Annotated in this window: 53 protein-coding genes (1 of these 53 cut by a window edge); 21 read left to right on the top strand and 32 right to left on the bottom strand. The window is 64.3% G+C overall.

From position 1 onward, the window contains the following. The 10 genes from DFO48_RS14445 to DFO48_RS14395 all read left to right on the top strand — a co-directional run. Positions 1–30: the end of an ABC transporter ATP-binding protein gene (locus tag DFO48_RS14445; RefSeq protein WP_114863809.1), read on the top strand. 948 nt of this gene lie to the left of the window's left edge; the window shows 30 of its 978 coding nt (coding positions 949–978); the start codon falls outside the window, past its left edge; it ends in the stop codon at positions 28–30. Continuing rightward, positions 27–1,439 carry a hypothetical protein gene (locus tag DFO48_RS14440; RefSeq protein WP_114863808.1) on the top strand — a complete coding sequence of 471 codons (1,413 nt, stop codon included), beginning with the start codon at positions 27–29 and terminating at the stop codon, positions 1,437–1,439. Before DFO48_RS14445 ends, DFO48_RS14440 begins: the two co-directional genes overlap by 4 nt. 100 nt (positions 1,440–1,539) lie before the next feature. Next, positions 1,540–2,034 (top strand): 5-(carboxyamino)imidazole ribonucleotide mutase, encoded by a 495-nt coding sequence (gene purE, locus DFO48_RS14435; protein ID WP_114863807.1) that lies wholly within the window; start codon positions 1,540–1,542, stop codon positions 2,032–2,034. Then, positions 2,031–3,200, top strand: coding sequence for a 5-(carboxyamino)imidazole ribonucleotide synthase (locus tag DFO48_RS14430; RefSeq protein WP_114863806.1), 1,170 nt, complete (start codon positions 2,031–2,033; stop codon positions 3,198–3,200). Before purE ends, DFO48_RS14430 begins: the two co-directional genes overlap by 4 nt. Positions 3,201–3,377: 177 nt before the next feature. After that, positions 3,378–4,376 (top strand): L-threonylcarbamoyladenylate synthase, encoded by a 999-nt coding sequence (locus DFO48_RS14420; protein WP_114863805.1) that lies wholly within the window; start codon positions 3,378–3,380, stop codon positions 4,374–4,376. 110 nt (positions 4,377–4,486) lie between these two features. Next, positions 4,487–5,503, top strand: coding sequence for an ABC transporter substrate-binding protein (locus tag DFO48_RS14415; protein WP_003072550.1), 1,017 nt, complete (start codon positions 4,487–4,489; stop codon positions 5,501–5,503). After that, complete coding sequence (locus tag DFO48_RS14410; RefSeq protein ID WP_003072548.1) at positions 5,500–6,393, top strand: ABC transporter ATP-binding protein; 894 nt, start codon at positions 5,500–5,502, stop codon at positions 6,391–6,393. Before DFO48_RS14415 ends, DFO48_RS14410 begins: the two co-directional genes overlap by 4 nt. Next, complete coding sequence (locus tag DFO48_RS14405) at positions 6,390–7,223, top strand: ABC transporter permease (RefSeq protein WP_114863804.1); 834 nt, start codon at positions 6,390–6,392, stop codon at positions 7,221–7,223. The genes DFO48_RS14410 and DFO48_RS14405 overlap by 4 nt, the downstream gene beginning before the upstream one ends. Beyond that, positions 7,216–8,097, top strand: a complete 882-nt coding sequence (locus DFO48_RS14400) for a hypothetical protein (RefSeq protein WP_114863803.1) — start codon at positions 7,216–7,218, stop codon at positions 8,095–8,097. Before DFO48_RS14405 ends, DFO48_RS14400 begins: the two co-directional genes overlap by 8 nt. 36 nt (positions 8,098–8,133) lie before the next feature. Beyond that, entirely contained in the window at positions 8,134–9,300 is a 1,167-nt protein-coding gene (locus DFO48_RS14395; RefSeq protein WP_114863802.1) for an acyl-CoA dehydrogenase family protein, read from the top strand. A gap of 61 nt (positions 9,301–9,361) precedes the next feature. Here the strand turns inward: DFO48_RS14395 and DFO48_RS14390 are convergent, their stop codons facing one another. From DFO48_RS14390 to dacB, 3 genes are all read right to left on the bottom strand, one after another. Next, positions 9,362–10,033 carry an OmpW family protein gene (locus tag DFO48_RS14390; RefSeq protein ID WP_003072542.1) on the bottom strand — a complete coding sequence of 224 codons (672 nt, stop codon included), beginning with the start codon at positions 10,031–10,033 and terminating at the stop codon, positions 9,362–9,364. Positions 10,034–10,068: 35 nt separating this feature from the next. Beyond that, positions 10,069–11,244, bottom strand: coding sequence for an SGNH/GDSL hydrolase family protein (locus DFO48_RS14385; protein ID WP_034347980.1), 1,176 nt, complete (start codon positions 11,242–11,244; stop codon positions 10,069–10,071). A gap of 239 nt (positions 11,245–11,483) precedes the next feature. Then, positions 11,484–12,932 (bottom strand): D-alanyl-D-alanine carboxypeptidase/D-alanyl-D-alanine-endopeptidase, encoded by a 1,449-nt coding sequence (gene dacB, locus DFO48_RS14380; protein ID WP_114863801.1) that lies wholly within the window; start codon positions 12,930–12,932, stop codon positions 11,484–11,486. A 163-nt stretch (positions 12,933–13,095) separates the two neighbouring features. On the opposite strand from dacB, the gene tsaB reads away from it, so the two are divergent. The 4 genes from tsaB to corA all read left to right on the top strand — a co-directional run bounded on the left by tsaB (position 13,096) and on the right by corA (position 16,436). After that, positions 13,096–13,800 carry a tRNA (adenosine(37)-N6)-threonylcarbamoyltransferase complex dimerization subunit type 1 TsaB gene (gene tsaB / locus DFO48_RS14375; protein WP_114863800.1) on the top strand — a complete coding sequence of 235 codons (705 nt, stop codon included), beginning with the start codon at positions 13,096–13,098 and terminating at the stop codon, positions 13,798–13,800. A 10-nt stretch (positions 13,801–13,810) separates the two neighbouring features. Then, the gene (gene rimI / locus DFO48_RS14370) at positions 13,811–14,323 is read left to right on the top strand and encodes a ribosomal protein S18-alanine N-acetyltransferase (RefSeq protein WP_114863799.1); all 513 of its coding nucleotides are present in this window, start codon (positions 13,811–13,813) and stop codon (positions 14,321–14,323) included. After that, positions 14,314–15,237 carry a uracil-DNA glycosylase family protein gene (locus tag DFO48_RS14365; protein WP_114863798.1) on the top strand — a complete coding sequence of 308 codons (924 nt, stop codon included), beginning with the start codon at positions 14,314–14,316 and terminating at the stop codon, positions 15,235–15,237. The genes rimI and DFO48_RS14365 overlap by 10 nt, the downstream gene beginning before the upstream one ends. 212 nt (positions 15,238–15,449) lie before the next feature. Beyond that, positions 15,450–16,436 carry a magnesium/cobalt transporter CorA gene (gene corA / locus DFO48_RS14360; RefSeq protein WP_003072528.1) on the top strand — a complete coding sequence of 329 codons (987 nt, stop codon included), beginning with the start codon at positions 15,450–15,452 and terminating at the stop codon, positions 16,434–16,436. 228 nt (positions 16,437–16,664) lie between these two features. Here the strand turns inward: corA and DFO48_RS14355 are convergent, their stop codons facing one another. From DFO48_RS14355 to DFO48_RS14255, 18 genes are all read right to left on the bottom strand, one after another. Continuing rightward, a complete protein-coding gene (locus DFO48_RS14355) occupies positions 16,665–17,936 on the bottom strand; it encodes an MFS transporter (RefSeq protein ID WP_034347976.1) in 1,272 nt (423 codons plus the stop codon). 152 nt (positions 17,937–18,088) lie between these two features. Further along, positions 18,089–19,153, bottom strand: coding sequence for a porin (locus tag DFO48_RS14350; RefSeq protein ID WP_114863797.1), 1,065 nt, complete (start codon positions 19,151–19,153; stop codon positions 18,089–18,091). A gap of 197 nt (positions 19,154–19,350) precedes the next feature. Beyond that, positions 19,351–20,310, bottom strand: coding sequence for a PDR/VanB family oxidoreductase (locus DFO48_RS14340; RefSeq protein WP_114863795.1), 960 nt, complete (start codon positions 20,308–20,310; stop codon positions 19,351–19,353). Beyond that, on the bottom strand, positions 20,307–21,332 hold the full coding sequence (locus tag DFO48_RS14335) for an aromatic ring-hydroxylating dioxygenase subunit alpha (protein ID WP_114863794.1): 1,026 nt from the start codon (positions 21,330–21,332) through the stop codon (positions 20,307–20,309). Before DFO48_RS14335 ends, DFO48_RS14340 begins: the two co-directional genes overlap by 4 nt. 24 nt (positions 21,333–21,356) lie before the next feature. Then, positions 21,357–21,578 carry a recombinase-like helix-turn-helix domain-containing protein gene (locus DFO48_RS14330; RefSeq protein WP_003060438.1) on the bottom strand — a complete coding sequence of 74 codons (222 nt, stop codon included), beginning with the start codon at positions 21,576–21,578 and terminating at the stop codon, positions 21,357–21,359. A gap of 184 nt (positions 21,579–21,762) precedes the next feature. Continuing rightward, on the bottom strand, positions 21,763–22,740 hold the full coding sequence (locus DFO48_RS14320) for a tripartite tricarboxylate transporter substrate binding protein (protein WP_114863792.1): 978 nt from the start codon (positions 22,738–22,740) through the stop codon (positions 21,763–21,765). Positions 22,741–22,902: 162 nt separating this feature from the next. Next, positions 22,903–23,862: a VOC family protein gene (locus DFO48_RS14315; protein ID WP_003072505.1), complete on the bottom strand. Its 960-nt coding sequence runs from the start codon at positions 23,860–23,862 to the stop codon at positions 22,903–22,905. Between the two features lie 9 nt (positions 23,863–23,871). Next, a complete protein-coding gene (locus DFO48_RS14310) occupies positions 23,872–25,347 on the bottom strand; it encodes an aldehyde dehydrogenase (protein ID WP_114863791.1) in 1,476 nt (491 codons plus the stop codon). Positions 25,348–25,382: 35 nt separating this feature from the next. Beyond that, positions 25,383–27,080 carry a thiamine pyrophosphate-binding protein gene (locus DFO48_RS14305; protein WP_114863790.1) on the bottom strand — a complete coding sequence of 566 codons (1,698 nt, stop codon included), beginning with the start codon at positions 27,078–27,080 and terminating at the stop codon, positions 25,383–25,385. 120 nt (positions 27,081–27,200) lie between these two features. Beyond that, positions 27,201–28,001: an SDR family oxidoreductase gene (locus DFO48_RS14300; protein ID WP_114863789.1), complete on the bottom strand. Its 801-nt coding sequence runs from the start codon at positions 27,999–28,001 to the stop codon at positions 27,201–27,203. Next, positions 27,994–28,866, bottom strand: coding sequence for an IclR family transcriptional regulator (locus DFO48_RS14295; RefSeq protein WP_199407001.1), 873 nt, complete (start codon positions 28,864–28,866; stop codon positions 27,994–27,996). Before DFO48_RS14295 ends, DFO48_RS14300 begins: the two co-directional genes overlap by 8 nt. A 161-nt stretch (positions 28,867–29,027) precedes the next feature. Then, the gene (locus DFO48_RS14285) at positions 29,028–29,804 is read right to left on the bottom strand and encodes an SDR family oxidoreductase (protein WP_114863786.1); all 777 of its coding nucleotides are present in this window, start codon (positions 29,802–29,804) and stop codon (positions 29,028–29,030) included. A 315-nt stretch (positions 29,805–30,119) separates the two neighbouring features. Further along, entirely contained in the window at positions 30,120–30,878 is a 759-nt protein-coding gene (locus DFO48_RS14280; protein ID WP_003072486.1) for a 5'-methylthioadenosine/adenosylhomocysteine nucleosidase, read from the bottom strand. A gap of 131 nt (positions 30,879–31,009) precedes the next feature. Then, positions 31,010–31,996: a tripartite tricarboxylate transporter substrate binding protein gene (locus DFO48_RS14275; RefSeq protein WP_003072484.1), complete on the bottom strand. Its 987-nt coding sequence runs from the start codon at positions 31,994–31,996 to the stop codon at positions 31,010–31,012. Between the two features lie 192 nt (positions 31,997–32,188). Next, positions 32,189–32,989: an aspartate dehydrogenase gene (locus DFO48_RS14270; protein WP_003072481.1), complete on the bottom strand. Its 801-nt coding sequence runs from the start codon at positions 32,987–32,989 to the stop codon at positions 32,189–32,191. A 42-nt stretch (positions 32,990–33,031) separates the two neighbouring features. Beyond that, positions 33,032–33,838, bottom strand: a complete 807-nt coding sequence (locus DFO48_RS14265; protein WP_114863785.1) for an IclR family transcriptional regulator — start codon at positions 33,836–33,838, stop codon at positions 33,032–33,034. A gap of 5 nt (positions 33,839–33,843) precedes the next feature. Then, a complete protein-coding gene (locus DFO48_RS14260; protein ID WP_114863784.1) occupies positions 33,844–34,722 on the bottom strand; it encodes an alpha/beta fold hydrolase in 879 nt (292 codons plus the stop codon). An 8-nt stretch (positions 34,723–34,730) separates the two neighbouring features. Next, complete coding sequence (locus tag DFO48_RS14255; protein ID WP_003072476.1) at positions 34,731–35,264, bottom strand: cupin domain-containing protein; 534 nt, start codon at positions 35,262–35,264, stop codon at positions 34,731–34,733. Between DFO48_RS14255 and DFO48_RS25170 the strand changes: the two genes are divergently transcribed. Next, a complete protein-coding gene (locus tag DFO48_RS25170) occupies positions 35,265–35,495 on the top strand; it encodes a hypothetical protein (protein ID WP_147282739.1) in 231 nt (76 codons plus the stop codon). Positions 35,496–35,524: 29 nt separating this feature from the next. On the opposite strand, the gene DFO48_RS14250 is transcribed toward DFO48_RS25170, so the two are convergent. The 4 genes from DFO48_RS14250 to DFO48_RS14235 all read right to left on the bottom strand — a co-directional run bounded on the left by DFO48_RS14250 (position 35,525) and on the right by DFO48_RS14235 (position 40,660). Continuing rightward, positions 35,525–37,201, bottom strand: a complete 1,677-nt coding sequence (locus tag DFO48_RS14250) for a long-chain-fatty-acid--CoA ligase (protein WP_003072474.1) — start codon at positions 37,199–37,201, stop codon at positions 35,525–35,527. Positions 37,202–37,414: 213 nt separating this feature from the next. After that, positions 37,415–38,479 carry a class II fructose-bisphosphate aldolase gene (fba, locus tag DFO48_RS14245; protein ID WP_003072472.1) on the bottom strand — a complete coding sequence of 355 codons (1,065 nt, stop codon included), beginning with the start codon at positions 38,477–38,479 and terminating at the stop codon, positions 37,415–37,417. 130 nt (positions 38,480–38,609) lie between these two features. Continuing rightward, positions 38,610–39,968: a histidine kinase dimerization/phospho-acceptor domain-containing protein gene (locus DFO48_RS14240; protein ID WP_114863783.1), complete on the bottom strand. Its 1,359-nt coding sequence runs from the start codon at positions 39,966–39,968 to the stop codon at positions 38,610–38,612. After that, positions 39,965–40,660, bottom strand: coding sequence for a response regulator transcription factor (locus DFO48_RS14235; protein WP_034347967.1), 696 nt, complete (start codon positions 40,658–40,660; stop codon positions 39,965–39,967). The genes DFO48_RS14240 and DFO48_RS14235 overlap by 4 nt, the downstream gene beginning before the upstream one ends. A gap of 155 nt (positions 40,661–40,815) precedes the next feature. Between DFO48_RS14235 and DFO48_RS14230 the strand changes: the two genes are divergently transcribed. Genes DFO48_RS14230 through DFO48_RS14220 form a run of 3 tightly spaced genes read left to right on the top strand, consistent with a single transcriptional unit; the run spans position 40,816 to position 42,811 of the window. Continuing rightward, the gene (locus DFO48_RS14230; RefSeq protein WP_003072465.1) at positions 40,816–41,406 is read left to right on the top strand and encodes a phosphatase PAP2 family protein; all 591 of its coding nucleotides are present in this window, start codon (positions 40,816–40,818) and stop codon (positions 41,404–41,406) included. Positions 41,407–41,453: 47 nt separating this feature from the next. After that, on the top strand, positions 41,454–42,209 hold the full coding sequence (locus DFO48_RS14225; protein WP_114863782.1) for a phosphatase PAP2 family protein: 756 nt from the start codon (positions 41,454–41,456) through the stop codon (positions 42,207–42,209). Between the two features lie 26 nt (positions 42,210–42,235). Further along, positions 42,236–42,811, top strand: a complete 576-nt coding sequence (locus DFO48_RS14220; RefSeq protein WP_114863781.1) for a phosphatase PAP2 family protein — start codon at positions 42,236–42,238, stop codon at positions 42,809–42,811. A 157-nt stretch (positions 42,812–42,968) separates the two neighbouring features. Here DFO48_RS14220 and pyk read toward each other — a convergent pair whose 3' ends face one another. The 6 genes from pyk to DFO48_RS14190 form a co-directional block, all read right to left on the bottom strand. Next, entirely contained in the window at positions 42,969–44,405 is a 1,437-nt protein-coding gene (gene pyk, locus DFO48_RS14215; RefSeq protein ID WP_114863780.1) for a pyruvate kinase, read from the bottom strand. A 310-nt stretch (positions 44,406–44,715) separates the two neighbouring features. Further along, positions 44,716–45,495, bottom strand: coding sequence for a CPBP family intramembrane metalloprotease (locus DFO48_RS14210; protein WP_114863779.1), 780 nt, complete (start codon positions 45,493–45,495; stop codon positions 44,716–44,718). Between the two features lie 22 nt (positions 45,496–45,517). After that, positions 45,518–46,927 (bottom strand): aminopeptidase P N-terminal domain-containing protein, encoded by a 1,410-nt coding sequence (locus tag DFO48_RS14205; RefSeq protein WP_114863778.1) that lies wholly within the window; start codon positions 46,925–46,927, stop codon positions 45,518–45,520. Positions 46,928–46,954: 27 nt separating this feature from the next. Next, positions 46,955–47,785: a sulfite exporter TauE/SafE family protein gene (locus DFO48_RS14200; protein ID WP_114863777.1), complete on the bottom strand. Its 831-nt coding sequence runs from the start codon at positions 47,783–47,785 to the stop codon at positions 46,955–46,957. Positions 47,786–47,957: 172 nt separating this feature from the next. Continuing rightward, positions 47,958–48,986, bottom strand: coding sequence for a hypothetical protein (locus DFO48_RS14195; protein WP_114863776.1), 1,029 nt, complete (start codon positions 48,984–48,986; stop codon positions 47,958–47,960). A 3-nt stretch (positions 48,987–48,989) separates the two neighbouring features. Further along, positions 48,990–49,757: a nucleotidyltransferase family protein gene (locus DFO48_RS14190; RefSeq protein ID WP_042438111.1), complete on the bottom strand. Its 768-nt coding sequence runs from the start codon at positions 49,755–49,757 to the stop codon at positions 48,990–48,992. Positions 49,758–49,911: 154 nt separating this feature from the next. On the opposite strand from DFO48_RS14190, the gene tkt reads away from it, so the two are divergent. The 3 genes from tkt (at position 49,912) to DFO48_RS14175 (ending at position 54,814) form a co-directional block, all read left to right on the top strand. Beyond that, a complete protein-coding gene (gene tkt / locus DFO48_RS14185) occupies positions 49,912–51,960 on the top strand; it encodes a transketolase (protein ID WP_114863775.1) in 2,049 nt (682 codons plus the stop codon). Between the two features lie 142 nt (positions 51,961–52,102). Further along, positions 52,103–53,101, top strand: coding sequence for a type I glyceraldehyde-3-phosphate dehydrogenase (gene gap / locus DFO48_RS14180; RefSeq protein WP_003060372.1), 999 nt, complete (start codon positions 52,103–52,105; stop codon positions 53,099–53,101). Positions 53,102–53,311: 210 nt separating this feature from the next. Beyond that, on the top strand, positions 53,312–54,814 hold the full coding sequence (locus DFO48_RS14175) for a rhomboid family intramembrane serine protease (protein ID WP_114863774.1): 1,503 nt from the start codon (positions 53,312–53,314) through the stop codon (positions 54,812–54,814). Between the two features lie 17 nt (positions 54,815–54,831). On the opposite strand, the gene DFO48_RS14170 is transcribed toward DFO48_RS14175, so the two are convergent. Next, on the bottom strand, positions 54,832–55,998 hold the full coding sequence (locus tag DFO48_RS14170; protein WP_003072437.1) for a hypothetical protein: 1,167 nt from the start codon (positions 55,996–55,998) through the stop codon (positions 54,832–54,834). Positions 55,999–56,035 lie beyond the last annotated feature (37 nt).

Genomic DNA, 56,035 nt, shown 5'->3' with positions numbered 1-56,035 from the left:
CGCGATACCGAAAGTCAGGAGCAAGCATGAGCCAACGCAACCCCGAATTCCAGCGCCAGCTCTGGCTGAACTGGCGCCCCTCGCTGCTGGCCTGGAGCCTGGGCCTGAGCCTGCTCATCCTGGCCCTGCCCTTCGCCCTGTCCTCTGCCAAGGGACTGCCCGGCACCCTGAGCATGACCGCCATTGCCGGCCTGTACCTGGCTGCCATCATCTATGGCAGCGTGCTGGCCGGACGCAGCCTGGCCGAGGAAGCCAGCCAGAACACCTGGGACTGGCAGCGTCTGTCCGTGCTCACGCCCTGGCAGATGGCCTGGGGAAAGCTGCTGGGCGCCACCTTGCCTGCCTGGCTCTATGTGCTGTGGTTTGCGCTGGCCGTAGCGGGTGTGACCCACTTCTGGGCGCTGGAGCCCCTGAAGTTGCAACACACGATTGGCTTGGCCGTGATCTGGGGCCTGGGCCTGCAGACCTGGGCCATGAACTCCGTGCTCATGAGCTGGGGACTGAGAGACAGGCCCATCAATCGCCGGCGAGCGGCACTGCTGCCTCTGCTGATCCTGTTCTTCGCCCCCGGCCCCTTTGTCGACCATGTCTACAAAGGCATGGTGGACGTCGACGCCGAGCCGGTGTTCTGGTGGGGCCTGAATGTGGGCGGCCTGGGGCTGGCCTATCTGGCCGGAACCCTGGTGCTGGGCCTGGGGCTGCTGGCCCTGTGGCGCCAGCTTTGCACCCGACTCGATGTACGCACCCTGCCCTGGGCCTGGCCTCTGGGCCTGGCGCTGACTGGATTTTTCGCAGCCGGCTCGCTCAATCTGGGCATTGCCGAATTTTTCAGCAGCACCGCCTGGATCGCGCTGATCGGCACCGCCTATGTCGCCCTGCAGCATATGGACCAGCATCTGCGCGCCTGGCGCCAGGTTCAATGGTCGGCCTCGCGCCAGCGCTGGCGCGAGGCGCTGGAGGCACTGCCGCTGTGGCCGGTCAGCCTGCTGCTGGGCTTTGCCATGGCCTTGCTGCTGCTGTTCGCCCCCCAGTCACTTGAGGCGGCCATCAGCGGCAAGCTCAACAGCTTTACCTTCTATCTGTGCCTGCATCTGCTGCGCGACTGCCTGCTGCTGACCGGCTTCGCCCTGCTGGCGGGCAAGCTCAAGTCCCCCCTGGCCTCGTTTGTCATCGCTTGGCTGATCCTCAACATCGCCGCGCCGCTGCTGGCCTATGGCATGGGCGGCCATACGGGTGCCATGTTTGTTCAGCCCGTGGTGGCCATGTGGATGAGCTCGCCGGACGGCATAGAGCAAGCCGGCGCCTGGGTCAGCTATGTGCCCTGGGCCTCTCTGAGCCTGCAGATCCTGGTCACGCTGGCCTGGGTCATCCATGTTTTCAGGGACCGCGTGCTGGGCTTTGCACGCGATAACGCGGCGGCCCACATTCGGGGGTCATAGTTGCTTTGCCCGGACGGCTATGCCCCACAGCCGGCCGGCAATGCAGCGAAACCGTAAAATCAGGGGTTCCACTAGGCCGGGCGGCAGCGCCCTGAAGAACATGAACCCCATCCAAGTTGGCGTAGTCATGGGTTCCAGCAGCGACTGGGACACCATGCAGCACGCAGTTGCCATCCTCCAGCAATTCGGTATCGCTTTTGAAGCACAGGTCGTATCGGCCCACCGCATGCCGGACGACATGTTCCGCTTTGCCGAAGCTGCGGCCGACCGAGGCCTCAAGGCCATCATTGCCGGCGCCGGCGGTGCTGCCCACCTGCCAGGCATGATTGCCGCCAAGACCACCGTGCCGGTGCTGGGCGTGCCTGTGGCAAGCCGTCACCTGCAGGGTGTGGATTCGCTGCATTCCATCGTGCAGATGCCCAAGGGCGTGCCCGTGGCCACCTTTGCCATCGGCAATGCCGGTGCGGCCAATGCGGCCCTGTTTGCCGTGGCCCTGCTGGCAAATGAAGACGCAGAGCTGTGCAAAAAGCTCGAAGCCTTCCGCGCCGAGCAGACCGAAGCCGCCCGCAATATGACGCTGCCGGTGAACGCATGAGCAAAGACACCGATGTGATCCTGCCCGGCGCGACGCTGGGCGTGCTCGGCGGCGGTCAGCTGGGCCGCATGTTTGCCCATGCCGCACAGGCCATGGGCTATTTCACCGCCGTGCTGGACAAGGACGAGACCAGCCCCGCCGGCCTGGTCAGCCACCAGCATGTGCGCACCGGCTACGAAGACCCCCAGGGCCTGGCCGAGCTGGCCAGACTCTGCGCGGCCGTGACCACCGAATTCGAGAATGTGCCCGCCGGCTCGCTGAACAAGCTGGCCGAGAGCCTGCCCGTATCGCCCGCCGGCTCGGCCGTGGCGATCGCCCAGGACCGAGCTGCCGAAAAAGCCCACTTCGTGAAGTGCGGCGTCCCCTGCGCCCCCTATGCCGTGATCGAGACAGCCGAGCAGTTGGCCGCCGTCAACGACGCACTGCTGCCCGGCATTCTCAAGACTGCACGCATGGGCTATGACGGCAAGGGCCAGATCCGCGTCAAGACCCGCGAGGAGCTGGTCAAGGCCTGGAGCGAGCTCAAGCAGGTGGCCTGCGTGCTCGAAAAAATGCTGCCGCTGGCGCATGAATGCTCGGTCATCGTGGCGCGCGGCCGCAATGGCGACATCGTCAACCTGCCCGTGCAGCGCAATCTGCACCGCGACGGCATTCTGGCCGTGACCGATGTCTACGAAGGCAACGTGCCCGCAGCGCAGGCAGAGCAAGCGGTAGCTGCTGCGAAATCCGTAGCTATCGGCCTCGACTACGTGGGCGTGCTCTGTGTGGAATTCTTTGTGCTGGACAACGGCCAGCTGGTGGTCAACGAGATCGCCCCGCGCCCGCACAACAGCGGCCACTACAGCCAGAACGCGATGGATGTGTCGCAGTTCGAGCTGCAAGTGCGCTGCATGACCAATCTGCCCCTGGTGCAGCCGCGCCAGCACAGCGCCACCATCATGCTCAACCTGCTGGGCGACCTGTGGTTCAAGAACGACGGCACGGCACAGGCTCCGGCCTGGGATCAGATCCTGGCTCTGCCCGGTGCCCACCTGCATCTGTATGGCAAGGTCGATGCCAAGCCGGCCCGCAAGATGGGCCACTTGAACATCACCGCGGCCAGCCCCGAAAAAGCGCGTGAAACCGCTTTGAAGGCCGCTGAAATCCTCGGCATTGAAGCGTTCTGATAACAACCCCTGAGCGGCTTTGCCTAGGCGGCCCCGCCGCTTCCCCCTCTCTCGCTACGCGGGAGGGGGACGACGCCCTCGCTGCGGGGCGGCCCTTGCTCGGCGTCCTTCGCTGATGCTCTGCAAGCGCAAAAGCACCGCACATACGGCGGCGCAGTGCATGAAAGAGGAATTGAAATGATCTTGGATGGAACGCTGGAAGCCTCGGTTCAAGCCGCTGCGGTTGCGCTGCAGCAAGGCCGGCTGCTGGGCCTGCCCACCGAGACGGTCTATGGGCTGGCCGCAGACAGCGACAACGACGCCGCCGTGGCGCAGATCTTTGCCGCCAAGGGCCGCCCGGCCAACCACCCGCTGATCGTGCATGTGGCCGACGCCGCCGCCATCACCCGCTATGCCAAGGAAGTCCCGGTCTTTGCCCAGCAACTGATCGATGCGTTCTGGCCCGGCCCGCTGACCCTGATCCTGCCGCGCCTGCCGCATGCCGCCAAGGCATCGACCGGCGGTCAGGACAGCGTGGGTCTGCGCTGCCCGTCCCACCCCGTGGCCCATGCGGTGCTGCAGGCCTGCCAGCAGCTCGATCCGCCAGTCTGGGGCGTCTCGGCCCCCAGCGCCAACAAGTTCGGCCGCGTCAGCCCCACCACGGCCGAGCATGTGGCCACCGAGTTTGGCGAGGAACTGCTGGTGCTCGATGGCGGTGCCTGCGAAGTGGGGATTGAGTCCACCATCGTCGACTGCACGCGCGGCGTGCCCGTGCTGCTGCGCCCTGGCGCCATCACGCGCGACGATATAGCGCACGCCTGCGGCCAGCGACCGCTCTCGAAAGAAGAGCTTTCTGCCAACACCCCGCGGGCGTCTGGCACGCTTTTGGCACACTATGCGCCCAATGCCAAGGTGCGACTCATGGATGCCAGGCAGCTGCAATCGGCCCTCGATATTCTGGGCAGCGAGGGCAAGAATATTGCGGTCTATCACCGCAGCCCCTTGAAGTGCACGGCCAAAGGCATCGCGCTGCGGGCCATGCCCCTGCAAGCGCTGGCCACGGCCCGCGAACTGTTTGGCACGCTGCGTGACTTCGACGAAACCGGTGCCCAGCTGATCTGGATCGAAACCCCACCCGACACTGCTGACTGGGAAGGTGTGCGCGACCGACTGCAGCGTGCAGCGGCTGCGGGCTGAGAGGCCTCTTAGCTGATTTTTAATTAAAGATACAAATTTTTATTCGTTTTCTTTATTAGACGCCTTCTCTAACCTTGTTTGCTTCAACAGCAACTTCAAAGGTTAGAACCATGGGAACCCGTCGCGACGCGCTTGGAAAGCTTCTGTCCATCAGTGCTGCATCCCTGGGCTTGGCGGCTTGCTCGCGCTCCGACAACCAGGCCAGCAGCGAAACCACCCGCACGGCACAAAATGGCAAGGTCGTTCCCTTCAACTATCCCGACAACCCCTCTTTCGACCTGATCTATCTGGCCGACAGACTGGGCTACTTCGACGGGACCTCCACCCGCCCCAACTACGTGGGCAAGATTGCCGCCCCCCAGATCATTCCGCTTGTCGGCACGGGCGACATCCATTTCGGCTCGCGCATGGTGCCGCTGGTGATTTCGGCCATTGCGGCCGGGGCCGACATGAAGGTGATTGCCGCCGGCAGCAAGACGCTGCAGGAGGCACCGCATATGAAGTACTTCGTGCGCAAGGATTCAGGCATTCGCACGCCCAGGGATCTGGAAGGCAAGACCATAGGCTTCAACAGCTTCGGCGCCTGCGCCGAGTTTGTCTCCAAGACCTATTTCCGCGAGCACGGCGCCGATGTCAACAAGATCAACTTCCTGGTCGTTCCCGACAACCAGGGCGAGCAGGCCGTGATCGGCCGCAATGTGGATCTGGCCATCATCCACCCACCCCATTCCGGCGGTGCCGAGGCCAACCCCGAGCTGCAGCGTCTGTGGACCGACTACGACCTGGACCGCGGCCTGGGCGGCATGGCCCCCTACAGCGTCAACGGCAAGTTTGCGCGCGAGAACCCGCAGGCCGTGCGCGATGTGGTCACCGCCATCGCCAAGGCCGGCAACTGGGTCAACGCCAACACCGACGAAGCGCGCCGCTACACGGCCGAGCGCCTGGGCATGGAACTCAAGCATGTGGAGCGCTATGCCTATGTGGACGACCAGATCATCACCGAGCCGCCCATCCAGTACTACATCGACGTGCTGGAGCGCGAAGGCAAGCTGCAGCCGGGCAAGGTGGCCGTCAAGGATGTGTACACCAACGAGTTCAACCCCTTTGCCAAGGGAGCGGCGACATGAGCACGGCCCTCGACGACTCTGGCTCCGCCATCAAGATCCGGGCACGCGATGTGCGCATGGATTTCGCCATTGCCGACGAGCGCGGCCGCAAGCAGCAGATCGCTGCCCTGCAGGACTTCAATCTCGATATCCGTGAAGGCGAGTTCTTCACCCTCCTCGGCCCTTCAGGCTGCGGCAAGTCCACGTTTCTCAATGTGCTCGCCGGGCTGGCGCGCAAGAGCGGCGGCAGCATCAGCATCGACGGCCAGCCGGCCAGCGGCATCAACCGCGAGCAGGGCGTGGTGTTCCAGGGCTATGCGCTGTTTCCGTGGCGCACCGTGCTTCAGAACATCGAGGTCGGGCTGGAGATCCGCAAGATTCCCAAACGCGAGCGCCGGGAGACTGCCGAGCAGTTTCTGCACCTGGTGGGCCTGGCCGGCTTCGGCCAGCGCTACCCGCACGAACTCTCGGGCGGGATGCGTCAGCGCGTGGCCATCGCCCGCTCCCTGGCCTATTCGCCCAGCCTGCTGCTGATGGACGAACCGTTTGCCGCCCTGGATGCCCAGACACGCGAAATCCTGCAGTCCGAGCTGCTGCGCATCTGGGAGCAGCACAAGACCACCATCGTCTTCATCACCCACAGCCTCGATGAAGCCATCTATCTGTCGGACCGCATCGCCGTCATGACGCACCGACCCGGTCGCATCAAATCCGTTCTGGACATAGCGCTGCCGCGTCCGCGCCCCGCCGAGATACGCCACGCCCCGGCCTTTGTGCAGCTGCGCGAACAGGCCTGGGATGTGCTGCGTGACGAAGTCGCCTTTGCCAGCGGCCACCGCCAGCAACCGCTGGCGCCGCTGCTGCCCACCGCCCCTGATTTCAGCCTGGCCTTGCGAGGATTTGCCATATGAGCCAACTGGCCGCATCCCCATCCCGGCGCCCCGCCAAGCCGGTGTCGCTGCTTTCCTCCCGGCAACTCGGGCTCCAATGGCTGGAACGCTCGGCCTGCGTGCTGCTGTTCTTTGCCATCTGGGAATTCCTGCCGCGCGCAGGGCTGGTCAATTCGGCCTTTCTCAGCCCGCCATCCGCTGTTGTGGCGGCCATCGTCCAGCTGGCGCAGACCGGCCAGCTGGGCAAACACGTGGCGGCAAGCCTGCAGCGCTCGCTGGCAGGGCTGATTCTGGCCGTCGTGGCAGGCGTGGCGCTGGGCCTGCTGATGGGTGTGGTGCGCCGCTTCGAGGCCTTTGTCGACCCCTTGCTGCAGCTGTTCCGCCAGGTCTCTGCCCTGGCGCTGTTTCCGGTCTTTCTGCTGTTCTTCGGCATCGGCGAGGCGTCCAAGATTGCCATCATCTTCTGGGCTGCCTTCTGGCCGGTGCTGCTCAACACCATCAGCGGCGTCAAGCAGGTGGAAAAGCTGCTGATTCATTCGGCGCTGTCCATGGGGGCCTCGCGCGGCTTCATCTTCTTCAAGGTCATCCTGCCGGCGGCGGCACCGTCCATCTTCACGGGCATCCGACTGGCGGGCGCCTATTCGATCACCGCGTTGGTCGCTGCCGAGATGATCGGCTCGCATGCAGGCCTGGGCTTTCTCACGCTGAACTCTCAGGAAATCTTCCAGATCCCCAGCATGTATGCCGGCATCGTGCTGCTGGCCATTCTGGGCCTGGCCCTCAACTATGGGCTGGCCTTGCTGGAAAAGCGCCTGACGCGCTGGCGCAGCGGACTGGAATTTCATGAGTAGCGCCACGCAATCCTGGCGACGCCTGGCGATTGCCGGTACCGCGCTGGCAGCCGCTGCCGCCGGCGCTGGCGTGCTGTGGCCGGCACTGCCGGATCTCGGCGGCACGGAGGCTGCAGGCCCGGTGCTGCAACAGGCCCGGCGCCAGGGCGTGCTCCATGTGGCCCTGCGCAGCTATGCACGCCCTTCCCTGCCCGGCGCCCCCCAGCCGCCAGAGCCCGATGTCTATGACCAGGCCCTGGCGGACTGGCTGGGCCGGCAACTGGGCACCAGCGTCCAAATCGCCCCCGCAAGCGATGCAGACCTGGTGCTCGAAGGCATGGCGCCGCAGGACAGCCCGGCCACTGCTGATCGACAGACCGGCGGCAGCTATATGCCGCAGGGCCTGCAACTGCTGGTGCTCAAGCAGCAGGCCTCACTCTGGAGCCGCCATGCCCCCGGCCACTGGAGCTCCTGGCTGCCGCATGTGGCGCTAAAGGCCGCCCCCAAACCCACGGCCTGCGTCGCCACGGGTCAGGCCTCTGCCAGTACCTTGCAGGCCCAGGGCTTGCAGCCTCTTTTCGCGCCCTCCAGCATTCATGCAGTCAGCGATTTCCTGGCCGGAAAATGCCATGTTCTGGCCGAGTCGCCCGAGGTCATCACGCGCCTGCTGCAACAGGACAGCTGGCGCTTCTACACCCGTCTGGGCAATCGCTTTCGCACCACGGATCAGGCCCATATCCGCCTGGCCAAGGCCGATGCGCAGTCCACCCGCTGGCTGCAGCACGCCGTCCAGCAGTGGCAGCGCAGCGGTCTGCAGCAACGTGCGCAGGACAACCGCGTCAGCACGATTGCTCTGGAAGCTTCCTTGCTGGAAGACGGAGCCATCTGCCACTGACCTTCCGCCTCTTTTCCGCCCTCCACCTTCTTGACCATGTTCTCCAGTCACTTCAACGATGTACTCGGCGCCCTGGAAAAAACCGCCGTCGCGCGCGACCGCCAGGGCGGCCATGCGGCAGCGGAAAAAGCCTTGCTGCGCGATGCCGGCCTGCTGCGCCTGGCGATTCCCCGCGAGCATGGCGGCGATGCCCTGAACTGGCCCGACATCTACCGCCATGTCCGGGCCCTGGCCGCAGTCGACAGCGCCCTGGCCCATGTGTTGGCGTTTCACCAGCTCCAGGTCGCCACCGTGCTGATCTATGGCTCGCGCCAGCAGCAGCGCCTCTGGCTGCGCCGCACCATCGATGAGAAGGGCTGGTGGGGCAATGCGCTGAACCCGCGCGACACGCGTCTGCAGGCCCAGCCCCGCAGCTCGGAGCTGGCCGGCGGCTATGTGCTCGACGGCCTGAAAGGCTTTTGCTCGGGCACGCGCGGCTCTCATTACCTGACGGTATCGGCCAGCGTCGCAGGCCATGCGCAGCCCATTCTGGGCCTGCTTGAAACCGCCTCGCCCGGCATTGCCGTCAAGGACGACTGGAACCCCATGGGCCAGCGTCAGACCGACAGCGGCTCGGTGCAGTTCAATCACGTGCAGCTTCCCGCCAGCGCCGTCATGCGCGACGAAAGCGCCGAGGTCACGGCCTTTCATACGCTGCGCAACTGCCTGGCGCAGCTGGTGCTGGTCAATCTGTTTGTCGGCGTGGCCCAGGGCGCGCGCCGACAGGCACGCGACTACGCGCGCGAGCATGGCCGGCCCTGGGTGGGCTCGGCGGTGGAGCGCGCCACCGACGACCCCTATCTGCTGCGCCGCATGGGCGAGATGCAGGCCCAGATTTCGGGAGCCGCCCTGATGGCCGACCACGGGGCAGAGCTGCTGCAAAAAGCCTGGGAGCACGGCCCTGGGCTGAGCGCTGCGGAACGCGCCGAGGTCGCCATCGCCGTCTTTGAAGCCAAGGTCATGGCGCATCGCTGCACCCTGTTCGCCACCCAGGAAATGTTCGATGTGGTGGGCTCACGCGGCACCCATGCCGACCTGGGCTTCGACCGTTTCTGGCGCAATGTGCGCACCCATACCCTGCACGATCCGCTGGACTACAAGCTCCAGGCCCTGGGCCGCTGGGCCGTGCATGGCGAGGAGCCTTCGGCGCAGCACTACAACTGAAGCCGCAGCCAAAAAGAAAAATCCGGGGCCCGCCCGGATTTTTCGTGTCGGCCGTACAGCCTCAGAAGCGGTAGCCTATGGCCATGGAAAACACATCGGGATTGAGCCTGACGCTGATGCTCTGGCCCGAAGACAGATGGATCTTGGTCTTCAGAAAGCTCTTGGAGTAGGACGCATCCACAAACCAGCGCTCGTTGAAGTTGTAGACAAAACCCAGCTGGGCCAGCGCACCGAACTTGTCGTCGAGCTCGGCGGTGGTCGGATTCGCCTGGGTGCCCCCTGTCAGACCGTTGAGCGTGGCCGTGGTCTTTTCGCCATAGAAGTGGGCATAGGTCACGCCGACGCCCAGATAGGGGCGAAACGCTGCCTTGGCCTCGTTGAAGCGGTACTGCAGCATCAGCGTCGCTGGTATCGCCTTGGTGCTGCCCAGCTTGCCCACGCCGGCAATCGCGCCGGCTCCCGACAGGTCATGCTTGAAGGGCGTGGCCAGAGGCACGTCCAGCGCCAGATTGTCGGTCACCATATAGGTGATGCCGCCGCCCAGCTGGGTATTGCTGCCGGCATCGACTTTGGTGTTGGGAAAGGATGGCGCCGACAGATTGCCGCTGTTCACATCAGGCGACAGATGGGTCACGCCCACACGCGCCATCCAGCTTCCGGCCGATTGGGCGCTGGCCAGACCGCAGGCCGCCAGCGCAGCAGCGGCTGCAATGATCCGCACAGAAATTTTCATGGTTTTATCTCCTTGTTATTGAGGTGCGGACGGATTTACAGCCAGCCCTTCTGGGCCAGAGAGCGGGAAACCAGCTGGCTCATTTGCTGATGGCCGTAAGGCGTGGGATGGAAGCTGTCGGCAAAGACATGGTGCTGCCACCAGTCAGGGCTGGATTTGCCCGGTGCAGCACTCAAGGCCGCTGCCGTGCAGGTGGGGAAGGTATAGGTGGGCAGGCCGCTTGCGTCCACGCCAGTGATCGGGCAGACCGGGTCCTTCACGTTGTCGAAGTCGTACTGGGCCGGGTTGCTGATCTGGCTCTTGAACTCGGTGTAGAAATCGACCACGACCACCTGGGACTGGCCTGCCAGGCTGGCAGCCAGCTGGTTGTTGAAGACCTGTACCAGGGCATCGAACGATGCTTCCTGCTTGGCGGCCACAGCAGCCCCCTGATCCCCGCCGCCTGCGGCCTGGGCAATGCTGGCCAGGACCATCTGGAAGCGCGGTGTCTTGGTGATAGCGGGAACATTCAGCACGGCCACACGCGTGGCGCCCTTGGCGACCACATTCTGCGCAATGGAGCCGGCCAGAGTCTTGGCCAGGGTCTGCAGATAAGCGCCGGCCGCCAGACCTGCAAACTTGGTGGCATCGCCTCCGGCCTGCGTCATCAGGGCCGTGGAAGTACCGGGAGCCTTGGAATCCAGCCAGGCCACCATGGCGTTCAGCGGCTGCGAATTGCCCTTGGCCGCAGCAATCAGCGCCCCGATCACATCGGCTGCATCGTTGGCACCACCATCAATGATGACGAGGTCATCAGCAGTGAAACCGGCCTTGGATGCGACCTGGATCTGAACCAGAACCGACTTGGGCGATGTCGGCGCATCCAGCGGGTTCACGCGGCCACCACCCACTGCGTAGTTGGTGCAGGTGGCGACTTCCTGATAAGTCGTGAGATTCTCGTCACCGGCACGAAAGTGGGCGCACAAGCTCTGGCTGAACTGGTCAGCAATGCGCTCAGGCCAGATCATGGTCGAGCCAGCACCGGTGAGCGCCGAGCCCTGTACCGTGAACTTGAAGCCGAAGGTGCCGCTGTCCGAGAGGCTGTCGCCCATGACCTTGACCGAGGTGACCTTGGCCTTGGGGGTGGTATCGGCTCCGCCTCCGCCGCCGCAGGCCGCCAGCAGGCCCACCGTTGCCATTGCAGCCGCCAAGAGTTTGAGTTTGCTTGCCAAGATGATGTTCTCCTGAGGTGTTGTGAATCGCACGGTCGTGCTTTTTTCCTCAGCGTCATCCTAGCGACACTCATCCAGGCGTTGTTATCGGGCAATTACCGATGGTCGGACAAAAATCCAACGCCCAAGAAACTGGTCATCAGGCTGTCACGCAACAAAAAAACCGGACCTGGGTCCGGTTTGTCGAGGCTGGCAAAGGGCGGCGATAGAGCGGCAATGGAGCGGCCGCCCCCGGGCGGCTACTGGGCCGCCGTCCAGTCCACCAGCGCATCCCAGGCCGTGCGCGCCGCGGCCGCATTGGCATGGTTGGCCATGGCCACCAGCACATAGCGCTGGCCGCTGGCACCGTCGACATAGCCGGCCAGCGCCGCCGAGTCGCGCAGGCTGCCGGTCTTGAGGTGGGCCGCGCCGGCAAAGCGGCTCTTGCTGCGGCGCAGCGTACCGTCCACGCCGACGATGGGCATGGAGGAGACGAACTCCGGCATCACGGGCGAGACCCAGGCGTTCTGCAGCATCTGCCCCAGTCCGCTGGCCGTGATGCTGGCATTGCGGCTCAGGCCTGCGCCGTTGTCCACCACGGGCTGCTCGGCATTGCCCCAGCGCGCGGCCCACCACTGGGCCAGCGACTGCCTGGCGGAGTCGAAGCTGGCCACGCCGGTGCGCTGCATGCCCAGGGTGAGCAGCACATGCTGGGCCATGATGTTGTTGCTGTATTTGTTGATGTCGCGCACCACTTCGGACAGTGCCGGAGACTCCAGCTGGAACGCCGGCTGCAGGCCCTGGGGCACGCTGCCGTCGCGCACGGCGCCGGTGAGCTTGCCGCCCAGCTCGCGCCACATGCCTTCTATGGCCTTGGCCGCAAAGCGCTCGGGCTGCGCCGGTGCGATGGACCAGCTCTTGTCGCCGCAGCTTGCCGGATAGCTGCCGTTGAAGGCAATGCGCTGCGGATTGTTCATGTCCAGCTGCATTTTGCTGCGCCAGTCGCCGCAATCAGAAGTAGGAGCAGCCAGCGCAACTGCCTGCTGGTTTTCCATGCCAAACATTGGTGGATCGTATTGAATACGAGCGATACCAGCTCCTGTATCAGGAGCAATATTCAGCGCCACGGCCTTGTAGTTGATCAGCAGCGCATCGGGCGAGGCGTTGTAGGGCCGCCAGGGCTCGTTGTCGAAGACCGCCGCATCATGCGCAGGCAGCTGAAAGGCGCTGCGGTCCAGCACGATATCGCCCACGATGACCTTGATGCCCATGCCTTGCAGGCGGCGCAGCATCAGCCACAGACGCTCCAGCACCAGCTTGGGGTCGCCCTGGCCCTGGATGTAGAGGTTGCCGCGCAGGGCGCCATCGACCACCGGGCCGCCCAGATAGACGGGCGTGCGCCAGACATAGGCGGGGCCGAGCTGGTCGAGCGCCGCATAGGTGGTGACCAGCTTCATGACCGATGCCGGATTCATGGCCTGGTGCGTGCGCCAGGCCAGGTTTGGTGGTGATCTGCCATCCACATTCATCACCAGCAGCGATACGGCATCGCGCGGAATCTTGGCGCGTTGCAGCGCCGCGTCCACGGCGGCGGGAATGCGGGTGTCGGCAGGCAGGGATTGCGACAGCGCGGGCTGGGCCAGCAGCGCCAGCAGTGATGCGCCCAGCGCGCTCAGGGTCTTGCGAAGAAAGAAGGGGGTCTGCAGCATGGGGCAAGAGTCTACGCCGGGCTTCGCCCATGCCGGGCATTGGCAGCACCTGCGGCAAGCTGACGGCGGGCGTCCGATAATGCAGGGCTACGCTGCCCTCTACTGCAGCCCAGTGCAGCCTGTATTGCGCTCCAGCCCATCTGCGGCTGACGCCCCGCCGAACATGAATCTTCTCGCCATCGACACCAGTACCGATACCTTGTTTGTTGCCGTCCAGCGTGGCGATGCCATCTGGCAGCACAGCGGGCCGGGCGCGCAGCAGTCGTCGGCCCAGTTGCTGCCGGCCATCCGCCAGCTCATGAAGGAGGCGGGGCTGAGCTTTGCGCAGCTGGACGCCATTGCCTTCGGGCGCGGCCCCGGCTCCTTCACGGGCCTGCGCACGGCCTGCGCCATTACCCAGGGTCTGGCGTTTGCCGCCAAGGTTCCCGTGCTGCCCGTGGACTCGCTGCTCACCGTGGCCGAAGAGGCCCGTCATCTGCATGGCTGCACCGAGGTCGAGGCCGTGCTCGACGCGCGCATGCACGAGGTCTATCACGCAGCCTTTTGCTATGTGGACGGCCAGTGGATCGAGCCCGAGGACTTCGGCCTGTGCGCCCCCGAGGCTCTGCAGGCTGCAGCCGGCCATGCCGTGGCGGGCAATGCCCAGCCCGTCTACCCCGAGCTGCTGGCGCCCACCGCCCGCCATGTGCACGCCATGCCCACGGCCACGGCCATGCTGCGCCTGGCTCCGGCACTGTTGGCAAAAGGCTGCGCGGTGCCGGCCGAAGAGGCGCTCCCGCGCTATATCCGCGATAAAGTGGCAAAAACCACGGCCGAGCGCGAAGCCGAGAAGGCCGCCGCTGCCGCTGCCTCCGACGCCGCCTCCTGATGAGCACCTCATGACCTTGCCCAGCAGCTCCACACTCGCCACCGACGCCAGCACCCAGGATGCGGCATCCCTGGTGCATTTCGAGCCGCTGTCTGCGCTCTGGCTCGACACCCTGCTCCCGATCGAGGAGCAAGCCTATGTCCACCCATGGACGCGCGGCAACTTCCAGGATGCCATGGTGGCCGGCTATCAGATACAGCTGCTGGTCGATGCCGATCACCAGTTGCTGGGCTACTTTGTCGCCATGCAGGCGCTGGACGAGGTCCATTTGCTCAATATCACCGTCAATCCGGCCTGCCAGCGCCAGGGCTGGGCGCGCGTGCTGCTCGATGCACTGGCGCTTTGGTCTCGACAGCAGAATGCCCAGTGGGTCTGGCTGGAAGTGCGCGAAAGCAATGCCCGCGCCCGCGAGGTCTACCTCAGGCACGGCTTCACCGAAGTCGGCCTGCGCAAGAACTACTACCCCAACCCCAACGGCCCGCGCGAGCACGCGGTGCTCATGAGTCTGAAACTATGGCCCTGAACCTGGACGCCCGCCAGCGGGCCATGCTGGAAGCTATGGGCATCACCGTCTGGTTGCCCGAGCCCGTGGAACCCGCAGCAGTGGCTGCTGTCACTGCCGTCGCTGCCGCACCGTCGCCGGTCGCCGAGCCCCAGCCCGTCGCGGCGCCAGCGATGCGCGTGGCACCGCCCGCCCCTGTCAGCCCGCCTGTAAGTCCGCCCGTGGCTCAGGCCGCTGCACCTGCGGCCGAGGCAGCGCCAACACCGGCCCAGCCGCCCGCCCAGACCGCCGGGCCCGCCAGCCCAGCGCCCCAGAACCTGTCCGCCCACCGGGCGCACGAGCCGCGTCAGTTTGTGCAGCAACCCGCAGCAGGCCCGGCCGGCGAGCCAGGCCTGGGCTGGACCATCAGTCCCGCCCAGCTGGTCTACCCCCATGCGCTGCAGCATGTGCAAAGCGCTGAGCAAGGCGGCTGGCTGATCCTGCTGGAGCCTGCCGCCAACCCGCCTCTGCTGAGCCCGGCGCAAAGGCCTGCGGCCGACAGCGCCCAGACGGCGCTGCAGGGCGATGCCGCCAAGCTGCTGGACAATATGCTGCGTGCCCTCGGACTGCAGGAAAAACCGCGTGTCTTCAGCGCCGCACTGCACCGTGCGCCGCCCGATGCCGACCTCAGCCATGCCCAGGCGCTGCAACCCGCCCTGGAGGCCCTGCTGCGCGAGCTGCGCCCGGACTGCGTGCTGGTTCTGGGCCTGGCCAGTGCCCGCGCCGTGCTGGGCCGCCATGATGCGCTGGGCCGGCTGCGGGCCGAGCCGCACCACATTGCGGGCGTACCCACGGTCGTGACCTACGACCCCAACTATCTGCTGCGTGCGCCTCAGGCCAAGGCCGGTGCCTGGGCCGATCTGGTGCAGGCCGACGCATTTACCAAGGGGCTGTGACAGGCTGGCGACAAGCCCCGCTTACCCACTCTCCCAACTATGCCGCACGCGACATGCTGCAGTGCAACGTAGCATAATCACTGGCTTCGAATTATTGAAAGACATCCGTGGAAACCTACCCTAGTTGGTAGCTTTCAGCTCCCGGTGAAGACTGTGGGGGTTGAAAGCGCCCTGATCCCTGCAGAACCTCAAGAACAACCGGGAGTGAGCTGATGCTCAACATCTTTACGCTAGCCAATGGTCGACTCGTTCAGGAAGAAATCGAGTCCCTGGCAGACCTTGAACGCTTTCGCCCCGTCTGGGTCGATCTGGAATCGCCAACCCTCGAAGAAAAGCGCTGGATCAAACAGCACTACGAGCTGTCCATCCCTGAGGATGCGATGGACGACGACATTGAGGAGTCGGCGCGTTTTTACGAAGAAGACAACGGCGAGCTGCATATCCGCAGCGACTTTCTGATCGACGACGACGAAGACCCCCGCTCGGTGCGCGTGGCCTTCATCGTCAACCAGCACAACGCAGCGCTGCGCAGCCATGGCGTGCTGTTCTCCATCCACGACGAGGATGTGCCGGTCTTTCGCCTGCTGCGCATGCGAGCGCGCCGTGCGCCCGGCTTGATCGACGATGCCAAGGACGTGCTGCTCAAGCTGTTTGACGCCGACGCCGAATACTCTGCCGACACGCTGGAGCGCATTTACGACGACCTGGAAAAAGCCAGCAAGATGGTGCTGTCCGGCGATGTGACCGACGAAATGGCCAAGGAAGTGCTGGGCGCGATCGCCCGCCAAGAAGACTTGAACGGCCGCATCCGCCGCAACGTCATGGACACGCGCCGAGCCGTGAGCTTTCTGATGCGCTCCAAGATGCTCAACGCCGAGCAGTTCGAGGAAGCGCGCCAAATTCTGCGCGACATCGAGTCGCTGGACAGTCACACGGCCTTTCTGTTCGACAAGATCAACTTCCTGATGGACGCCACGGTCGGCTTCATCAACATCAACCAGAACAAGATCATCAAGATCTTCTCGGTGGCCAGCGTGGCCCTGCTGCCGCCCACGCTGATCGCCAGCGTCTACGGCATGAACTTCAAGTTCATGCCCGAGCTGGAGTGGGAATTCGGCTACGGCTACGTGGTCGGCCTGATGATTCTGAGCGCCGTCGGCCCCATGCTGTACTTCCGCAAACGCGGCTGGTTGAAATAGTCCCCCTGTGGCGCTACGCGCCTTCCCGTTGCACGGCGCCCCACAAGGGGGACGACAGCTTTGCTGAGGCAGCCCATGCTCGGTGTCAGCTCAGATGCGTCGCACCAGGCTCAAGGTGTTTTCTATTAAAAATAGAGCTGTTTACGACTGACCAACAGTCATCTCAGACTCAAAATATGCTGAAACCCATGAAAAAGGAGCGCCAGGCGCTCCTTTTTTGCACGCGCATCACGATGACTGCGCTTCGGCGCTGCGCTCGCGCACCCAGAGCACGATGCCGCAGAGCATCACGATCACCTGCGTGCCTATCAGCGCCGCGAAGCCCGCAAAGAATCCCGCACCGACGCCGCCGCGGGCCGACAGCGCACCTATCACCGCTCCCATGATGGCCGGCATGAAGCCCGCAACCAGACTGCCCGCACCGTTGACCACGCCATAGGCGCTGGCCACATGCTCGGGCCGCGCACAATGCTGCACGGTGCTCGGAATGGCCGGGCTCATCAGTCCCCAGCAGAAGTTGGCTGCAATCAGGCAATAGGCTGCCGCATAGCGGTCTTCCATATGGATGGCCAGCCACACGGCGATCGCCACGCCGAGGCTGCCGAAGACAAAGATCAGCGGCACCTGGCGGCGCGCGATGCGATCGATGATCATGCCACCGACGAAGACCGCCGCCACGCTCGCGTATTGCGGCAGCGAAGCCAGCCAGCCCATCTCGCGCATGGAAAAGCCGCGCGACTCCTTGAGATAGGCGGGCAGCCAGTTGCTGCTGCCCCAGAGATAGGACAGAAAGGCCGCCGTGAGAATGGTGATCAGCCACAGATAGCGCGTGTGCATGGCACCACGCACGATCTGGCCGACCTGGCCCACGGCCTGGCCCAGCGACTGGGGCTTGGGCATGCCGGTCTCCACCTTGGGCATGCGCACAAAGGCCCAGACCAGCGGAACGCCGAGCAGCACGTTGATCAGGCCCAGCACATGAAACGAGGTCTCCCAGTTGTGGCCCACGACCAGGTAGCCGACGAAGGGATAGCCCACTGCCAGGCCCAGTCCGGTGCCCATATTGACCAGGGAGTTCGGTTTGCCGTTCTCGCGGCTCTCGAAATGAGCCTTGATGTAGCTGCCGGCCAGGGAGAACAGCGGCCCCTCGGACACGCCCAGCAGAACACGCGATGCCAGCAGCAGCCCGTAGCTGTTCATGGCCGGAGACAGAAAGGTCACCACACCCCACAGCAGCAAGCCGGCAAACAGGCTGCGGCGCACGCCGAACAGCGCCGCGCAGAACGGCGTGAGTACGAAGGACGAGACACCGTAGCCGACCATGAAGGCCGTGGCCAGCAGGCCCTGACGCGTTCGGTCGTCGGGCGTGAGGCCGATGTGCGACAGAAAGTCGTGATCGGTGATGAGGACCGAGATATTGATCCGGTCCACGTAGGAAATGGCGACGATCACGAACAGCGTGACCACGCCCCACCAGCGCAACGAGCGTGAGTCTTTCATGATAGGAGTCCGGCTAGCGTTGAGAGAGAAAAAAGCCGGGACCGGCACCCGCCGGCCCCCGCCAGGGCGCACGTCCTGGCGGGCGCGCGGTACGGCAGCCGTGCTGCCGCCGAAACCCCGGGGCCGGCCCATGCCGGCCCTGCGGGGCGGGGTCAGAAGAAGTGGCGGATGCCCAGTTCCAGGCCGTTCGCGTTGCCGCCCGGCGTGGTGCCGGGAGCGCTCAGCCCCTGCACGCCGATGGACTTTGCCGCCGAGCCCTTGTTCTTCAGGAAGGCATAAGTGCCATAGACCTGGGTGCGCTTGGAGAGGTTGTAGCCATAGCCCACGCTGATCTTGTTCCAGTCCGCATTGCTGCCGGACAGGTTGTAGTGGCCGAAGGAGGCACGGGCCTCGCCATTGCCCACGGGAGCGGTCACGCCCAGTTGCACGGCCGTGATCTTGGTGCCGCCGCGCTTTTCCGAAGCCCACAGCAGCATGGGCTTGGCCACACCGAAGTCGTAGGACAGGCCCACATTGTTCGCCGTCAGATTGGTGTCGCTGGTGTTGCCGTAGAGACGGCCCGTGGCCAGCGCGCCGTTGAACGCGCCCTGGCGGTAGCCCAGGCGCAGGCCGCGATAGTCGCCCTCGCGCTTGTTGGGCGCGCCGCTGGGCTGCTCGCCGAATGCCAGCTGGGCCTGACCGTAGAAGCCGCCCAGGTTCTGGGGCAGGAAATAGCTCACTGCATTGCTGATCTGTATGGGCGCGCCGCCGGTCGAGGGAACGCCCGGAATGCCCAGCATGGTGAAGGCACCCGTGCCGCCCACGCCGTTGGTCAGGAAGGGATCGAAGATCAGCGTATTCAGGAAAGTGGCCGAGTCGTCGCGCCCCAGGCGCACCTCGCCCCAGTTGCCCATCAGGCTCACGGTGGAGCGGCGGTTGAAGCTCAGACCGCCGCCCGTGGCCTTGCCGGCGCCGCTGTCCACGTCCAGGCCGGCCTCGAGCCAGAAACCCGCCTTAAGGCCGCCGCCCAGATCCTCGGTGCCGCGAAAGCCCAGGCGGCTGATGTTGGCGCCGCCTGTGGAAAGGCCGGTCTTGGAGGCTCCCGAGCCGCCCAGATGAGCCACGCCGACGTCGACGACGCCGAAAAGCTCGACCTTGGACTGTGCCGAAGCGGCGCCGGGCAAAGATGCCAGGCAGGCTAGCGCCACGCCGAGGGCCGGCGTATGGATGGATTTCATGGTTTGTCTCCTCTAGGGGTGGTGGGTTGTCTTCAGTTGCTGGCCCAGGGCCTCACTCGTCAATTCAGCATGGTCCAGCTCAGGGACACCGAGGAAGGTCCCGGGCCGGCCGCGCAGCCCCGCGCCGAGGGTGCCGCCCCCTCTCCCGCGAAGCGGATACAGAGAGGGGGGGAAGGCGCGAAGCGACTCAGGGGGTGTCATATATCCAGGACCAGGCGCTCGCTCTTGCAGCCGGAGACGCAGACCATCATGACCTTGTTGCCAGCGCGCTCCTTGGGGCTGAGCACCGAGTCGCGGTGGTCGGGAACGCCTTCCAGCACACGGGTCTCGCAGGAGCCGCAGACCCCTTCGCAGCAGCTGTGGTCCACATCGACACCGGCGTCCAGCAGCGTGTCCAGCAGGGACTTCTCGGGCGTGATCTCGATGAAGCGACCGCTGCGCTTGAGCTCTACCGTGTAGTTGCTGCGCGCATCGGACGATGCCTTGACTTCCACCGGCGTGAAGCGCTCGATATGGGCATTGGCATGACCGAGCTCGGCGCAGAACTTCTCGAAGGCATCAAGCATGGGCGTCGGGCCGCAGGAATAGTGGTGCAGGCCCGCCTCGGGGGCGCGCTGCGCCAGCAATGCCCGCAGGTCGGGCGGCCCGCCCGCCTCGGCATCGAAGTGCAGATGCAGTGGCATGCCCAGGGCCTGCAGCTCGGCCAGAAAGGCCGCACTCTTGCGCTCGCGCGCAAAGTACAGCATCTCGAACGAGAGTCCCAAGCTCTTCAAGCGGCGTGCCATGCACAGCATGGGCGTGATGCCGATGCCGCCAGCCACCAGCACCGAATGCGTCGCCGTCTCGTCGAGCGCGAAGTGGTTGCGCGGCTCGGAGATGGTGATGGGCATGCCCACGCGCAGCGACTCGTGCACGCAGCGCGAGCCGCCGCGGCTGGCGCGGTCGCGCAGCACGCCGACCACGTAGCGGTGGCGCTCGCTGCTGTCGTTGGACAGGGAATAGCTGCGCACCAGCCCGTTGGGCAGGTGCAGATCGATATGCGAGCCGGCCGTGAAGGCCGGGAACTCACCGCCATCGACCGGGCGCAGCTCCACGCTGATGGTGTCCTGGGCCTCGAAGCGCAGCGTGTGCACAAAGGCCTGCAAGCTGTTGCTCATGATGCGATGCCTTCGTCGATCTGTTCCTGGGCCTGACGACGCAGGTGACGGCGCAGGCGCACCAGGCCGATGTCATGCTGGTAGAGGTTCTCGCGCTCATTGGCGTCGGCTTCCATCTGCTCCATCATGATGCGGTCCTGCTCCAGCACGGCCCAGTGGCGTGCCTCAAGGCGGTTGCGGTAGAGGAAGCGCCAGGTGTCGCGCATCCAGCCCTGCACCTTGCGCGCGCGCCAGAAGAACACGGCGCACAGATCGGCGCTGATGGGCGTGACGCAAGCGACGATGGCGAAGTTGCCGCCGGGGCCGCCGGTCTTGGGGTACGGGATCTCCAGGCGCATCCACTGCACGCCGGTTTCGCCATATTCGGTCCAGTCGAAGTTCACGCCGCGCTGGCCGACCTTCTCGAACACGAAGCCGTGATCGGTGTCACGTACCTGGAAGCTGGCCTTGCTGTCGCCCTCGGCCATGGAGTGCGACTGCTTGTGCAGGAAGGTGCCGTGCATGGGGTCCATGACGTTGTCCAGCGCGTAGCGGTAGTCGCTGCGCCACTCGGCATAGCACAGGAAGTTCGAGTACTCGGGCGAGCTCAGCTCCTCGGGCAGGCTGAACTCGGGAGCCTCATCCACATGCTTGTCGCTGTTGTAGAGAAAGATCGCGCCGTGCATCTCGCGCACATGGAAGGCCAGCGCGGCACGCGAGCCTTCGAGCTTGCAGCCGGGGCTGCCGGGCACCTTGGTCACAGTGCCGTCGCAGCGCACTTCCACTCCGTGGTAGGGGCAGGCCAGGCGGTCGCCCAGGATCACGCCCTGGGACAGCGGCGCGCCGCGGTGCGGGCAGTGGTCTTCCAGTGCATGGACCTGACCGGCAGCGTCGCGCCACAGCGCGATCTTGCGGCCGAAGCGGCGCAGCGAGACGGGCTCGGTCTTGACGAAATCCGAAGGGCAGACCGCATACCAGAGGTTCTTCAGACCCGTGTTGAGCAAACGGTCCACCGGATCGATGGTGATGGTTTGTACGTTCATGGGGTACTCCTGTCCTGTTCTGTCTCAATAGCCCAGACGGGCCATCAGCGCCTGAAAGCTGTCTTCGGTCCAGGGCTCGCCGTTCTCGCCGGCGGGGCCGCTGCGGTTGATGTAGGCCACCAGCTCGGGCAGCGTCTGCACGCCCTCGCCGAAGGCGCGCTCAATGGAGTCGCCCAGCAGGTCCTCAAACAGGGTGGAGGCGCGCTCGCGCGCCTGATGCGGCTCGAGATATCGATCAGCGGCCATGGTTCTCTCCTTCGAAAACTGTCTTGAATCGTGGTTCGGTTTCATTGCCCGGAGCGCTGCGTGCCACCCGTATCGCGGGAAACTGGCGCGGCCCGACCTCAGGGACACCGAGGAAGGGCCGCCCCGCACCGAGGGTGTCGTCCCCCATGGGGGAAGGCGCGAAGCGACTCAGGGGGTTGGTCATTTAGTCGGCCCGGATATCCAGGTCCTTGATGAGCTTGCCGAAGCGGTTGTAGTCGGCAGCGTTGGTCTTTTCCAGACGTGCCGGCTCGCCGCCCGCAGGCAGGGCGCCGAAGGCCGCCATCTTGGCGACCACGTCCGGCATCCTCAGAATTTCATTGAGATGGGTGTTCAGCAGCTTGACGGTCTCGGGCTTCATGCCCTTGGGGCCGAACAGGCCTTGCCAGGCCGACACTTCCACATCCTTGACGCCCTGCTCGGCCAGCGTGGGCACATTCGGTGCCAGCGGGCTGCGCTGCGCATCGGCCACGGCCAGCACGTTGACCTTGCCGCCCGCGTAGGGCGCGATGGGGCCCCAGGTCATGAAGGTCGTGGGCACATGGCCGCCGATCAGGTCGTTGACTGCGGGCGCCACGCCCTTGTAGGGAATGTGGGACAGCTTGGTGCCTGCGGCCTTGTTGAACATCTCGCCCAGGATGTGCATGGGCGAGCCGCTGCCGGGGCTGGCATAGGTCAGTCCGTCGCGCTTGCCCTGGCTCGCCAGGGCCTTGATGTCCTTGATGCCCGAGCTCTGACTGGCGGCCACGAACATGGGCTGCACGCTGGTCTGCACGATGGGCGTGAAGCCGCCGAGCACGTCGTAGCTCGAACCCGCGTTGGTCTTGAGCACGAACTGGGCGATGGCAAAGGTATTGGGCGCCAGCAGCAAGGTGTAGCCGTCGGGTGCGGCCTTGGCCACATGCACGGTGCCGATGGTGCCGCTGGCACCGGGCCGGTTGTCCACCACCACGGGCTGCCCCAGTCGCTGGCCCAGCTTCTCGGCATACAGGCGTGCCATGGCATCGGTATCGCCGCCAGCCGGATAGGCCACGACGATGGTGATGGGCTTGCTCGGATAGGCTTGCGCCAGCGCGGAACCTGACATCTGGGCTGCAGCCAGCAATGCAGCAGCGATAACTACCTGGCGACGAATGTTTTTCATGAAATAGCCCGTGGGGTTGTGGTTAAGCCTCTAGCCAGCCAGAGGATCTGGAGAATTCGCTCACATCAGAGACACCAAGCAAGGGCCGCCCCGCAGCGAGGGTGTTGTCCCCCTCCCGCGAAGCGAGAGAGGGGGAAGGCGCGAAGCGGCTCAGAGGGTGTTTCATTTCTTGTCGGTCAGAAACTTGCCGTCGGCAGCGCCCACGCCCTTCTGGCGTCGGGTGTTGCCGTCCAGGCCGCCGTCAATGGCCCATTCGGCAAACACCGTCGGTCCGGGTTCGAACTCGCGCGGCTGCCAGTCGGCAGTCAGCTGGTCCTCATCGGCGTAGTACTCAACCAGCGCACCGGCCGGATTCTTGAAGTACCAGAAATAGGCCGAGGACACGGGGTGGCGACCCGGGCCGAGCTGGGTGTCCCAGCCGCAGCGCGAGATGTGCATGCCACCGCCGAAGACCTCGTGAATGTCGCGCACGGTGAAGGCCACATGGTTCAGGCCCGCATGCTTGTCGGGGCGCTGCAGCAAGAAGATGTCGTGGTGACCGCCATCGGGCGCGGTGCGCAGGAAGGCGCCTCGCTCGGGATAGCGGTCCGAGGCCGCAAAGCCGAAGTTCTCCACATAGAAGCGCTCGCAGGCCTGCACATCCTTGACGAAGAACACCACATGGCCGACCTCGATGGGCTGGGCGCGCTCATAGGCCGGGCTGGCCTGGTTGATACGGCCCTTGCGGTCCCAGGTGTTGTACTCGGCGCTTTGCATCTGCACATCGCGCTTTTGCGTGAGCTGCAGGCGCACGGCCAGGCCGTTGGGGTCGGTGCAGCCGATGCGGCCATTGCCCTGGACGAAGCCTGGAAGCGCGCGGATGCGATCTGCATACAAAGCCAGGTCTGCTTCGCTTTCCACTCCCCAGACCACCTCGCGCAGCGTGGGGCCGGGCTCGATAGCGGGCGGCAGATCAGGGTGATTGGTGGCAGCCACGATCACGCGGCAGCCGTTCAGTGTCTCGAACACCAGCCGGTCGGCCTGCTCGTCGACCAGGCTCAGGCCCCAGTCGAGGAAGAACTGGCGGCAGGCCGCCAGGTCGTCGGCGCCGTAGCTGATTTCGTCAATGCCCAGTACGCTCATGATCGCTCCTTAATTTGCCCAGGCCAAAGGGGATTCGTTGAGGCCCCAGTACAGGCTCTTTTGCTCCATGTACTGCTGGATGCCCAGGCGGCCCTTCTCGCGGCCCAGGCCGCTGTCGCGCCAGCCGCCGAAGGGCGTGGAGATGGAGAACTGCTTGTAGGTGTTGATCCACACGGTACCGGCCTGCACCGCGCGGCCTATGCGCCAGGCGGCCTTGTAGTCGCGCGTCCAGATGCCGGCAGCCAGTGCGTAGACGCTGTCGTTGGCCTGCTCAAGCAAGGCCTCTTCGTCGTCGAAGGGCATGGCCACGAGCACGGGGCCGAAGATCTCCTGCTGGCAGATCTGGTCGTTGTTGGTCACGCCTTCGAGGATGGTCGGGCGGTAGTAGTAGCCGCGCTCGTACAGCGCGCCCTCGGGGCGGTGGCCGCCGGTGCGCAGCCGGCCGCCTTCGGACAGGCCCAGCTGCACATAGCTCTCGATGGATTCGCGGTGCTTGGCGGTGATCAGCGGGCCCATCTGGGTGCGCTCGTCGGCCGGATCGCCCACGCGCAAGGCGGCGGCCTTGGCCGTGAGGCGCTCCGTGAAGTCGCCGTAGAGCTTGCGTGCCACGAACAGGCGCGAGCCCGCGATGCAGGATTCGCCCGAGGAGCTGAAGATGCCGTAGAGCACACCGTTGACGGCATGGTCGAGGTCGGCGTCCTCCAGCACCATGGTGGCCGACTTGCCGCCCAGCTCCAGCGAGACAGGCATCATCTTGTCGGCCGCAATGCGGGCGATGTGCTTGCCGGTGGAAGTGCCGCCCGTGAAGGACACGCGCTTGACCAGCGGGTGCTTGGTGATGGCGTCGCCGATCACCGAGCCACGGCCGGGCAGCACGCTGACAATGCCTTTCGGAACACCTGCTTCTTCGCAGATTTTGGCCAGCTCCAGCGCCAGGAGCGGCGTGGCTTCGGCGGGCTTGACGACCACGGCGTTGCCTGCCGCCAGCGCGGGAGCGAGCTTTTGCGCCTCGCTGGCGATAGGCGAGTTCCACGGCGTGATGGCCGCGACCACGCCCATGGGCTCGTAGACGCTCATGGTCATGAAGTCGCCACGCGAGGGCGTGATGGTCTCTTCCATGGTCTCGCAGGCTGCCGCGAAGAACTGGAAGGTGCCGGCGGCGCTGGCCACCAGGGCGCGCGTCTCGCTGATGGGCTTGCCGTTATCGAGGCGCTGCAGCTGGGCCAGAGGCTCGGCACGCTCGCGGATCAGCTGGGCCACGCGGTGCAGCACGGCGGCACGCTCATGGGGCTTCTTCTGGGCCCAGCCGCTGGTTCGGAAGGCCTGGTCGGCCTTCTCGATGGCCTCTTGCACATCGGCCAGGCTGGGGGCGCGCAGGCGGGCCACCACCTCGCCGGTCGCGGGGTAGAGCGTGGCGGATTCGTCGCCGCCGCCAAGACGCCATTCGCCGGCGATATTGATGGGGAGCAGTTCTAGGTTCGACATCGTGAAGCTCTTTCGTTCTTGCTGGTCGTGCTGGCTCACTGAGCCTTGGTGGTGGCCGGGATCTGGTCCAGCTTGTTCACCGGAGGGCCCGAGAACGTGGTCTTGAAGCTGCCGATGGCGCGCATGTCGATCTCGAGCAGGAAGGGGCCTTTCTTGCCCCAGGCGCCTTCCAGCACCGCAGGCAGATCCTCGAGATCGCTGATGCGGGCATGGGGCAGCTTGATGGACGCGCACAGCTGGGCGTAGTCGGGGGTGTGCAGCTCCACATAGCAGCGGCGGCCGCCGTAGGACGCATCCTGGATGTTCTGGATCACGCCATAGCGCTGATCGTTCATCAGCACGATCATGGTGTCGCACTCTTCCTGCACCAGGGTGGCGAGCTCGCCCAGGTTCAGGATGAAGCCGCCGTCGCCAGCCAGGCCCAGGGTCTTGCGGCCCGAGCCGCTTTCGGCAGCACCGATGGCCGCGCCAATGGCCATGGGCATGCCCATGCCGATGCCGCCGCCCGTGGCGTGCACGCCGGCGTTGGACTCGAAGAAGCGCAGCTCGCGGTTGCCCCAGGTGCTGTTGGAGACGGTCACGTCGCGCACCCAGTTGAAGTTGCGGCCCACGGCCTGCTGCAGCTGCTGCACCAGGGCGCTGTAGGGGCCCAGGCCGTCGCGCATGGTGGCCACGACTTCGTCGTGCACCTGGCGCAGGTCGGCCAGCAACTCGGGATCAGCCCTGTAGCCGCGCGCTTCCAGGCGGTCGGCCAGGCCGCTCAGGGCCAGGGCCGAGTCGCCGCAGACAAAGCCGTCATCCATATAGCAGCGGCCTTGCTGGGCGGCGTCCACATCGATGCGCAGCAGCGGGCGCGGCAGCTTGAGTTCGTACTTCAGGGTTTCGTTGCTGCGCAGGCGCGTGCCCACGGCCAGCATGGCGTCGCAGCGCTGATAGAAGGCCTCGACGGGCTTCTGGATGTTGTAGGCGCCCAGCGAGGCAGGATCGTCCTCGGGCACGATGCCGCGGCCCTGGCCGGTGCTCACGATGCCGAAGCCCAGGGCCTTCAGACGCTGCACGGCAGCGCCGGCATGGCGGGCGCCGCCGCCCAGCCACAGCAGCGGGCGCCTGGCCTTGGCCAGTTGCTCGGCCAGTGCATCGAGCGCGGCCTCGCCGGGAGCCAGCACAGCCACCGGCAGCGGCGACAGGTCGGCGGGCATGTCTATCAGCGCCTGCTGGATGTCGATGGGGATCTCCACGCTGACCGGGCCCGTGGGGGCGGTCAGCGCAGTCTGCACCGCAGCCTTGAGCGTGGACAGGCAGGTCTCGGCGCTCAGCACGCGGAAGGCAGCCTTGGAGACGGACTTCAGCATGGTCAGCTGGTCTGGCGCCTCATGGATATAGGACAGCTTCTTGTCCAGGTACTGGGTCTCGATCTGACCCGTGATGTGCAAGAGCGGCGTGCCGGCCGTATAGGCTTCCACCAGGCTGCCGGCGATATTGCCCGAAGCCGGGCCGGTGCTGGTGATGCACACGCCCAGGCTGGATGTAGAGCGCGCGCAGGCGTCGGCCATATTGCCCGCGCCGGCCTCGCCGCGTGCCATCACAAAGCGCACCTTGCCGCGAGCAAACATCGCGTCGAGGATGGGCATGTTGTGGATGGAGATCACCCCGAAGGCGGCCTTCACGTCGCAATGCTCGAGGAATTCGGCAACGACGGCGCCGACGGTGATTTGGTTTGCAGTGGATGTCATGTTCTGGTCTGAATTTCGTTGGTGGTCGAAGCCGGCGCGACTCATGCACGGGATGCCAAGCAAGGGCCTAGGCGGCCCCTCTCACAAAGGGTGAGAAGGAGGTAAGCCGCGCAGGGGGTGCTACGCATATCTCGAAAGGCCTCCGGAAACATCGATATGGCTGCCGGTCGTGTATGAAGACAGGGGCGTGGCGAGATAGAAAATGGCTCGTGCGGCTTCGGCGGGTGAGCCCAGGCGACCCAGCGGAATGGACTTCTTGCGGGCCAGCTCGGCGCTCCACTGCTCCCAGCTCTGGCTGCGGTCCTCACGGGCATCGAAGCGGCGGCGCCACTGGCCTGACTCGATGAGGCCGACCAGGATGCCGTTGACGCGCACGCCCTTGGGCGCGAACTCGGTGGCCATGGAGCGCACCAGGTTCTTGAGACCGGCGCGCGCCGCCGAGGTCGCGACCATGTGGGGCTCGGGCTGGGAGGCCAGCAGCGAGTTCACACAGACAATCGCCGACTCCGCGCCGCGCTCGAGCTGCGGCAGAAAGGCGCGCGTGGGATGCAGCACCGAGAAGAACTTCAGGTGCAGCTCCTCGGTCCAGGCTTCGTCGCTGGTGTTCTCGAAGGTCGAGACACGGCCCTGGCCGGCGTTGTTGATGAGGATGGAAGCCGGGCCCAGAGCCGCTTCGCTGGCGCGGGCGAACTGCTGCACCTGCTCGGCATCGAGCACATCGCAGGCCTGGGCGAACAGGCGCTCGCGGGCTTCGGGGTGGCGCTCGAGCAGCTGCTTGACGGCCTGCTCCAGGCGTTCGGGATTGCGGCCGCACAGAGCCACGCGTGCGCCCTGGGCCAGCAGCAGCTCCACGGTGGCCAGGCCTATGCCCGAAGAGCCGCCGGTGACGACGGCTGTCGCGTCGAGTTTGAAATCATGCATGGCCGCCTCCTGCGCGCCTTGAAGTGATGGACAGAACCTGCGCGCTGGACTGCGGCCGGTAGTTGAGCAGCTCCGACAGTTCGGCTGCCGCCGCGCAGACACGCGGCACCAGCTCCGTCTGGCGCTCGAGATCGATCTGGGCCGAGGCCAGGGTCACGCCCAGGGCCGCGATGACGCGGCCGCTGTGGTCGCGCACGGGAGCGGCGATGGTGGAGATCGAGCTTTCGTAGAAACCGGCACCAGCCACATGACCGCGCTCGCGATCGGACTGAACCAGGTCGAACAGCTCGACCACGGTCCTGGGCGTATTGGGCGAATGGCCTTCCAGATGCTCTTCGGGATAGAGGGCACGCAGCTCGGGCAGCGAGAGGTCGGCCAGCAGGATGCGACCCAGCAGCGTGGCATGGGCAGGCAGCCGCGTGCCCACGCGCACCGAGCTGGTCAGCGGCGTCGGCGGCGTGACCTTCGCCACATAGACGATGGAGCGGCCGTCGCGCACCACGATGTTGCAGGGGAAGCGGATTTCCTCGCACAGCCGCGCGATCACGGGCTGGCCCAGCTCGGTCAGGTCCATGGAGGACAGGAACTCGAAGCCCAGACGCAGCACGGACAGGCCCAGCCGGTAGTCGTTGCCGCCCTCAGCGCGCTGCAGAAAACCCATGCTCTCCAGCGTGTTGAGCATGCGGAACACCGTGGCGCGCGGCAGCTGCAGGCGACGCGCCAGCTCCGGCGCGCCCAGCGTGGCGTTGTCGCGGCCGAACTCCTGCAGCAGGCGCAGACCGCGCTCCAGCGCGGGCACCATGTACTTGTCGGAGCCGCCGTCCGGCGCGCCACCAGCATCTTCAGGAATAGTGGAAGCAGACATATCCAACTTTCGGTTCATTCCAGCTTGTTGCACCCAAGCTTGAAGCGCCCCCGCTGCATGCACCGTTTCCGTCGCCAGAGACAGCAAGCAAGGGCCGCCCCGCAGCGAGGCTGTCGTCCCCCTGGGGGGAAGGCGCGCAGCGACTCAGGGGGTAATCCATATCAATTCATGACGAAGCCGCCGTTAACGGGCAGCACCTGCCCCGTCACAAAGCGCGCACCGTCCGACAGCAGATAGGACACGGCACCCGAGACATCCTCGGGCCCCTGCTCGCGCTGCAGCGCGCGCTGGTCGATATAGAGGCGATGGCGGTGCTCGGGCACGTACTCGGTGGCCTCGACCAGCACCAGGCCCGGCGCCACGGCATTGATGGTGATCGCATCCGCGCCCAGCTCGCGCGCCATGGAACGCGTCATGGCCATCACGGCACCCTTGCTGGCCACATAGGCCATCAGGTTGGGAGCGCCCCACATGGCAGTGTCGGAAGCCAGATTGACGATGGCACCACGACCGCTGTCCTTGAGAGCCGGGCGGCAGGCACGGGTCATCAGCCAGACGCCGCGCACGTTGACGTTCATCACCTGATCCCACTTTTCCAGGGCGATGTCGTCCATGCCCTTGCCGCCGGAGTCCGTCACGGCCGCGTTGTTGACCAGGCCGTCCAGGCCGCCGAGGGTCTGCACGGCCTGCTGTGCGCACTGTTCGATGGAATCCGGGTTGCTCGCATCAAAGGCGACGCCGTGAGCCTCGAAGCCCATGGCGCGCAGCTTGGCAACGGCTTCGTTCAGCAATTCAGCGCGCAGATCGGCCATCACAAGCTGCGCCCCCTGCTGGCACAGCGTCTGCGCAAAAGCAAAACCCAGGCCGCGCGCAGCGCCGGTCACAAGAATCCGGCGCCCAGCGAGCTGACCGGTGGAAGGCATGGTGTTGAGGGTCATCTTAAACCTTGTTTGTTTCAAATATGAAATGACACTTTTTTCTTGAAACAAGTCTGCAGTTTAGTGAGCCTTCTTTTGAGTCAATACCCGGAGAAACCCGTAGTCCCCACCCCACAGCGACACACGGGCGTAAAAAAACCGCGACAAGCGCGGTTGAAAGGAAAACGGGGCAACAAAAGGTATCCGATCCGAACTATCGGTGGACCGGATCAGAGGTCATCAATATCAATAGCTTATAGCGCTTATCAATGAATACTTTCAGACTTAAAACACCTTAAAAATCATATCTATCAATAGCTTACAGCTACTAAAAGATTAGCAAACAGCCTGCTTCTTCGCCGGTGTCTGGCGCAGAAAGTCCAGTACCACGCGTTGCGCGTAGCGGCTTGCCACCGTGCGCACGAAATCCGAGAAGTCCACATGGGCGCTGTCGTCCGCCCTGTCCGAGATGGTTCGCATCGCGGCAAACGGCGTGCCGTAATCCAGGCAGGTCTGGGCCACGGCGGCGCCCTCCATCTCCACGGCCAGCACGGCGTGGCCGGCAGCCTCCAGATCGGCTCTGAGCTGGGCGCTGGCCTGGCGCGAGCTGACAAACTGATCGCCGCTGGCAATCAAGCCCTGATGGACGCGAGCCGAAGCATATGAAGCCACGATGCCGGAGCGAACCGCAGAATCGGCAGCCTGCACCAGCCTGTCCGTCGCCGCCGCGTCGCAGGCCATGGTGCTGCAGCCGTAGCCGGGCAACTGCCAGCGCGGAAAGATCGGCGAGGCATCCATGTCATGCTGCAGGAAAGTCCGCGCGATGACCACATCGCCCACGTTCACGCCCGCGCCGATGCCACCGGCCACGCCGGTGAACAGAATGCCGCGCACGCCGAAGCGCTCGATCAGCGCGGCGGTGGTGGTGGCAGCGGCCACCTTGCCGATGCCCGACAGCGCACACACCACCTCATGCCCGTGCAGGCGGCCCAGCCAGAAGTCGCGCCCGGCATGGCGCAGGCATTGCATGCCCTGCATGGCGTCGACCAGGCCGTGTTGTTCTTCGGCAAGAGCGCTGAGAATGGCAAGCGTCATGGATGGGGATACTCCGGAACATGGGCCGGGCGGCCCTGGTGAAAGCACAAAAGAAAGTACAAGGAAAGCACAAAAGCGGCACCAGGCCGCTTTTGGGGGATGCGCAAGAGGCGCGATTAGAGCACGAGGGCCTACTGCGCCTCGATCTCATGACTTTTGATGATGGGCGCCCAGAGTCCGGTTTCCTTGCGGATCAGCTCGCCGAAGGCCTCGCCCTTGACCACCCAGGGCGTCATCCCCTGTGCCTTGAGCTGGTTCAGTGCTGCCGGGGTCTTCAGAATCTTGTCGATATCCTCGCCCAGTTGCTTGACCACCTCTGCAGGCGTGTTCTTCGGAGCCAGCACGCCATACCAGGAGGAAATGGCAATCCCCGGCACGCCAGCTTCGGCCAGGGTCGGCACATTGGGCAAAAAGCCCGAGCGCGAACCATCGGTCACGGCCAGAGCGCGCAGCTTGCCCGACTGCAAATGTGGCAGCACGGTGGGCAGATTGGCCACGATCATGGGAATGGTTCCGCCCAGCACATCGGTCACGCCCTGGGCCGAGCCTTTGTAGGCCACATGCATGATGTCCGCGCCCGACTTGTCCTTGAACAGCTCGCCGGCCAGATGCAGGCTGGAGCCCACGCCGGGCGAAGCGTAGCTGATGGAGTTGGGCTTGGCCTTGGACAGCGCCACCAGCTCCTGAACCGACTTGGCCGGCACCTGCGGATTGACCGCAATGACATTGGCCGTGCGCCCCATGGAAGCCACGGGCACGAAGTCGCCGAACACGCTGTAGGGCAGCTTGGGCATCAGCGTCGGATTGATGGTCAGATTGCCCTGCGGCACGACCAGCAGCGTATGGCCGTCGGGCTTGGCGCGCTTGACCATGTCTATGCCGATATTGCCGCTGGCACCGGGACGGTTATCGACGATGGCGGCCTGCTTGTAATGCTCGGTCAGGCCGGTCGCCAGAATGCGCGCCAGGATGTCCACAGGACCGCCGGCAGGGAAAGGCGCGATGACGGTGAACTGCGCGGCGGAAAGCTGCTCGGTGGCAGTCGCCGCATGGGCGACGGGCAGAGCCAGGACGCTGGCCAGCGCCAGGCAGGATTTGAGAAAGTCGGAGCGTTGCATGAGGGTTCCAGAGGAAGGAGATGTCAAGCCGGCCGAGGTTCGATGCGCAGCCCCTTTGATGATGCGCAAGGAAATATTCGCACAGGCGTGACACCATGCTGATGTGGGAAAGGTCTGCGTGCAGGTTTCAGCAACAAGCAAGAGAGGTGCCAGGGCCGGTGGCGCGCATGGCGCCCCTGGCCTGGCGCCGGATCAGATGGCCAGCGGCGCCACGTTGTTGAGCACCGAGCGCACGACGCTGTACACCGTCAGCGCCGAGGTCTTGGGATTGGCCGCCAGCGGCTTGCCGCGCATGGTCAGTTCCATGGCGCCGAAGGCGCCTCGGGCCTCGACCTGGTGCACGTTCTCGTGAACGCCAGGATCGGCAAACAGACGCACCATGGTCTTGTCCAGCCCCAGTCCGGCCAGCGACAAGGTGGCCGCCACATTCGCATTCTTGGGATAGAGCTGCGCGGCCTCGCGCGCCGATCCCTCGAAGATGCAGAAGGCCTCGGTCAGGCTGTCCAGGTCGCAGACCTGCTCGGCCGGGGTACCGCTCCAGGCCTTGGGCGGCTTGCGGCCCGTGTAGACCACCGTCTCCAGGCCGCCGACACGCGCCGCAGCCAGGGCATCAATGCCGCCGATGGCGCCCGACAACAGCTGGGCCTGTGTGTTGCCGGCCTCGGCCGCAGCCTGTACACGCTCGGCCATGCCCGGTGCGCTCAAGGCGCCTATGGATGCGATGACCGCAGGAATGCCACGCGCCAGCGCCGGCAGCACATGCTCCTCGATGGCGGCATGGCCTGCGCATTCCACCAGCAGATCCGGCACCGCATCGCTGGGCAAGGCCTGCAGCAGCTGCGCCTGTGGCGCCAGGCGGGCAGCCGTCTCGCGCACGGCTGGCGTGATCTCGGGAACCAGTACCCAGCCCACCTGCAACCGGGTATCTCCGCTCAAAAGCTCCAGAACACTGGAGCCAATCGCGCCGCAGCCAATCAAAGCAATATTTTTCATCTCTAGACTCCTGAAAAATGCGCTGGCCCGGCGTGATCTGGGTCAGCGCAAATGGTCCGGGTGCTGCTGGCGCAAATGAGCCGACAGAGTCTCTGCCGCCTCCAGCACCTTCTGCACCCAGAGCTGGGTTTTTTCGGGCCCAAGCTCGGTAAACGGAATGGCCATACCCAGCCCCGCAACCACCTGCCCGTCTGCGGTGCGCACCGGCGCTGCAATACTGGAAACGCCAGGCTCGTAAAAGCCCTCTCCCATGGCATAGCCGCGCACGCGATCCTCGGCCAGCAGACGCAGCAGCTCGTCGACATTGCGCGGCGTGCTCTCGGAGAACTGGGGCAGTTCCTCGCCGCCGAACACCGAGCGCAGCTGCGCGCCATCCATGTCATGCAGCAGGGCTCGTCCAAGCACCGTCGCATGCGCCGGCAGACGCGAACCCACGCGCACCGCACCCTGGAATGCTCCGGACGGAGTGACGCGCGCCACATAGACCACGGAAGTGCCGTCGCGCAATGCAAGATTGCTGGTCATGCCCAGCTCATCACACAAGGCCTGCAGCACAGGCTCTGCCAGTTGCGCCAGCGGCTGGGTGGACAGATAGTCATAGCCCAGGCGCAGCACGGCCAGACCGAGCCGGTATTCGGTTCCGCTGCGCTGCAGATACCCCGAGTTTTCAAGCGTGGTCAACATGCGAAACACCGTGGAGCGCGGCAGCTCGAGCTTGCGCGCCAGCTCGGGCGCGCTCCAGACCGGTTGCGTCGGACCAAAGCAGGCCAGCAGGCGCAGCCCTCGATCCAGAGCGGGCACGGTGTAACGGTCTTGTTCGTTGGTTGAAATCTCAGGGGTTTCGCTCATAGCAATCAGCTGGTATTGGGGCAATAGCTTTGGTTCAACAAAGATGCCAGCCTATGCGCGACCTCCATTGGTTGTTCCACGGGTGAAGCATGACCGGCAGCCGCAAGCGTACCGTAGTGCGCGCCCAGCAACTCAGACCAGGACTTGCAAGCTGCAGGTGTAGTCACCACATCGTGCTCGCCGACCCAAACCTCGACCGGCATGCCCAGCCTGCCCTGCGCCTGTGCCAGATCGCTGCCGCAAAGCAACTCGACCGCCTGCGCATAGCCCTGCGGCTGCATGCGCGCCGTATTCCAGCGCACCCAGGCACGCACGGCTTCAGGCGCCCCGGAAGACACCAGACGCTGGTCGATGACGGCCGCCAGGCCGGCGACGCCTTTGTCGGCCAAAGCCGCCAGCCGGCCCTCGCGCACCTTGGCTTGCTGCTCGGCCTTGGCCGCCGCGCCGTAGCCGCCTGCCGGACTGATGAGCACCAGTTGCTCGACCAGTCCCGGCGCGGCCATGAGCGCCAGCCTGGCCGCCATCAGGGCGCCCAGCGAGTGCCCGACCAGGATGCAGCGCCGCACGCCCAGCACAAGCAGCGACTGGGCCAGCGCCTGCGCATAGTCGGCATCGGCAGGCGCCGATTGGGCCAGCGGCGTCGACACGCCATAACCGGGGGCATCCCAGGCCAGGACACGCACTTTGTCAGCCAGCTGCAGCGCCACATCCAGCCAGGATGCGGCCCCGGAGCTGATGCCATGCAGCAGCACCACCGCGAAGTCGGAGCTGGCGTCGCCTGCCTCGCGCCAGGCGACCTGGACGCCCTGGGGAAGCTTCACCAGTCGCTCGGGAAAACCGGTCTGCAGCAGCTGCAGTTTCAGCGACAGCAAATCCTCGTGCATGACGAAGCTCAGCGCTTGATCTTGGCCAGAGGATGCTCGGGCGGATAGGTCGGGGTGACGGGCTTTTTGGCACCCAGCATCACGCACATCAGCGCATCTTCATCACCGACATTGATCTCTTCGCGGTACACGCCGGGCGGCACCGAAACCACATCGCGATCGGTCAGGATGGTCTCGAAACGCTCGCCGTCCTTTTCCAGCACCAGCTTGAGCTTGCCGCGCATCACGAAGAACACTTCTTCCACATCGGTGTGCAGATGCGAAGGGCCTTCATGGCCGGCAGGAATCACCATGGTGGAGAAGGTGAAGTTTTCCGACGGAATGGTGTTGCTGTCGGAGGCCACGCCCGTGCCGCCCGTGCCGATGTAACGCATCTGGCCGCGGCGGTATTTAGGATCAAAGTCGGCCTGGAACTTCAGGGCATCGAAGTCGTACTTGCGCGTGGCAAAGCGTGCAATGCGTGTGCTCATCCAGTCTTCAAAGCTGGAGCCCTCGGGGCGATCCCAAGTACGGGCGCTGTTGTCTTGTGCGATCTCGCTCATATGTCTCTCCTGAAACCGTTGGTGAACACAAAAAGCGATCTGCTTTTTGTTTTACTAATAAAACCAGGTTCATTTGGCGAAACAATTATAAGAAGACTTGCCCGATATCAACAAGCACATTTCCTTGTCGGTGCGGTGGAGACCGGTTTGGGCATGACGTTTCGCCCCGGCCAGCACAGGCAGCGAGCTGAAAAAAGGCGCAAAAAAAAGGAGCGCCAAGCGCTCCTGTGAACTCGCCTTGAAGGACAAGATGAAAACTCTCAGGCGTCGCGCAGCTCCCTGCGCAGGATCTTGCCCACGGGAGTCTTGGGCAGATCGGTGCGAAAGACGATGTGGCGCGGACGCTTGTAGCCGGTCAGATTGGCTTGGCAGTAATCGCGAATGGCCTGCTCGGTCAGTGCCGGGTCTTTCTTGACGACGACGAGCTTGATGGCCTCACCGGACTTTTCGTCGGGCACGCCGACCACCGCGCACTCCAGCACGCCGGGGCAGTTGGAGACCACGTCCTCGACCTCGTTGGGGTAGACATTGAAGCCGCTGACGATGACCATGTCCTTTTTACGATCGACGATCTTCACAAAGCCGCGCTCGTCCATGGTGCCGATGTCGCCGGTGAGGAAGTAGCCATCGGCCGTCATGACCTTGGCAGTTTCGTCGGGGCGCTGCCAATAGCCGGCCATGACCTGGGGGCCCAGCACGGCGACTTCGCCGGGCTGGCCGGGCTCGTTCACGTCCTGGCCGTCACTGCCGACCAGCTTCACATAGGTGCTGGGCAGGGGCACGCCGATGGTGCCCGAGTAAGCCGTGGCCGTGACCGGATTGCAGGTCACCGAAGGGCTGGTCTCCGAGAGGCCGTAGCCCTCGCAGATGGGGCAGCCGGTCTTCTTGAGCCACAGCTCGGCCACGGCACTCTGCACGGCCATGCCGCCGCCCACCGAGACCTTGAGGTGACTCCAGTCCACGGTGCCGAAGTCGGGGTGGTTGGCCAGTCCGTTGAACAAGGTGTTCACGGCCGGAAAGCTGTGGAAACGGTGCCTGGACAGCTCCTTGAGCGTGGCCTTGAGATCGCGCGGATTGGGAATCAGCACGGTTTTGCCGCCGGTGCGCATGGCCAGCATCATGTTCACCGTGAACGCGAAGATGTGATAGAGCGGCAGCGCGCAGATACTGGTGGGTTGTTCGCCGGCCGGCACCTTCTTCATGGCGGGCTCGTTCCAGGCTTCGGACTGCAGCACGTTGGCGATGATGTTGCGGTGAAGCAGCACGGCCCCCTTGCTCACGCCCGTGGTGCCGCCCGTGTATTGCAGCAGCGCCATGTCGTCGGCCTTGAGCACCGGCGCATTCAAGGTCGCACCGCGCCCCTTGGCCAGTGCGTCCTTGAAGCGCACGGCGCCGGGCAGGCTGAAGGGCGGCACCAACTTCTTGACGGAGCGAACCACATAATTGACCAGCATGCCCTTCAAAAGCCCCAGCTCGTCGCCCATGGCGCAGAGCACGATGTGCTGCACGGCGCTGCCATGCATGCCGTCCTGCAGGGTCTTGGCGAAGTTCTCGATGATGACAATGGCCTTGGCGCCCGAATCCTTGAGCTGATGCTCGAGCTCGCGCGCCGTGTAGAGCGGGTTGACGTTGACCAGCACATAGCCGGCACGCAGAACCCCGGCCACGGCCACCGGGTACTGAGGAATATTGGGCATCATCAGCGCCACGCGGTCGCCGCGCTGCAGTCCCAGGCTTTGCAGATAGGCGGCAAACAGCTTGCTCTGCGCATCGACCTGGGCGAAGCTCAGCTCCTTGCCCATGAAGGAATAGGCCACCTTGTCGGCATGCTTGGCAAATGCCTCCTCCATCAAGGCCACCAGCGATGAATACTGGGACGCGTCAATGTCCGCAGGAACTCCCTCTGGATAAGCATTCAGCCAAGGACGGTCACTCATTCTTCTGTCTCCGTGTCTTATCGTCTGATCCGGCCATTGTGATAAAAAGCACGGTCGTTCGATACTGTAGTAACCCTAGGAAACAAGCCTAGTCACCTTGGTAACAGAAGTCAAAACCCATGAAAAAAGCCCGCAGGCAACAGACTGCGGGCTTTGAGTGTTTTCAGCTTTCAGCGCCTACTGGCAAAGCACTGAAAGCTATCAAACTTGAGATTACTTGACCAGCTGGGCCAGATCGCCGGCGGCGTACTTCTTGGCCATTTGCTCCAGGCTGTAGCCCTTGATCTTGCCGCCCTGGCCTTCGCAGCCGAACTCGATGTAGCGGGCCTTGCAGACTTGCTTGGCCGCTTCGCGGGCCGGCTTGAGCCACTCGCGGGCGTCGAACTTGTCGGGGTTCTCGGCCAGGAACTTGCGCACCGCGCCGGTCATCGCCAGGCGGATGTCGGTGTCGATGTTGATCTTGCGCACGCCGTACTTGATGGCTTCCTGGATTTCTTCCACGGGCACGCCGTAGGTTTCCTTCATCTTGCCGCCGTACTGATTGATGATGGCCAGCAGCTCCTGGGGCACGGAAGAGGAGCCATGCATCACCAGGTGGGTGTTGGGGATGCGGGCGTGGATTTCCTTGACGCGGGAGATGGCCAGGATGTCGCCTGTGGGCTTGCGGCTGAACTTGTAGGCGCCGTGGCTGGTGCCGATGGCGATCGCCAGCGCATCCAGCTGGGTGGCCTTGACGAACACCGCAGCTTCTTCGGGGTCGGTCAGCATCTGGCTGTGGTCCAGCTTGCCCTCGGCACCGATGCCGTCTTCTTCGCCGGCTTCGCCGGTTTCCAGGTTGCCCAGGCAGCCCAGCTCGCCTTCCACGGTGGCGCCGATCTGGTGGGCCATGGCCACCACCTTCTGGGTCACGTCCACGTTGTAGTCGAAGGACGAAGGGGTCTTGCCGTCGCTCATCAGCGAGCCGTCCATCATCACCGAGCCGAAGCCCAGATTCAGCGCGCCCTGGCAGACTTCAGGCGTGGTGCCGTGGTCCTGGTGCATCACCAGGGGAATGTGGGGATACATCTCGGCAGCCGCCTGGATCAGGTGCTTGATGAAGGGCTCACCGGCGTACTTGCGGGCACCGGCGCTGGCCTGCAGGATCACGGGCGCGCCGACTTCGTCAGCCGCCGACATCACGGCCTGGACCTGTTCCAGGTTGTTCACGTTGAAGGCGGGGATGCCATAGCCGTTTTCAGCAGCATGGTCCAGCATTTCGCGCATCGAGATCAAAGGCATGGTGGGTTCCGTTCAAAGTTTTGAGAGGCAACGCCCCCGGCGATGAATCACTGCAGTGCGCCGCACGACAGCTGTGGCCCGGGGAAAGACCAGCGGCCACGCTTCTGTAACCGCTTAGTAACCGGGTATTTTAACCGGCTAGCGGTATTTCCATGCGATAGCAGGTGGTGAAGCCTTGCGGTGCCTCGGCCACCATGAAGCGCCCGCCATGGGCCTGCATGACACGGCTGACGATTTCATGGCCCAGATGCAGACTGTCCGCGGGCGGTACATGCTCTGGTGCAGCATCACGCCTGCCGTCATCGCAGACCTGCACCCAAGCCAGCGCCCGGATCGAATCAAGACCGGCCTGCACCTCGATCTGTGTGCCGCCCGGCGTGTGGCGCACGGCGTTTTCCACCAGATTGCGCAGGGCCGAATCGAGCAGCAGCGCATTGCCGCGCACAGGCAGCTCCTGCGGGGCATCCACGGAGATCATGTCTTCGCGCTGCCAGGCATGCTGAGCCTGTGCCGCCGCCACACTGCGCACCACATCGGCCCAGTTCACGGTCTGCAAAGGCGCATCCAGCATGCCGCGTCCGGCTCTGGCCAGGGTCAGCAACTGATCGAGCACATGGCCGGCATGCAGTGCGTCCTGACCGATGCGCTGCAGCGCGGCCTGCATGACAGCGGCATCGGTCTGCCCCCCCGACTTCAGTGCCTGGGCCTGCAAAACGATGGATGCCAGCGGCGTGCGCAGTTCATGGGCCACTTCATTGGCCAGATTGCGCTCGCGCTCCAGTGCCTGCTGCTGGCGGTCGAGCAAGGTGTTGATGGAGCTGACCATGGGCGAGAGCTCGCGCGGTACATGGGCGTCGGACAGGCGCTGGTCACGACTCAGATCCAGTGCCTCCACGCGTTGCGTGAGCTGATTGAGCGGACGCATGCCGCGGCGCATGGCAACACCCAGCGCAATCACTATCACGGGCAGCAGCCAGAAACCCGGCTCAATCATCTGCATGGCGATGTCGTCGGCCAGACTGTCGCGCTCGGCCAGGTCGATCATCACCGTGACCTTGGCTTTTCTATCTTGACTCCACTGGGTATAGCTGCGCCAGGCCTGGCGTTTATCCGCACCAATCGTGGCAAAGCCCTGCTCGATGCCGAAGTCCGGTAAAGGCGCCTGTCCGGTGCGCGAGATCAGCAGGCCTTGCGCATTCCAGAGCACCACGCTCAGCGACTCCTGATAGTCGTGGGCGTGCAGGCCTGCAGGCGGCTGGACAGCCGTGGTCTCTCCGGCCGGCACATCGTCCTGCACATGCCAGTTCAAGGTCAGCGCAGCCACTCCGGCCAGGTGTCCGTCGGTCAACTCGTCGGCCTCGTGCACCCCGGTCTGGTAACCCCAGATGACGAAGCTGCCCCAGACCAGCGCCAGCGCGCCCAGCATCCAGGCCAGCAGATTCAGCTGCAGCGAGCTGCGGCGCATGCCGGTCTGCGGCATGGCCTTCATTCCTGCTCCTGCGGCATGAAGTAGCCCACGCCGCGCATGGTCACAATGATCTTCTGGCCCAGCTTCTTGCGCAGATGGTGGACATAGACTTCGACGGCATTGCTCTCCACCGTATCGCCCCAGCTGTAGAGATGCTCCTCGATCTGCGGGCGTGACAGCACCCGCCCGCGCGCCAGCAGCAAGGCCCAGAGCACGGCAAATTCGCGCGGTGAAACCTCCACCTTCTGCCCCGCCTGCCTGATGGTGCGGGCAGCCGGGTCCACCTCCAGATCCGCATGGCGGATCACCGGCGATGCCTGACCGGCCGCGCGGCGCATCATGGCGCGCAAGCGTGCCTCCAGCTCGTCCATGTCAAAAGGTTTGACCAGGTAGTCATCGGCGCCCAGATTGAGCCCCGCGACCCGGTCCTGCACCTGATCGCGTGCCGTGAGGATCAGCACCGGCGTGGCCGGATCCGGCAGTTGCGGCACACCGGGACGGCCTGTCTGCAGGCGCAGGCGGCGCACGACCTCGCTGCCATCAGCATCGGGCAGACCCAGGTCCAGCAACACGGCATCGAAGCGCTCGGTGCTCAGGGCATGCCAGGCCTCGGCCACGCTGGTGCACACGTCCACCGCATAGCCGCGCTGCATGAGATTGGCTCGCAGCCCTGCTGCAATGCCTTCGTTGTCTTCGACCACCAGAATTCGCATGCACGCATTGTGCGCGGCAATCCGCAATCCGCTCAACTGGCTGGTCAACGCCGACGCCCACCTCCCCTGCTTGCGCATGGGCTTGACATCCGCAAGAGCGGATTTCGCTTTAACATCTGCCACCCTCCATTGCCGCAATCTGCCGCAGCGCCTTCATGTTCTTCTTCGATCCATTTCTGTTTGCGCTGTTCAATGCCGATGCCCAGACGCACTGGTTCAGCATCCAGCTGGCACGTGCACTCTCGGCCTGGTTGCCCAATCTCAGCGGCATTCTTGTCCTCATCGCCCTGGTGTTTGGCTCACCGGCAACACGCCGCACCATGTTGATGCTGCTGCTGTCCATGGCCACGGCCTGGCTGATCGCCAGACTCATACGCTGGGGCTTCCCGGCCCCGCGCCCGTTCCAGCTCAATCTGGGCACGCTATGGATTCAGCATGGCGGACGTGCCGGCTTTCCCAGCCTGCATGCCAGCGGAGCCTTTGCCCTGGCCATGGCCCTCAGCCTGGGCGCAACCCGCCACCGCAAGCCGCTGGTCTGGCTGGCCTGGATAGCCGCCATCGGCATTGCCTGGAGCCGCGTCCATCTGGGGGTGCACTTTGCCTCCGATCTGATGGCCGGCGCGCTGGTAGGCATCAGCGGCGCTCTCATCGTCTGGCATATCGCCTTCCAGCTGCGCCGCCGCCGTCACCTGCGCGTCGTGCCGCATCTCAAGCGCCTGCGCGGCGCATGGGCGGCCCAGGGCTGAGCGTGCTCTTAAGCGCTTGTTAAGCAGCGCTTTCTATCGTGGCGGGCATGAAGTCGTCCGCCCCCTCGATCCCTTACCCACCTCTTCGCGCCGCCTCCTCTCCAGCCCTTCTGGGCTGGACTGTCATCGCCCTGGCCTGTGTACTGGCCTGGGACATGAGCGGCCTGGACATGCCCATGGCGCACTGGTTTGGCAGCAGCCAGGGCTTTGCCCTGCAAAATGACTGGTTCATGGTCAACATTGCCCATGAAGGTGCACGCAAACTGGCCTGGGGCGTCGTGCTGGGGCTGAGCCTGATGATCTGGTGGCCCATCGGCTGGATGCGAAAAGTGCCTTACCCACGCCGGATACAACTGGTGGTGGGTGCACTGGTCTCGCTCATCATCATGGCGCTGATGAAACGCATCAGCGTGACCAGCTGCCCCTGGGACCTCGCCGACTTCGGCGGTGTAGGCCACTATGTCTCGCACTGGGCCTGGGGTGTCACGGATGGCGGCGGCGGCCACTGCTTTCCGGCCGGTCATGCCTCGGCAGGCTTTGCCTTCATCAGCGGCTACTTTGCTCTGCGTCACGATCTGCCGCGTGCAGCACGCCTGTGGCTGGCCGCAGCTATGGCCGCAGGTTTTGCCCTGGGCCTGGCGCAACAGATGCGCGGCGCCCACTTCATGAGCCACACCCTGTGGACCGCCTGGCTTTGCTGGACGGCCAGCTGGTTTTGCGATCTGCTGGCCACCCGCCGCCTGACACGCCAGGCACAGGCGGATGCAGCCCTGCCTCCCGACGAGCTGCTGGCCTCGGACTGAACGCTGCGCACACGCAAAGGTCATTCATGCTGCTCTTCGATGCCCCCGTATTTCACTTTCTGAATGCCACCACCCAGAGCCCGCTGTGGTGGATTCAGGCCTCGCGCTTTGCCTCCAACTGGTTGCCCGGCCTGTGCGCCCTGCCCGTGATTGCTGCCATGCTGGCGCTTGGCAAGGGCTGGCGGCGCAGCCTGCAACTGGCCTTGCTGTCCATGGCCTGCGCCTGGCTGGCCTGCCGTCTGATTCGCTGGGGCCTGCCCATGCCCAGACCTGCGCAACTGGGCATGGGCATGCAGTGGATAGCACATGGTGCCAGCGCCAGCTTTCCCAGCATGCATGCCGCTGGCGCCTTTGCCCTGGCGCAGGGCATCAATCTGGGCGTGGGCAGACACCAGCGCTGGCTGGTCGTTGTCGCATGGCTTCTCGCCACCAGCGTGGCACTGAGCCGCGTGGTGCTCGGTGTGCATTTCCCTTCGGACGTTCTGGCCGGCATGCTGGTCGGCTCCGTCAGCGCGGTAGTCGTCTGGCGCAGCGCATTGCAGCTCAAACAAGCGCAGCGCCGCAAACAACTCAAACACCGCCTGCAACCCCAGATCATCTGAAGCACGCTGCAAAAACAAAAGCTGCCAGCGCTTTATTCATAAGCACTGGCAGCTTTTTTGATGAGGCATGCTTCAAGTCAGAGGCATCGAGCAAGAGCCGCCTCGCAGCGAAGATGCCGTCCCCCTCGGGGGGAAGCGGCATAGCCGCTCAGGGGGCTCACTCCACCCTGCAGATCTTGAGCATATTGGTACCGCCGGGCTGGCCCATGGGCTCGCCGCAGGTGATGGCGTAGACATCGCCGGACTGCACAATACCGCGGGCCAGCAAATGGCCCTTGGCCTGGTCCAGCGCCATGTCGCGCTCGGCGCTGGTGTCCATCAGCAGAGGACGCACGTTGCGGTACAGCGCCATCTTGCGCTGCGTGGCCAGCTTGGGCGTCAGAGCGTAGATGGGGATGTGGATGCGATGACGGCTCATCCACAGCGCAGTCGAGCCGGAGTCCGTCAGCGCCACGATGGCCTTGGCACCCAGATGATGCGCAGTGAACAGCGCGCCGATGGCGATGGCCTGGTCGGTACGCTTGAACTGGCTGTTGCTGAAGTCGGCATCCTTGACGCGGTCTTCGGCCGCTTCCGCTGCGGCGCAGATGGCGGCCATTTCACGCACGGTTTCCAGCGGGTACTTGCCGGCAGCGGTTTCGGCGCTCAGCATCACGGCATCGGTGCCGTCCAGCACGGCATTGGCCACGTCGCTCACTTCGGCACGGGTGGGCACGGGGTTGGTGATCATGGACTCCATCATCTGGGTCGCGGTGATCACCACCTTGTCCATGTCGCGCGCCATGCGGATCATCTTCTTTTGCAGCGCGGGCACGGCGGCATTGCCCACTTCCACGGCCAGATCGCCACGGGCAACCATGATGCCGTCGGAGACCTTGAGAATCTCTTCCAGGCGCGGAATGGCCTCGGCGCGCTCGATCTTGGCGATCAGGCCGGGCTTGTGACCGTACTGGGCAGCGGCCACATTGCACAGCTGGCGTGCCATTTCCATGTCGGTGGCGTTCTTGGGGAAGCTCACGGCCACGTAGTCGGCCTGGAAGGACATCGCAGTCTTGATGTCTTCCATGTCCTTGGCGGTCAGTGCGGGAGCCGTCAGGCCGCCGCCTTGCTTGTTGATGCCCTTGTTGTTGGACAGCTCGCCACCCAGCTTGACGATGGTGTGCACCTCTTCGCCGCGCACCGCATCCACGGTCAGCACGATCAGGCCGTCGTTGAGCAGCAGCACATCGCCGGCCTTCACGTCACGGGGCAGCTCCTTGTAATCAAGGCCCACGCCATTGATGTCGCCGGGTTCGGTGCGCGATGCGTCGAGCACAAAGCGCTCGCCGGGCTCGAGCATGACCTTGCCCTCGGCAAACTTGCCGACACGGATCTTGGGACCCTGCAGGTCGGCCATGATGGCCACTTCGCGGCCCGCACGCTGGGCGGCTTCACGCACCATGGTGGCACGGTCGATATGGTCCTGCGCCTTGCCATGGCTAAAGTTCAGGCGCACGACGTTCACGCCTTCGCGCACCATTTGTTCAAGCAGTTGGGGATCGCTGGAAGCGGGGCCCAGTGTGGCGACGATCTTGGTAGCACGACTCACTTGCATGAAATGTCTCTCTCGCGATGGAATGTAATCGGGTTTCAATTCTGGCACGAATGCGGTTACATGACTGCATCTTGCACAGCGATGCGACACCAGACAAGCGAGCTGCAGAACAGAAAAAACAGTAGCTTCTTGCGCCCACCCATCTTAAATATCAGCATAAATAATGCTTGAAATGTCTATATTTCAAGCGCTTGCAGCTACTTATTCAGAAGCATAAGAGGGAAACTAGCGCGGGAGTCGACAAGCCTTGTGCAGCGCATCAATGAGCGCGTCGAAACAGTTTTGCCCGGCAGGTTCAAATGTGCAGGCCTCAGATCAGCCCGTGCGAGAGCAGATAGGTCACCACATGCGTGAGCATGGCGGCCTCGAGTCCGTAGCGCCAGAACACGATGCCCGCCAGCAGCCCATAGACGCTTTCACACATCAGCAGCTGCAGCACGACAGGCACCGACAGCTCGCCGGCCACGCTCCAGCCCAGAAACACCGGAATGCAGCCGGACAGCAAGGCAGCCAATGCAATCGCCGCCCAGCCCAGCCGCCAATCCGGGCGCTGCCGGGGGCTGCCGAAGACCTTCCACACCATCCACATCACGCCCGTGAGCATGCCCAGCCTCAGCAGCAGCTCTTCCGTGATCGCGCCGTAGAGCAGCTTGGGCCATAGCGGCAGGCCATAGACCGGGTCCACAAAAGACATGCTTTCGGGCCAGACCACGGCCAACGTCACCAGCCAGGCCGCGCCGATCACCCCGCCCGCCACGCCGGGCAGGCTCAGCACGCGCACGCCGCGCCAGGGCATGCGTCCCTCGGCCACGGCATGAATCAATGGTGCGCTCAAGCCCAGCCTCGGGCCCAGCCGGACCCCGAGACCCACGCTCAGCGCCAGCAGGACACTCAACCCCGCCGTCGCGGCCCAGCCAACCACAATGTCGGAGCTGCCACTCGCCAGAACGGCCAGCCAGGCCGGCGGCGTCGTCCAGGCCAGCGCCACCACGCCTGGCAGACCCAGCAACCAAAGCAGCATGCCCATGCGCGCGGCAGACTGTGGCCGGGCTGCTGCGCCATGGGACAGGTGGTTGAAGGTCTGCGGCATGCTGAACTCTGGCGCCCGTCGCTCAATCACGCATCAGAGCTTCGATCTCGTCGGGCTTGACGGGCACTCCGCGGGTGATGAGCTCGCAGCCGGTCTCGGTGACGATGGCATCGTCCTCAATGCGGATACCGATGTTGTGGAACTGCTCGGGCACGCCGGGTGCAGGTCGCACATAGATGCCCGGCTCTATCGTCGTGACCATGCCGGGGCGCAGGATGCGGCTGGGGCGATTGGCAATGGTTTCACCCGAGATCGGGTCCTTGCGCTCGCTGACCACGCCCAGCTCGCTGGGCTCCACATAGCTGCCGCAGTCATGCACATCCATGCCCAGCCAGTGGCCGGTGCGGTGCATGTAGAACTGGAAGTAGGCACGCGACTCGATCACATCCTCGGCCGTGCCGTACTTGGTACGGTCCAGCAGTCCCAGGTCCAGCATGCCCTGGGCCAGCACGGCCACGGTGGCCTCATGCGGGTCGTTGAAACGCTTGCCGGCCCTGGTGACGGCAATCGCCGCTTCCTGGCTGGCCAGCACCAGCTCGTACAGCGCGCGCTGCGCCCCGCTGAACTTGCCATCGGCCGGGAAGGTGCGCGTGATGTCGCTGGCATAACCATCCAGCTCACAGCCTGCGTCGATGAGCACCAGCTCGCCCGCGCGCACCGGCGCCTTGTCGGCCTGATAGTGCAGCACGCAGGCATTGGCGCCGGCAGCCACGATGGAGCCATAGGCCACGTACTGCGAGCCATGCTGGCGGAACTCGTGCAGCAGCTCGGCGTCCAGATGGTATTCGCGCACCTCCTCGCCATTGCGGATCATGCGGGCCGAGCGCTGCATGGCACGCACATGGGCCTGGGCACTGATCTGCGCGGCGCGGCGCATGATGTCCTGCTCATGCTCATCCTTGAGCAGACGCATCTCGTCCAGCAGCGCACAGGCGTCACCCTGCTGTGTGGGACAGAGCACGCCAAAGCGCGAGCGGGCGCGCACCTGGCCCAGCCAGCCTTCGACCTGTTCGGCCAGGCCCTTGTGGGTGGCGAAGGGAAACCAGACGCGCTCGCGGTTTTCCAGCAGGCGCGGCAGGCGGGAATTGATTTCATCGCTGGAGAACGCCTGAGCCATGCCCAGCCTGGTCCTGGCTGCCTCGGGGCCCAGGCGATAGCCGGTCCAGACCTCGCGCTCCAGATCCTTGGGCTGACAGAACAGCACGCTTTTGCCGTCGCTGGTCAGTACCAGGCAGGCATTGGGCTCGGAAAAGCCCGTGAGGTAGTAGAAGTAGCTGTCGTGGCGATACAGGTACTCGGTATCGCGGTTGCGATGCAACTCGGGAGCCGTGGGGATGATGGCGACACCGCCGTCGCCCAACTGGGCGGCCAAGCGTGCGCGGCGTTGGGCATATACAGAAGTCATGGGCATATCGTAATGCTGGCCGGGCATCTGTACATCAGCTTACATCTGCGGATGTCAGCTATTGCGCTCCTGCCCCTGTGTCGATCTGACTCCGGTGGTCAGCAGCGCCGTCGCGTCACCGGGCACCAGGGCCTCGGGCTGACTCGCGCGCCAGCCCGACCAGAGCAGGCTTGCCCCAGACAGGATCAGCAGGCCACAGACCAGCCATTCCACAAGCCTTTTGGGCCAGGCGGGCGGATGTCTGGCACTCCACCAGGTCACGCCCGTGACGACAGGAAAGGCCAGTGCCGTCCAGCCCATGACGGCCCAGTTCAGCTGACCCTCCACAGCCACCATGGCAGCGCGCAGCAAGGAACAGGAAACAAACATGGCAAACAGGCAGTGGCGCACCAGCATGCGATCCAGCGGCTGACGATAGAGGTGATAGACCATGGGCGGGCCGGGCGTGGCAAACAAACCACCGAGCAGCCCCGACGACACACCGGCCACCCACATGGAGACAGGGCCGGATGGCTGGTCCAACGCCTTCTTCTGCATCAGCAGCAACATGGCGCACAGCACGATCACCAGGCCCAGCAGCATGCGCAGACCGTTGAGCGTATTGCCGCTGAGCCAGTGCAGCAGCAGCACCCCGCCGACCACACCCAGCACGCTGCTGATGAGCATGGGTTTGAGCATGGCCCAGTCCGGCTCGAAGCGGTAGGCGCGCATATAGCTGACGCCGTTGATGATGGACAGCAGACAGGCCACATTGGCCGCATCGGCAATATTCATCAGGCCCGTGGCGCCTGCGACGCCCACAAAGATCAGCCCGAACGCGAAGCCCGTGAGGTTCTGGCAGAACGCGGCCAGCCCCACCAGAGCCATGAAGAAAACGATTTGCATGCACTCACCCGATGACGGCCACAAGAGGAACTGTGGATTTGCATCCGGTTGCGCCAGTCAGAAAATTAAAAAGCATAGCAGATGCTTGCCATGGCAAGCATTCGTGCAATCCACAGAGAGGCGCCTTAACTCATAGCTTCGTGCGCATTGCCGGCATGAGTTCCAAGGCAGTTTATGGAGCAAGTATTTTGATCTGCTGCGCCGACCACTCGACCAGCTCGCCGCACTGTGCATGCCAGCCTTGGGGCGCGAAATCCGGCCAGTGGCAAAGCAGCTCGCGGGTTGGCACATCCCAGAGCCAGCACTGCCCCTCGCCCACCACCAGCAAGCGACCGTTCACGCAGTGCAGATACCGGGCGCGCGGCAAGCCAGGCATTGGCCAGAGCTGGCCCGCATGGCCTTCCTCGGGCACAGGCGCATGGATATCGAAGATCACCACGCCCGGCGCATGCAGACAGTCGCCAAAACCATCGTCATCCCAGTTGCCGACGTTCCAGATCGCGACGCGCGAGTCATCCAGCCACACGCAGGGCTGGTCCCAGCCCTCGCCCTGCGCCAGCCGCTTGCGCGAGGGGCCGTCATCGGACTCCCAGCGGTTGCCATCCAGCCAGGCGGGCAGCGACCACACGGCGGGAATGCCCACGGGCGCCCAGACCCAGCCGTCGTCCAGCAACCATTGCTGCGCAGGGTTCGGCAGAAGACGACCATGAAAATAGTCCAGATAGTGTGGCTGCTCGAACGCCAGCCCGTCGCGCTCGGTCAGGTTCTCGCCCGTCGCGCAATCCATGGCATCGAGCCGGTTCCACTGCGTGCGGTGAATCAGCACATCGCGGCCCCGATGCTGGATAAAGGCGATGGAAAAAGGCACGGTTTTGGGATGGTAGTCGCCTCCAAAAAGCTGCACGATGCGCTCACCCGTACGCAAGTTCACCAACACACCAAACGTGCCGCCATCATCGGCAATCACCGCATAGTTGCCACTGAGCGCGCAATGTACTTTGAAGCCATGCGGCCAGTGCGGCGTAGGCGGTGTCGGCTCTGGTAAATCCAGCTGCGCCAGTTGCTGGCACTGGCCGCTCGGCAGCTTCAACGCATGCAAGCCGCCGTCCCGGGTCAGCAGCAGCAACTGGCCCCAGCCAGCCTGCGCAGTGCAGGCGTGGACGATGTGCGGGCCTTGCCAGTCGATGCTGCGTGCTCTCATGCCTCAGCCCTGATTCAGCTCAGCCAGTCGCTCGGGCGTGCCCACATCGACCCAGCGACCGGTGTAGAGCGAGGCACCCACCCGGCCTGCCTGCATGGCGCGGCGCAGCAGCGGTGCCAGCGGTGCGCGCAGGCCTTCGGGGTTTCCGGGCTGCACATCGAACCACGGTGATGCAAACAGCTCGGCTTTCAAGAGCGCAATCGTGCTGTAGGTATAGCGTGGTCGCTCATCGTCGGCAGGCAGATCCAGCGCCTTGCCGTCCTCGCTGAGACCGAAGTCGCCGCGCGGATTGTGTGCAGGATTGGGCACCAGCCACAGGTGGGCCAGTTCATCGCTTTGCGCAAACGCTTGGGAAGCCTTCGCCGCAAAGCTGAAATCCGGCGCATAGACATCGCCTGCGGCCAGCCAGAAAACCCGGTCCAGCTGCGGCAGGGCGCGACTGATGCCGCCAGCGGTTTCAAAGGCTTTCTCGGGCTCCGCCGAATAGGCAAGCAATAGCTTCGCGCTCGCGCCCGCATCGGGCTGCGGCACAAATTCATCGCCGAAATACGCGGGAATCTGCGCCCCCAGCCAGCCCGTGTTGATAACGGCTCGCGGCACGCCGGCAGCAAGCAGCGCCTGCATGTGCAACTGCAGCAGCGGCACGCCCTGCACCTTGAGCAGCGGCTTGGGCGTGACATCGGTCAGCGGCCTCATGCGCTCGCCCCGGCCTGCGGCCAGTAGCATTGCAGGGGGTTGCACCAGGAGGGAAGCAGCGTTTTCTACAGTCATTGCAATCAGCTTTTCAACACGGTTTGAGGTGCGCAAGACACCTGTTTCTGGGGTTGCACTGTAGAGCATTGACCCGCATGCCGCCTGCGAAAATTGGGCCTCCATTAAAATGATGGGCTTAGCAGAATTACCCCCTCCTTTTCGGAGCGCCCTGATGGCCAACACTCAAAATATGGCGAATGCAATCCGTGCACTCGCAATGGATGCCGTTCAACAAGCCAATTCCGGCCACCCCGGTGCCCCCATGGGCATGGCCGACATGGCCGTAGCACTGTGGAGCCGCCACCTCCAGCACAACCCCGTGAACCCTCACTGGGCCAACCGCGACCGCTTCATTCTGTCGAACGGTCACGGCTCCATGCTGATCTATGCGCTGCTGCACCTGAGCGGCTACGACCTGCCCATCGAAGAGCTGAAGAACTTCCGTCAGCTGCACAGCAAGACTGCCGGCCACCCCGAAGTGGGCATCACCCCCGGCGTGGAAACCACCACCGGCCCTCTGGGCCAGGGCATCACCAATGCCGTGGGCTTTGCACTGGCTGAAAAGCTGCTGGCTGCCGAGTTCAACAAGGACAAGCACGAGATCGTCGACCACCACACCTATGTGTTCCTGGGCGATGGCTGCCTGATGGAAGGCATCTCGCATGAAGCCGCCGCCCTGGCCGGCGCCTGGAAGCTGAACAAGCTGATCGCCCTGTACGACGACAACGGCATCTCCATCGACGGCAAGGTGACCCCCTGGTTCATCGACAACACACCCGAGCGCTTCGAAGCCTACGGCTGGAACGTGATCCGCGCCGTGGACGGCCACAATGTGGACGCCCTGGACAAGGCCATCGCCGCTGCCAAGAAGAGCGCCGACAAGCCCACGCTGATCTGCTGCAAGACCCATATCGGCAAGGGCTCTCCCAACCGTCAGGACACGGCCAAGGCCCACGGCGAACCTCTGGGTGCCGAAGAAATTGCACTGACCCGCGCTGCTCTGGGCTGGACTTACGGCCCCTTCGAGATCCCTGCCGACGTCTACACCGACTGGAACGCCAAGGATCTGGGCACCAAGGCCGAAGCCGCCTGGAACGAAAAGTTCGCCGCCTATACGGCCGCCTTCCCCGAGCAAGCCGCCGAGTTCACGCGCCGCATGGCTGGCGATCTGCCCGCCAACTTCGGTGAAATCGCCGCCAAGATCGCCTCTGACGCCCATGACGCCGGCGCCACCGTGGCCAGCCGCAAGGCCAGCCAGCTGGCCCTGGAAGGCCTGACAGCCGCTCTGCCCGAGCTGCTGGGCGGCTCTGCCGACCTGACCGGCTCCAACCTGACCAACACCAAGTCCACTCCCGCTTTCCGCGTGGACGACAAAGGTGCCGTGGTCAAGACCGAAGAAGGCCAGATCGGCCGCCACATCAACTACGGTGTGCGCGAGTTCGGCATGGCTGCCATCATGAACGGTGTGGCGCTGCACGGCGGCTTCATTCCCTACGGCGGCACCTTCCTGACCTTCTCCGACTACAGCCGCAACGCCATCCGCATGGCGGCTCTGATGAAGCAGCGCGTGATCCACGTCTTCACGCACGACTCCATCGGCCTGGGCGAAGACGGCCCCACCCACCAGTCCATCGAGCACGCAGCCTCTCTGCGCCTGATCCCCGGTCTGGACGTGTGGCGCCCCGCCGACACCACGGAAACCGCCGTGGCCTGGACTGTGGCCCTGAGCCAGAAGAACAAGCCCACAGCCATGCTGCTGAGCCGCCAGAACCTGGCTTACTCGCCCAAGAGCGAAGACGCGCTGGACGACATCGCCTGCGGCGCCTACGTGCTCTCCGAGCCCAAGGATGTGGGCCTGAAGGGCAAGAAGGCCCAGGCCGTGATCATCGCCACCGGCTCCGAAGTGCAGCTGGCTCTGGCTGCCCAGAAGCAGCTGGCCGAACGCAAGATCGCCGTGCGCGTGGTCTCCATGCCCAGCACCACGACCTTCGACAAGCAGGATGTGAAATACAAGAAGGCCGTTCTGCCCGCCGGCCTGCCCCGCATCGCTGTGGAAATGGGCGTGACCGACTTCTGGTGGAAGTACGGCTGCGCCGCCGTGGTCGGCATCGACACCTACGGCGAATCCGCCCCCGCAGGCGTGCTGTTCAAGCACTTCGGCTTCACTGCCGAGAATGTGGCCGACACCGTGCAGGTCGCCCTGCAGAACGCTGGCAAGTAAGCGCAAAAGGGGCCTCGTGCCCCTTTTTTCCGGCTGAAGTTTGCTCACCCGCAGTCCTCAGCCATCCGGACCAGGCCCCAGGGTGCCGAGTCCGGGCACAATCCGCTCCGGTTTTTCATTACTCACTATCTACGAGGCAACTATGACGATCAAGGTTGGTATCAACGGCTTCGGCCGCATTGGCCGCAACGTGCTGCGTTCCGCAGTGCAAAACTTCTCTGACATCGAAATCGTCGGCATCAACGACCTGCTGGAGCCTGACTATCTGGCTTACATGCTGAAGTACGACAGCGTGCACGGTCGTTTCGACGGTGAAGTTTCTGTCGAAGGCAACACCCTGGTCGTCAACGGCAAGAAGATCCGCCTGACCCAAGAGCGCGATCCCGCCAACCTGAAGTGGAACGAAGTCGGCGCCGACATCGTGATCGAGTCCACCGGCCTGTTCCTGACCAAGGAAACCGCCCAGAAGCACATCGACGCCGGTGCCAAGAAGGTCATCCTGTCCGCTCCTTCCAAGGACGACACCCCCATGTTCGTGTTCGGCGTGAACCACGGCACCTACAAGGGCGAAGCCATCATCTCCAACGCTTCGTGCACCACCAACTGCCTGGCTCCCGTGGCCAAGGTGCTCAACGACAAGTGGGGCATCAAGCGCGGCCTGATGACCACCGTGCACGCAGCGACTGCCACGCAAAAGACCGTGGACGGCCCTTCCAACAAGGACTGGCGCGGCGGCCGCGGCATTCTGGAAAACATCATCCCCTCCAGCACTGGCGCTGCCAAGGCCGTGGGCGTTGTGATCCCCGAGCTGAACAAGAAGCTGACCGGCATGTCCTTCCGCGTGCCCACTTCCGACGTGTCCGTGGTTGACCTGACCGTGGAGCTGAACAGCGAAGCCACCTACGAAGAAATCTGCGCCGAAATGAAGGCCCAGTCCCAAGGCGCTCTGAAGGGCGTGCTGGGTTACACCGAAGACAAGGTCGTCGCCACCGACTTCCGCGGCGAGACCTGCACCTCCGTGTTCGACGCCGAAGCCGGTATCGCCCTGGACAAGACCTTTGTGAAGGTCGTGTCCTGGTATGACAACGAGTGGGGCTATTCCAACAAGTGCCTGGAAATGGTGCGCGTGGTGGCCAAGTAATCCTCAAGGATTACTTGCCAGAAAAGGCTCAATCGCTTACCAGATAAGCGATGACAGCTATCAAAAAGCCAGCATGGGACGCCATGCTGGCTTTTTTTCGTCCCGCAAGACCGGAGCCGGCCGGAGCATGTCTCGGATACATTTGTAACACGCAGCTGCCACCGGCTCCCAAGAGCGTAAAGCGCTGCCACTTCCTCGGACAAGGCCGCCATGTTTATTGCGATTCCTCTTGAGAACAAGCCTTCCTGGCGCTCGCCGCCCTGGATGACGGTGCTGCTCATCATCATCAACTGCGTGATCTTCTGGGGCTGGCAGGCACCCGAGGAAGATGCCGTGGAAAAAGCGGCCCGGCAATATGCCCAGACCGCTTTGCCAACGCTGGAGCTGCCACCGTTCCTGACCTATCTGGAGGAGCAATCCGCCCAGGGCAGCAAGCGCTTCGACCAGAAAACGCTGCAGGCCGTGCGAAAGCTCTATCAGCAAAAGGCCTATGCTCAGCTCTATGCGCTGCTGTGGCAGGAAAAGAAATTCCGCCAGCGCCTGCTGGACGGCCAGATCATCACTGCCAGCCACCCGCGCCATGCGCAGTGGCAGGCTGCACGTGCCGCCTTTGCGCCCCACGAGCCGCGCGGCAGCTTTACCGAGCGCTGGTCCATGAGCTATGAGAGCGGCGCCGGCTGGCAGCCCCTGCAGGCCTTCACCTCCATCTTTCTGCATGGCAGCACCAGTCATCTGCTGGGCAATATGGTGTTTCTGTTCCTGTTCGGCTTCACCCTGGAGCTGGCTTTGGGGGCCTTCACCTATCTGGCCTTCTACGTGATCGGCGGCATCGGCGCCTCGCTGTTCGCGCTGATGTTCTATGCCGGCATGGGCGGTTACGGCCTGGGGGCATCGGGTGCGATTTCGGCCCTTATGGCCATGTATGCGGTGATGTACCGCATGCGGCGCATCCGCTTCTTCTACATGCTGCTGTTCTACTTCAACTACGCAAGCTGGCCGGCCCTGATCATGCTGCCGGTCTGGATGGGCGTGGAGCTGCTGCAGCATCTGCTGGGTGGCAAGCAGGTGGCCTATATGGCCCACTTTGGCGGCCTGCTGACGGGCGCCCTGCTGATGTGGGGCTATATGCGTCTGCAGACCGTCGCGGCGCCGGTCAACGAAGAAGAGCAGGCACTGGCCGCCGCCCGGCCGCTGGCCGAGGCCGTGGCCCGTGCCCAGCGCCATACCGATGCGCTGGCATTTGACCGCGCTGCTCCGGCCTGGCGCGAAGCGGCACGTCTGGCTCCCTCGGACCTGACCATTCTGCGGGCCTGGTTTGAAAGCTCTCGCCATCAGCCCGCCAGCGAGGACTTTCATGCTGCGGCGCGACGCATCTTCAAGCTGCCGGCCACCACGGACGCCGAACGCCAGCTGCAACTGGCCAGCTATCGCAGCTATCAGCAGCGCGCCCAGCCCGGCATGCGCATGAGCGCGGACACCATGCATGGCCTGGTGCGCAGTTTCGTGCGTTTGGGGGCCCTGCCGGAGGCTGAAAAGCTATGCCGCTCCCTGCACAAGCTGGCAGACCACCCCCAATGGCCGGCAAGCTTGCTGCTGCTGGTCAACGGCATGGCCCAGGCCGGACGCATTCAGGATGCCAAAGTCTGGCTGCCCGTGCTGCAGCAATCGGCACCCGAGGAAGCTCTCACACGCTGGCTGGCACAGCAGCGCTAGCCAACGCCCTGTCGCGCTCAGGTCTTGGCCTCCAGCTCCTGCAGCTCATCACGCAGCACCCACTGCGCTTCCTGGGTGCTCGCGTGCTCGGGAAAGTGCTGCTTCATGCGCATGTACACCGACACCCCCTGCATGGGCTGCTCCAGGCCCTGCTTGTACGCTCGCACCACCAGCTCCAGCATGAACGGAATCAGAGTGCTGCCGGCAAAGCGCTTCTCAAAATCCTTGGCAAGGATCAACACATACCTGGGCTTGCCGGCCTTCCAGGCCTGCTGTGCCAGCTCGTAACTGAGCTGGGCCGAGTCGGGCTTGAAGTCCGGCTTGCGCTTGGCACAGCTCACCCAGGCTTCCAGGGCCTCGCTGGCGCGCTGCTGGGCGAGCAGCATGGGAATGAAACGCTGGCCCAGCTCCGCCAGGGCATCCGCGCGTTCCGTCAGCTTGAGCACCCGGAAGTAACGGCGGCAATCAGGCAGGCTCTCATAGTCCTGCCGCTGCCATTCGCGCGCCTGGTTCACGGCCTCGTCCATCTTGTTGTCCTGCACCAGTCTGGCCACCAGCGCATCGCGACGCTTGGCTTCCAGGGCCGCAGGGTCGATCTGCACGGTCGCAGGCCCCTCGGGCGCTTGCACGGGGTCGATATCCAGTGCCGCATGGTGCTGGTACATGACATAGCCGATCATGGCCGCCATCACCCAGCTGAAATAAATCATCACAAAGCTCACCAGGGGCAGTACCAATCCGGGTGCCGCAACCTTGAGCAGCATCGCCAGGACCATGGGCGAGCCCTGCTGCAGCAGAAACAGGAAAAAGCACAGCAGCAGATAGGACTTGCCGATACCGAAAATCGTCGCCAACAGCTCGAACGGATTAACGGCCGAGCTCAGGCTATTGGTATTGATCAGCACCATCCAGGTGGCAGGAATCAGGAAGGCCACCAGCAGATTGGCAACCACGCCCAGGGTCAGGCTGCGGGTCGCCATAAAGCCCACGAATATCCCGAAAACGACGAGTACCCCGAAGAATTTCCAGGGCAGCCATTTCCAGTCCTCATCGACCTGACTGGAGCGGAAATCGGAGCTATGGGTAATTCCACGAGATGCGAGTGCCGAAACCTTGAATGCATAACGGCTGACTGCCAGCATCAAGCCCAGACCCACAAACAAGACTCCAATCCACCCGAACATCAAGCCATAACTGCATGCCGACAACAGCAATGCATAG

This window comes from Comamonas sp. AG1104 (genome assembly GCF_003350425.1).
Taxonomy (GTDB): domain Bacteria; phylum Pseudomonadota; class Gammaproteobacteria; order Burkholderiales; family Burkholderiaceae_C; genus Comamonas; species Comamonas testosteroni.
This window is presented reverse-complemented; position numbering and strand designations above follow the sequence as displayed.

Bases quoted from the DNA above. Each gene is read 5' to 3' on its own strand.
- DFO48_RS14190 (WP_042438111.1), bottom strand. From the start codon at position 49,757: ATGACTGTAGAAAACGCTGCTTCCCTCCTGGTGCAACCCCCTGCAATG.
- DFO48_RS14440 (WP_114863808.1), top strand. From the start codon at position 27: ATGAGCCAACGCAACCCCGAATTCCAGCGCCAGCTCTGGCTGAACTGG.
- DFO48_RS14350 (WP_114863797.1), bottom strand. From the start codon at position 19,153: ATGAAATCCATCCATACGCCGGCCCTCGGCGTGGCGCTAGCCTGCCTG.
- pyk (WP_114863780.1), bottom strand. From the start codon at position 44,405: ATGCAAGTGAGTCGTGCTACCAAGATCGTCGCCACACTGGGCCCCGCT.
- DFO48_RS14275 (WP_003072484.1), bottom strand. From the start codon at position 31,996: ATGCAACGCTCCGACTTTCTCAAATCCTGCCTGGCGCTGGCCAGCGTC.
- DFO48_RS14250 (WP_003072474.1), bottom strand. From the start codon at position 37,201: ATGAGTGACCGTCCTTGGCTGAATGCTTATCCAGAGGGAGTTCCTGCG.
- DFO48_RS14200 (WP_114863777.1), bottom strand. From the start codon at position 47,785: ATGCAAATCGTTTTCTTCATGGCTCTGGTGGGGCTGGCCGCGTTCTGC.
- DFO48_RS14240 (WP_114863783.1), bottom strand. From the start codon at position 39,968: ATGAAGGCCATGCCGCAGACCGGCATGCGCCGCAGCTCGCTGCAGCTG.
- DFO48_RS14405 (WP_114863804.1), top strand. From the start codon at position 6,390: ATGAGCCAACTGGCCGCATCCCCATCCCGGCGCCCCGCCAAGCCGGTG.
- DFO48_RS14255 (WP_003072476.1), bottom strand. From the start codon at position 35,264: ATGAGCGAGATCGCACAAGACAACAGCGCCCGTACTTGGGATCGCCCC.
- DFO48_RS14170 (WP_003072437.1), bottom strand. From the start codon at position 55,998: ATGTTCGGGTGGATTGGAGTCTTGTTTGTGGGTCTGGGCTTGATGCTG.
- DFO48_RS14355 (WP_034347976.1), bottom strand. From the start codon at position 17,936: ATGAAAGACTCACGCTCGTTGCGCTGGTGGGGCGTGGTCACGCTGTTC.
- DFO48_RS14230 (WP_003072465.1), top strand. From the start codon at position 40,816: ATGTTCTTCTTCGATCCATTTCTGTTTGCGCTGTTCAATGCCGATGCC.
- tkt (WP_114863775.1), top strand. From the start codon at position 49,912: ATGGCCAACACTCAAAATATGGCGAATGCAATCCGTGCACTCGCAATG.
- DFO48_RS14260 (WP_114863784.1), bottom strand. From the start codon at position 34,722: ATGCACGAGGATTTGCTGTCGCTGAAACTGCAGCTGCTGCAGACCGGT.
- DFO48_RS14205 (WP_114863778.1), bottom strand. From the start codon at position 46,927: ATGCCCGGCCAGCATTACGATATGCCCATGACTTCTGTATATGCCCAA.
- DFO48_RS14220 (WP_114863781.1), top strand. From the start codon at position 42,236: ATGCTGCTCTTCGATGCCCCCGTATTTCACTTTCTGAATGCCACCACC.
- DFO48_RS14305 (WP_114863790.1), bottom strand. From the start codon at position 27,080: ATGACATCCACTGCAAACCAAATCACCGTCGGCGCCGTCGTTGCCGAA.
- DFO48_RS14420 (WP_114863805.1), top strand. From the start codon at position 3,378: ATGATCTTGGATGGAACGCTGGAAGCCTCGGTTCAAGCCGCTGCGGTT.
- dacB (WP_114863801.1), bottom strand. From the start codon at position 12,932: ATGCTGCAGACCCCCTTCTTTCTTCGCAAGACCCTGAGCGCGCTGGGC.
- DFO48_RS14310 (WP_114863791.1), bottom strand. From the start codon at position 25,347: ATGTCGAACCTAGAACTGCTCCCCATCAATATCGCCGGCGAATGGCGT.
- DFO48_RS14410 (WP_003072548.1), top strand. From the start codon at position 5,500: ATGAGCACGGCCCTCGACGACTCTGGCTCCGCCATCAAGATCCGGGCA.
- DFO48_RS14315 (WP_003072505.1), bottom strand. From the start codon at position 23,862: ATGAGCGTACTGGGCATTGACGAAATCAGCTACGGCGCCGACGACCTG.
- DFO48_RS14225 (WP_114863782.1), top strand. From the start codon at position 41,454: ATGAAGTCGTCCGCCCCCTCGATCCCTTACCCACCTCTTCGCGCCGCC.
- DFO48_RS14430 (WP_114863806.1), top strand. From the start codon at position 2,031: ATGAGCAAAGACACCGATGTGATCCTGCCCGGCGCGACGCTGGGCGTG.
- gap (WP_003060372.1), top strand. From the start codon at position 52,103: ATGACGATCAAGGTTGGTATCAACGGCTTCGGCCGCATTGGCCGCAAC.
- DFO48_RS14335 (WP_114863794.1), bottom strand. From the start codon at position 21,332: ATGAACGTACAAACCATCACCATCGATCCGGTGGACCGTTTGCTCAAC.
- rimI (WP_114863799.1), top strand. From the start codon at position 13,811: ATGACCTTGCCCAGCAGCTCCACACTCGCCACCGACGCCAGCACCCAG.
- DFO48_RS14280 (WP_003072486.1), bottom strand. From the start codon at position 30,878: ATGACGCTTGCCATTCTCAGCGCTCTTGCCGAAGAACAACACGGCCTG.
- DFO48_RS14400 (WP_114863803.1), top strand. From the start codon at position 7,216: ATGAGTAGCGCCACGCAATCCTGGCGACGCCTGGCGATTGCCGGTACC.
- DFO48_RS14365 (WP_114863798.1), top strand. From the start codon at position 14,314: ATGGCCCTGAACCTGGACGCCCGCCAGCGGGCCATGCTGGAAGCTATG.
- purE (WP_114863807.1), top strand. From the start codon at position 1,540: ATGAACCCCATCCAAGTTGGCGTAGTCATGGGTTCCAGCAGCGACTGG.
- DFO48_RS14300 (WP_114863789.1), bottom strand. From the start codon at position 28,001: ATGCATGATTTCAAACTCGACGCGACAGCCGTCGTCACCGGCGGCTCT.
- DFO48_RS25170 (WP_147282739.1), top strand. From the start codon at position 35,265: ATGTCTCTCCTGAAACCGTTGGTGAACACAAAAAGCGATCTGCTTTTT.
- DFO48_RS14175 (WP_114863774.1), top strand. From the start codon at position 53,312: ATGTTTATTGCGATTCCTCTTGAGAACAAGCCTTCCTGGCGCTCGCCG.
- fba (WP_003072472.1), bottom strand. From the start codon at position 38,479: ATGCCTTTGATCTCGATGCGCGAAATGCTGGACCATGCTGCTGAAAAC.
- DFO48_RS14390 (WP_003072542.1), bottom strand. From the start codon at position 10,033: ATGAAAATTTCTGTGCGGATCATTGCAGCCGCTGCTGCGCTGGCGGCC.
- DFO48_RS14415 (WP_003072550.1), top strand. From the start codon at position 4,487: ATGGGAACCCGTCGCGACGCGCTTGGAAAGCTTCTGTCCATCAGTGCT.
- DFO48_RS14210 (WP_114863779.1), bottom strand. From the start codon at position 45,495: ATGCCGCAGACCTTCAACCACCTGTCCCATGGCGCAGCAGCCCGGCCA.
- DFO48_RS14235 (WP_034347967.1), bottom strand. From the start codon at position 40,660: ATGCGAATTCTGGTGGTCGAAGACAACGAAGGCATTGCAGCAGGGCTG.
- DFO48_RS14340 (WP_114863795.1), bottom strand. From the start codon at position 20,310: ATGAGCAACAGCTTGCAGGCCTTTGTGCACACGCTGCGCTTCGAGGCC.
- DFO48_RS14330 (WP_003060438.1), bottom strand. From the start codon at position 21,578: ATGGCCGCTGATCGATATCTCGAGCCGCATCAGGCGCGCGAGCGCGCC.
- DFO48_RS14320 (WP_114863792.1), bottom strand. From the start codon at position 22,740: ATGAAAAACATTCGTCGCCAGGTAGTTATCGCTGCTGCATTGCTGGCT.
- DFO48_RS14265 (WP_114863785.1), bottom strand. From the start codon at position 33,838: ATGAGCGAAACCCCTGAGATTTCAACCAACGAACAAGACCGTTACACC.
- DFO48_RS14270 (WP_003072481.1), bottom strand. From the start codon at position 32,989: ATGAAAAATATTGCTTTGATTGGCTGCGGCGCGATTGGCTCCAGTGTT.
- tsaB (WP_114863800.1), top strand. From the start codon at position 13,096: ATGAATCTTCTCGCCATCGACACCAGTACCGATACCTTGTTTGTTGCC.
- corA (WP_003072528.1), top strand. From the start codon at position 15,450: ATGCTCAACATCTTTACGCTAGCCAATGGTCGACTCGTTCAGGAAGAA.
- DFO48_RS14395 (WP_114863802.1), top strand. From the start codon at position 8,134: ATGTTCTCCAGTCACTTCAACGATGTACTCGGCGCCCTGGAAAAAACC.
- DFO48_RS14295 (WP_199407001.1), bottom strand. From the start codon at position 28,866: ATGTCTGCTTCCACTATTCCTGAAGATGCTGGTGGCGCGCCGGACGGC.
- DFO48_RS14285 (WP_114863786.1), bottom strand. From the start codon at position 29,804: ATGACCCTCAACACCATGCCTTCCACCGGTCAGCTCGCTGGGCGCCGG.
- DFO48_RS14195 (WP_114863776.1), bottom strand. From the start codon at position 48,986: ATGAGAGCACGCAGCATCGACTGGCAAGGCCCGCACATCGTCCACGCC.